Genomic DNA, 57671 nt, shown 5'->3' on the forward strand with positions numbered 1-57671 from the left:
TAATTAAACATAAAACTGATGCCTCTATTTTGTGATAAATTCTAGTAATTTTAAAACACATAGTATTGCAAATTTGTTCCCAAGTAAAAGATAAGAAACTTAGTTTTTCAATATAAAAGAAGTAAGTTATAGGTTATTTCTTCTATTCTTAACAAAAATTCGCGTAATATTATTTATAGCTATAATTTAGAACAACTTTTAGCGTTGAATTAAATAAAATTAAGATTTTAAACTCAATTTTAGTAGCATTATATTTTTTTTTGATTAAAAATATTGCCTCTTAAAATAGTTTATAACAATAAAAAAGTATAAAATTCCAATCACTAAAAACCAATTGATGACTAAAAATAGAATACTACAAACAGGAACTTTAATCGCACTATTTTTAACCCTATTTTCATGTACAGACTACACCCCAAAAGGTATGTTCACTGCCATTGATAATGATAACGTTATTGGTGTAGAGCAAATTATAGAGAAAGTTCCGTTAGATAGCTTTACGTATAATGAGGAATACAATCCATTATTATACGCTATTGTCGCAGAATCTGATCGCGTGGCTAAATTTCTAATACCACGTAGCGATTTAAATTATACAGATAGTGATAGTAACAATGCGTTAACTCTAGCCATAGGAAAATCAAAAAATGATATTGTTGAATTATTATTAGAAGCTGGTATGAATGCAAATTATCAAAATTCTAATAATGATTACTTTGCGATTCATTATGCTGCCGACCAATCTAATATAAAAATAACAGAAGCGTTACTAAAACATGGCGCAAGTATAGATGCTACAAACTCTGGCACAACTCCATTGCACATAGCAATTATGCATGAGGAAAATGAACAGGCTATCTTTTTAATAGAAAATGGAGCTAATATGGAACTACCAACGATAAACGATTGGAATCTTCTTAAATTGAGTTTAGCAAATAACAATATAGAAATTACGAAATATCTTATTGAAAATCAAGGGTTTAAAATTACCAATGAGGATTTTAAAACGGCTTGTGAAGATAGTAATATAGAAACAATTAAATATATCTTAGAAAATAAACTAGTGGACCAAATTACTATTGAAGCTATTTTTCCCTTTGTTTCAGATGTAGACATTTGTCAACTTTTACTGGATAATGGAGCTTCTATTAATCATATTAATATAGAGACAGGTCTTGCTGCTATACATATGGCATCTATTCATGGTAACCTTCCTTTGCTTAAACTATTGTATGATAATAAAGCAGACATTGAGTTAAAAGCGAAATTAGGCGCTTTAAAAAATTATTCTCCTCTTATGATAGCTGCCATTTATTCTGAAGATATGTTGGCTCTTGGTGAGACTTTAAAAGAGTTTGGTGGTAGCATCGTTTTAAATTCGACATTATCCGAAAACTTTGGTACTAGCCAAATCAAGACTCAGGAAAAAAGCCTTGCCATCACAGAACAACTTATTGCATGGGGAGCAAAAAAACAATATAGTACCAATGGAAAAACAGCTTTAAGTATTGCCACTGAATATGACAATACTCTAGTTGAAAAATATTTAGTTAAGGAATAAATAATAAAAGCATTTATTTTTAGAACTTGACTCCTCGATTCTGATTAGTAGTTGAAAAAAGAAGTGTTTTTTTACAACAGAATTTAAAGTTGCCAAATTTAGTATATGCTGCTATTTTTATTTTTATTTAGAAAAAAGTAAATTAGTTATCCTATACTTAAGAGCCCTCATGGTAAAAGTGGGTAAATGTTTACTATCATAGTTTGTATAAATTTTAGGAACGAAAGAAATAGTGAGATTTTAGTCTTAAATCTTCTGGAGTAGATATTTTACCTGTGTGCACCTATCCTACTCTAATAGATTTTATGCATAATAAATAACTCATTTTTCGTCCTAAAATAGCTAACAAACAAGTACATATATTTATTAGGTTAAAAAAAGTATCCATTTATAATCAACGTGAATACAATTATCAAGAAAATACAATACTAAAACGAGGGCATATAGTATGTATTAAGTTAAAAGACTGCATTCTATAGTAGAAAAATATATAATTTTATTCCAGAGCCAACCAAATTAGTTTAAATTTTAAGTGCTTTTTTATTAAAACTAAAAAATTTAACTTTAAATTACTGCTGAAAGTAATTTCTTACTTTTAATTGCGTTTAATTTAAGTATATCTTTAAAGGTCAGACATGTTGCCAAATTATTTTTTTAAAAATCTTCTATTTCTCAGTATTTTTATTTCCATTTGTAGGGTGCAAGCACAACATAATGAGCCTTTTACTTTTCATCATATTAATGATGGAATATCAAACAGTTCGGCTACAGTTTTATTAGAAGACAGCTTTGGTTTTATGTGGATTGGAACGAGAAATGGCCTGAATAGGTATGATGGAAAAGACATTGAAATATATAATACAACTTTAGATGGTAAAATAGGCCTTAGCCATGAATACATAGTCTCTTTATATGAGGATAATGAAAACTTGTTAATTGGCACAAACCATGGTCTAAGTCAGTATAACCGTAATTTAAATATCGTAACCCCTTACCCTTTTAAAAGTGAAGCAAAGAAGATTGAATCCTTAAGTTTTGAATCAATAACAAAAATAGATGGGGTGCTATGGTTGGGTACGGGTACGAACGGCTTATATAGGTATCAACCAGAAACGGGAGAATTAAAAAACTTTATACTACCTAATGACCATGTAAAAATTGAAAATAGAAGGATTAACAAAATTATAAAAGTTCATCCTTTAGATGATAAACGGATATTGGTTATTTCTACCTATAATATTTTTGTGTTAACTAAGGATTTTGAAATACTTAGTGAAATTAAGGCAACTGCAGAGATTGTTACTTCTTTATTATTGGAGACAAACAATTTTTTATTGGGTACCAGTAACGGAGAATTAATTGAATTGAACATAAATGCAAGTTCTGAACTACTTACCAAAAAAACAGAAGTAAGCCCAGGCTTTAGCATACGTTCTTTAGCAAGGAGTCATAATGATGAATTGTGGGTGGGTACTGAAAATAATGGCTTGTATATCTATACTGAAAATTTAGAGCGTTTACGACACATAGAATACAATGATACGCGTCCAAATTCAATTTCCGGTAATTCCATTTGGGCGCTTTTATGTACCCGAAATGGTGTTATGTGGGTAGCTCCTTACAAAAGTGGCCTTAATTTTTATGACCCGGAATTCTATAAATTTAAACACATAAATTCTGACCCCTTTAATCCTGAATCTTTAAGTAATAAACTAATAAATTGTTTTAGTGAGGATACTAACGGAAATCTATGGATTGGAACTGATGGCGGTGGGTTAAATTATTGGAATAGAACTTTAGATACCTTTGAACATTATTCATTACGTGATAAGAACTTTGGTAGCGACGTGGTGCTATCCTTACTGCAAACAAAAAAAAATGAATTGTGGGTGGGTACATGGACAAACGGTATTACCATTTTTAATACGGAAACTAAGAAATTTAAGGAATTAAATACCCAAAATTCATTTTTAAAATCAAATATAATAGTTGATCTTTTAAAGGATAAAAAAGGCAGAATCTGGGTTATCAATTATTTTGCAGGGGTACAAGTATTTGATCCACAAACAAATAAAAATGAGAATATTAGTCTTATATCTGAATTGGAGGACAGGGAAATTAATTCAATGTATCAAATATTCGAAGATAATACTGAAGCTATTTGGATTGGCACCCTAAATTCTGGTTTATTTAAGTTGACAGAAAATGATGGCACTTGGGAAAGAGTTCATTATCATAGTAAAAAGTCATTAAGCAATGATTTCATCAATACCATTATCCAAGATAGTGATAATACCATTTGGGTAGGTACGCAAGGAGGTCTTAACAAATATATACCTGAAAGTGATTCATTTGAAACTATCACAGAATTAGATGGACTTAAAAATGATGCTATTAAAGGGATTATAGATGATAAGAATAAACATTTATGGCTAAGTACAGAAGACGGTATTAGTAGGTATAATACCAGTACAGGAAAAACAATTAATTATGATGTGGGTGATGGGATCCAGTCTAAGGAATTTATAGCGAGTTCCTCTCTAATTACGAGTAAAGGCGAATATTTATTTGGTGGTATTAATGGGTTTAACATATTTACGGCCGATGCTGTTGAAAAACAAAAAGATAAACTTACTTTGTTTATTTCAGAGCTCAAAATATTTAATACTCCTGTAAAACCTAATGATGATTTTGGAGTTTTAAAGAAAGATATTAGTCTAGTAGATTCCCTAACCTTTAACTACGATCAATCTGTAATTAACTTTGATTTTAAGGCTCTTACCTTTCGCCACCCTGAAAGTGTTAATTATGCTTTTTATCTAGATGGTTTTGAAAAAGACTGGAACTATGTTGGGAACAATCCTAGTGCAACGTATACAAACCTAAATCCAGGAGAATATATGTTGAAAATTAAATCGACCAATGCTGACGGAGTTTGGGTAGATAATGAATTGAATCTACATATTACCATTTCCCCTCCCTATTGGAAAACATGGTGGTTCCAGTTATTAATAGTAGCACTAGTTTTTCTTTTCTTCTATATTGCTTATCAAATTAAAATAAAAACTTTTAAAGAAAACCAACAAATGTTGGAGCAAAAAGTAGCGGAACGGACTAAAGAGTTGTTATTTCAAAAAGATAAACTTGTAGAAGCTGCAACTAATTTGGACTCAAAAAACAAGGAAATTCAACGCTTTACGTTTGCCGTTTCTCATGATTTAAAAAGCCCCTTAAATAATATTAAAGGAATTGCTGGTCTTATTCCATTAGAAATTAAATTGGAAGATTTTCCGGATATAAAAGAGTATTTAAGTTTGATAGATATTTCCTGTAATAATATGAGCGAATTGATTGCCGATATTACTGAAATTGCAAGATTAGGTAAAATTGAAAACAAAAATGAACTATTAGAAACCAATGAAATATTGAATTTAACACGGGATCTTATTAAGGTGAAGCTTAGTACGGAAAACATTGAACTTAATATTGCCCAGAATTTACCTGAAATATTTGGAGATCGCAAAAGGATCATTCAAGTATTTGGTAACTTTCTAGATAATGCTATTAAATATATGGGGAATCAACCAAATCCTACAATCTCTGTAGATTTTGAGGACAACGGTGATACAAATCGTTTTTTGATACGTGATAATGGATCAGGAATGAATGAGCGAGCTTTAAAAAGATTATTCACGCCTTTTGAACGTTTTCATGACAATGTAAAAGGAACTGGCCTAGGTCTTTATATGGTAAAACAAATTGTAACTTCTCATGGCGGAACCATAACAGCAACATCAGAAGGCAGTGGCAAAGGAACAACTTTTATCCTTATTTTACCAAAGGCCAAAATTGCCGTACAAAGCGCTGAAAATATAAATTGATTTTAATATTTCACCAATTTCAGTGTACACATAGATTAATGTTAAGGCACTAAAAAACTATTTAAATAGTTACAAAACAAGTAACTGGATAATAGAAGAGGTATCCTATTGATGCCTTATTTTTAATAGTTTACCTCATGATTAGACCAAAACAACAAGCCCCAGCATTAAACTTCAATTTAATAGAAGGTGGTACCTAGAATCTTGTAGCGCAAAGCCCTGAAAAGTTTACTATGCTAGTTTTTTACAGAGGTCTCCATTGCCCTGTTTGTAAAAACTATACGGAAGAATTACAAAAATTAAAATCTAAATATTTAGACTTAGGAGTAGAAATTATAACGGTGAGTATGGACTCAGAAGCTCGTGCTAGAACCTCTAAAAAAGAATGGGATGTTGCAGATATACCATTGGGTTACGGTCTTATAGAAGCACAAGCCAAAACATGGGGTTTATATTTATCTAAAGGAATAAAAGGTAAAGAACCAGATTTGTTTTCAGAACCTAGTTTATTTTTAATTCGCCCGAATAATGAGGTATATTATGTTGCTATTAATTCAGAACCTTTTGGTCGCCCACATTTACGCTCGTTTCTTAAATCGGTAGAATTTGTTATTACTGAAGATTATCCTTCTCGCGGAGAGGTTGCCTATTAATATAAAGGCAACACGCATATTTTACATAGGTTTCTTGATATAAGAATACCACTATTTTACAACCCTCTTACTTTCGCTTTGCAATAAGAGGGTTTATTCATTGTATCCTGATCGTTTCTAAAACAGTAGCCAAAGTTTTAAAAGGTAATTATTCCAATATAAATTACAGTTTGTAGTATGATCTTATTGACATACCTGACAGGTTCAGAATTAAACGGTTTTAGCTTCTATTTTCTCATACTTATAAATTTCCCATTCTTTATAAATAAAATTAAAATACTTCTTAGACTTTTTGGTAACTCTAAATTCATACCGCTGCTTTAACAATGAAATAATTGTTTTTAAAGTGGCTACCTCAAAATCATGTCCCTTTGCTATCTCAAAGAGTCTTACTTTCTCATTTTCAAATTCGAAGATTAAAAAAATTCTTACATCATTTCGCAGGTTAGACTGTATATCATAGCTGTAAAAAGCTTGCAATTGATCCATCTTAAAATCGAAAGTTCCTCCTTTATCAAAATCTATGATAATCCTATCTGATTCAGTGATATTGATCGTAACATCTTTTAAACACAGTTTTTCATATAGATAACCAAAAATCGCTAGAATACCCATACTCCCAAGAATACCAACAACTAAAACAGTTGGTAGTATACAGTAAATAATTAAAAAAATAAGATATATAAGAATTACTAAAGGAATGACTGCTAGATAATAGAAGCTAAAACTGGCAAGAGATTCAAACTTAAAAATTTTATCTTTCATGTAATTTATATGAATAATGGCATAATACTTTTTACTATTACTACTTGAATTAAATTTTGAGAGCAAGAATTACCTTGAATAAATACATGCATAGTATAAAAAAAGGCACTACTATAAGGACACTCATAAAGTACTTTCTCTTTGCAATAACTTCTGATAGACTGTATCGATAATTAGCTTCTAAATTATAAGAACCTTTAAAAAATCTAAAAGTTCTTAGTGTATTTTTATCTATCTTTTTTTTACTTTTTCCTTTTTTAGGATCATTTAATTCTTTGGGGTCTATATAAATTTTTATAGGTAAATGTTCCCAAGACTTTAAAGATACAGCCGCATAATTAGGAACTATAGCTATTGAACTTACGTGTATATATTTATCATATTCCTTAGTATAAAAAATAAAGTAATATTCTTGTAAACCACTTTTAGGACTAAATAACGAATGGAAAACAGAAGTTTTCATAGTTTCTGAAACCATCTCATCAATAACCAGCGTATACTCCTCTAAATTTTTAAGTTTTTTAGCAACCTGTGCGCTGTAATAATTTCTAACCACCAATAGTACATATAGAAAATAGATTAATCCTGGTAATATATAAACCAAAACTCCTTTTTTAAACATTGAATCATTTGAAAATAAAGACAAAATTACGGGTACTAGAACAGGTATTGCCAATAACAATGCTATTCCAAACCCCCATGCTACAACACTATTAGGCTTTTTATATCCTTTCATATTATAATTATTACTTTTTTAAAAGTTTTAGAGCTATGAAATTACGCTTTAATCTAAATAAAGATACTTATGTACTCATTTTAGACAAACGTCGCAAAAGTCAGCATATTACAACTATATTTAATTAATTCTGTAGCGATAAATAATAGCCTAACTTTAAACACAAATGAAAAAAATGAAAATAGTATTCTCTTTATTTCTAATGACCATTGCTGTTCTTAGTGCTTGTAACACCAATAATTCTGTAACAATTAATGAAGAAGATGGATTCATTGCTATTGATGAAATGGCACGTATAGTGAGTGTTATCTCCTCCGGAAAAGAAACCAATTACACTTTTAGTGTAGGGATTTCTAGTCCAGATACCGGGTGCAATCAATATGCAAATTGGTGGGAAGTAGTTACAGAAGATGGGGAACTTTTATATCGTAGAATTTTAGGGCACAGCCACGTTAATGAGCAACCATTTCATAGATCTGGAGGAACGATTAACATATTGAGTGATCAAGTGGTTATTATTAGAGCTCATATGAATACCTCTGGTTATGGCACCAAAGCGTTTATTGGAACAGTTAATTCAGGGTTTAAAGAAACTAGCTTAGGTGATGATTTTGCGCAAAGCCTTGCTACCGTCAACCCTTTACCAGAAGAGTGCGCTTTTTAGTGGTCAATATCAGGTATTCGTGATCACTCTGAAAACAGAACACAGTAGAAAGGCTCCATTAAAGGTCTAATTAGGGCATCATTTTCAATAATTACAATTACACAGGTAGCTAATTTGACATGATTACCAGTGCTTTTATTCATCACTAAGCCGCCCATTTATCATCCTTTTTGCGAAATACAAAAACTCTAAAATAAGTTGCATAACTTACTTCTGTAGGTGCCACTGTTCGTATTAGTTAATTTTTATAGCTATTTCTTGTAGCCTGCCTAAATCTCTCTTTTTGTGCTCTTTTAGAAACATAACTTTGAAATCTTCGATGGCTTCTAAAAATTCTTGCTTAGAATAATTATTATCGTACGGCGAAAAATAAAAATGGTATTCCTCATTATCTAAGTCTATTAAGGGTGCCATTAATCTATGAATCCCAGAGTTCATTTTTCTATTGACGAGTTCCTCATGGCTAAGCACCGCCCCTTCTGTGTTAAATACAGTATCCGTTTTTTTAATGGATTCCATATAAGGATACTTAGCTATGTTTTTTTTCTTGTGTCCTTTTTCTTTATCTGACATTTTATAATCTGCCAAAAGACGGTATTTTTTCATAGTTCCTGGTGGAAACACAGAGTCATAGAAATACCCTTGTATTAATCGTACCCTACCGTTATCTAACACCACCTGGTACCCTAAACTCTTGTCATTCAATAGTTCAATAAGTGCATCCGTTTTAGATTGTATGTTATTGTAAGAAGGAGCATACGGGTTTTTATATACGTCTATATTAGGACTAATATATGCTTCTAATAAAGTTGTATCATTGGTATACACCAAAATTGTCTTGTTATTTTTAAGGATATTATCTCGGTGCTGTTCATAGCTAGTCACTACTTCATTATAGGCTTCAACAGCTTCATTATGAGCTTCGATGATAGGATCTTTTTTACGTAGCACTACGGTAAAAAACACGATGATACCTAAAAAAATAATTCCTCCGATAAACAGTGCTAAGGTGCTAAAGCCGCTACTCGTCTCAGAACCAATAGCATCCAATTCTGAAGCCCCTGAATTATTTAGTCCAGTTCCAAATGTATCTTCTAGGTGCTTATATTCTTCTGATTCAGGATCTTCTTCCTCCAGATCATCCTCATCAATACCGGGAAAAGCATTCTTGAGGAGAACTTTAGTTTCTTCCGTATACAAATTACCATTGAACCAAATTTCTAAACTTTCCCTATGTAATCTAAAAAAAGAACTTGGGAAGCTAGTTATCTTATTATAACTAATATCTAAAAAGGTTAAGCTATGCAGCAATCCAATAGTGCTTGGTAATTCTTGAAGCTTATTTTCATCAACACTTAGCCAATCTAATCTCCTTAGCTCACCAATAGATTCCGGTAGGCATTTTAATTGACCATTCCCGAAATTGATTTTTTCCAATTGATGCAGCTTACCAAAATTTTCAGGTAAATACTCAAAGCAATTGTCCGCTGCCCATAGCTCCTTTAAATACCTCAAATTAGCGAAATTTTCTGGTAGGCTTTCTAGTTGATTACCATCTAAAGACAGCACTTCTAAGTACTTGATACGTGTAACCACTTCGGGTACCTGCTTTAATTTAAGATTAAAAATTCCCAAATCTTTTAGAGCATATAGCGTATCAATCCACTGTGGAAATTCCACTAAAGGATTAGCACCAAAATCAAATTCCTTTAGGTTTGTTAATGCCTTGAGAGTTTCAGGGATAATTTTGAACTGATTTTCTGAGAGCGAGAGTGTTTTCAGATACTTAAATTGAAGCAGTAGTTCTGGAACATTAGTAAAATTGTTACCGCGAAGATTTAAAACTTCTAAATATTTTAATTCTGTAATAAAGTCTGGTAGCTCTGTTAGCTGATTATTACTTAAATTAAGTTCTCTTAATTTAAGATTCTTCAGAATACTTTTCGGAACCTCTTTTAGGTTTTGATTGGATAAGTTTAGAAGATCTTTATGTTCCTTTTCGTAGGCCATGCGTTGGGTAAATGCTATAGGATATAGCACGAAAATAAGGAATTAAATCTTAGTATTATGCTTAGATTTATACCTATCGAAAAGAAAGCGATGACCTATCACTCAAAAAAAAAAATTACTTTTTAAATATAGAAAATAGCTTTTTTAAGAAGGTGTCTTTTGGTTTTGTTTCCATAGTACTTTCCACAACAACCTTTTCTTTTGCATAGGTGACAATGTGTTTTTCTATATAATTATGTTGTGCTAATATTTTTGCTACACGCTCTTTAAAGCCCCGGCCCTTCTCTTGATCTATCTGAAATATAAAATTAGCGTACCCGTCTATTTCTGCCAGGACATTGGCTCCGCCATTCCATGTTTTGCCCTTAATTCCATCTTTTTCTATTTGATAAATCAAAGCTCTAAAACGTTTTAAGGAGGTGAATTTTCCTGAAATTCAGAAAATAAAAACCCTACAATATCTTGTTTATTCTTCACTAAAAAATCATCCGGAAAATGAGCTAACAATGCAATTCCGGCTTTTCGGAGTGTTGCTTTATCCGAATTGATATAATCCTCGAAAGAATCTTTAAATAACTCGTAAGCAGGTACGCTATTGTACTTTGCCAGATTGAGTGCAAATAACTTGTTGGTTATGAGATTAGAATTAGATAATTCTGAAATTTTATAGGAAGGTGTTTCACTTAAAAGTTTACCAAATTCTGTATCACCAATCAGCTCATTAACCGCAATCAAAAAATCCTCATCAAATATATTTATCGCTTCAAACAACGGTTGTAAGCTCGTAATTTGGATAGGGTGATTATAGGGAACATTATATTGAAATACGCTTTTTAAATAAGCGATCACTTCAACGGCATTACTGAGTAATAGCGCTTCAATAAAGTGCTTATTATTAAAATAATTCCGTTCGTATGTTTTTAACCAACTCAAGCCTAATTGAATTCCCTTTTCATTTTTAGATTTCAAAAGTGCCAATAAAATAGCCTCTTCTGGTTGCTGAATTTTATACTTTTTTTCTAAAATGTCCAGAATTAAATCTAATACCTTTGGATGGTAATGACCTACCAACTTCGCCATCAAATCATCATCAATTACATCTAAAAAATGTGGATTATCTTTTATGATACGCAATGAAAAATCTACTGCAATCGTACTTTTAGCGTTGGCTAAAATGCTTTTTACCTGATCTGGTTTTGTATCCCATACACTAGATAGCGCTTCTTCTCTAGGGCTATCTGTTTGAATTTCATCAACATAATACCATTTATTTTTTAAATGCTGCACTCTTGATGAGTTTCCATACAAAATGTACATTAAGGCTAGGTAGTTATGATATTTAGGGAAAATTCTTTTCTCCGAAATATATCGACCCGTATAGGAATCATAGTTGTATGCATATTCTATTTCTCGCTTTGCTTTATCTTCCTCTTCATTTAAAGCACATAAGGTCTCTGTTGCATATTGAATATAAGCCTCTGTATTTCCAGTACTTAACTCATACACTTTTTTATAGGAGGCTTTATTGAAATAGTTTTTAGTTTTAGTTGAAAAAGCTATAGAAGGATTCTTTTTTTTCTTTTCATCTATTGCTAGTACCCAAGAATCATTACTGTAAATATAGTCCGATGTATATCCAGGTTTACTTACTGCTATACGCTTGGAAAGTAACGCAAAGAACAAAATGTCATTGGTAATTTGTGTTGTTCTATATATGTATCTAATAGACTTAAATACATTAACCTTCAAATCTATTTTATCTAATAGCTGATATATATTGTGACGTAAAGACTCATTGCTGTGAGCAAAAACATACGCATAGTAAAGAAATGAAGCATCTACCCTAGTCCCATTAATAAATTGCATGGGTAAAGAATTTATCTGATCCTCAGAGATATACTTAGAAACTTCGGTATGAATAACTTCTTGGTCGAGCGTATTTCCATACTTTAAAATATAGGCACATGCCGCTCTACCCGCTATTGTTTTAAAAGCATGTTGTTTAAATACTTCTACTATTTTTTGGGTATAAGTAGTATTTTCAAAGGATGTTAATACAGTTATGGCATTATGCTGTTGAAATTCATCCGTTGCTGTTAAAAATTGAGCAATCAACTCTGAAGCCGTTGCCATTTTTAAGGTTCCTGCTCTTAAAATAATTCGCGATATCTTCCAGTTCCTTGTATAGGTATGGGTTAAAGCTTGCTGCAAATATTTTAAGATGGTTTCTTCTCTAATCGTATTTACAGAAGAGCTTGGAATCTTAGAAGATGCTGCCGATACTTCTTCCAGTACCGTATCCGAGTATCCTTTTTTTTCTTTACTATCAACAAGTGCATTAAAAATTTTATAAGCCTCGTCATAAGCTACCGGAAAAACAGTTTTGGTACCTTCTCGTAATTGTGCGCCTCGCCTCCCGTACCTGAAGTTTACTACAAATAAATCTTGGTTTTCACAAAGATCTACTTCATAAACCTTATCCGATTTTCCTTCAGAAAAATAGAGTTTCTTTTGTTGTACTAATTTCAACCTATCTACATTTTTAGATTTTAAATATATAAAACTCAAAGAAACTATCAACGGATTTGAACGAGTAAATGAATAAAAAAGGCTATAAATTCTATGACTAATTTTCTATACGCTGCAAACTCGGTGCGTATACATCAACATTTATACGTACTATTCCTTCAATTTAACATTTACTGATTCATCCAGGTCTAAGAAATAAAACCGCTAAGTAATTGAACGATACATAGATAGTTTTAAAAAAAGTTAAAACTTTGTAAAGTAAACTAATTCTTACACTGATTTTAACTATTGCAACACGCAAAAAAAAGTATATTTACCCAAAATTAAAACTCAATAAATAATTTTTAAAAATTAATTTAAAAACTAAAATCAAATTTTATGAAACATATTTTTATAGCGCTTACTGCGATACTAATGACAAGTTCAGCATTCAGTCAATTTCAAGTTTCTGCCAGTACTGGATATGCAGTGGGTAGTGCCGGAATGAAATTGGGTACCGTAACTACAGTTTCTGAAACAGGAGCAAATGTTGAGAACTCTTACGGGAGTTACGGAGAAGGTGTGAATTTTCAAATAAGAGGTACGTATTTTTTTAATGACACTTTTGGAGCAGACGTTAGTTTAGGGTATTTAAATGGATCTGACCAAGATATTACGGTTGTAAATTCTACAAGTCAACAAGTAAATGCTATTGCCAGAGCACGTGCTTTTGGAGGGTCTGCTTCATTAGTATACAAATTTAATAATAATGTTTTTGGACGTATAGGTGGTTTGTTCAAAGTTGCTGGTAAAACAGAAGCTGTAGTCTATAACAAGGCTGTATTTACTGATGAAGAGGCACAAGCACAAAATTTACCTTCTGGATCATATTCAGAAACAAATTATAAAGAAGATTTTCATGGACATTTTCCTCTAGGCTTTGTTGCTGCTCTTGGATATAACTATGAATTGACTCCAAACCTTAGCCTTTTTGCTGAAGCTGAATATTATGGGATTAGCTTAAAGCGTAAAGATTCTGAGATTTCAGAATTTAATACGGATATCGTTTTACCGGACGGAACTGTTGCTGCTCCTGGTGTGTTTTCTATAGATAACTTACCTGAAGGAACCAATAAAAAAACAACTTATGTAGATAACTTATCAAGTAGCGATACGGATACTACTAAAAAATTATCGCAAAAAGTACCTTATTCTTCTTTCGGAATTAATTTTGGTATCACGTACAAATTCAAGCCTTCGGCTTCTAAAGAATAACAACATACTTCATAGTACGTATTGTCATAAAAACCTGCCCTTTCATAAAGGGCAGGTTTTTTTTTTACGCCATAGTTTCATCACCTCTGCTAATAAGAAAAAGATACCGCATATTAATTAACATATTTTTAGTTTTAATTCTCCTTTTATACCCTAAATTTGCCGCCTTAAAATAATTATCAAGAATCTCAAAAAAAGAGATAGCAACCTGCACTAACGAGCAAGGTGCTAAAGAGATAAGCCAATTACTTGGAACAAATGTTAATTCATATTTCTATTTATTTGCTGCTATTCCTTTTTTTTTAGTATACAATCAGATGGCACATCAAAAAGAACGCATTCCTAAATTTTCTGCATTAATTCCCCTATTCGTATTTGTTTTTACGTTTTTAGGCGTGGGTATTTATCAAAATGATTTTTATGCGCTACCGGCTCCAATTGCGGTTATTGCAGGTATAATCGTTGCTTTTGTTCTCTTTAGACAATCTATAGATTCAAAAATAAAAACCTTACTCAAAGGCTGTGGGGATGATAAAATATTAACCATGTGCCTTATCTATTTATTGGCCGGGGCATTCGCAGCAATTACCAATGAAACAGGTAGTGTAGCTGCTATTGTAAATCTTGGCTTAGATTATATTGCACTACAATATATCTATGTGGGTATCTTTATGATCGCTAGTTTTTTATCGGTTTCTACCGGTACTTCTGTAGGCGCTATTGTGGCATTAGCACCCATTGTTGTAGGTTTTGCCGATAAAAGTAATGCAGATTTAGCCATTTTGTGTGGGGCATTATTAGGTGGGAGCATGTTTGGAGACAACTTGTCTGTAATCTCTGATACTACCATAGCCGCAACACAATCTCTGGGCTGCAAGATGAGTGATAAGTTTAAACAGAATATTAAAATTGCCGTTCCTGCTGCCTTATTTACCATTGCTATTTTAGTTTTTCAGGGATTAGGGCTAAAAACTGATGAAACAGCCACTGCTATTTACAGTTATTCGGTCCTTAAAATAGCCCCCTATGTATTGGTTATTATCCTTTCTATTGTTGGCGTAAATGTATTTGCAACCTTACTGGTAGGTACCATTTTTGCTGTACTTCTGGGGATTTTTGATGGCGATTTTACCTTAATAGCCTCCACGAAAATTGCATACGGTGGATTTACCAATATGACAGAAATATTCTTGTTGTCTTTACTCACAGGAGGATTGGCTGCATTGGTGGAAAAAAATGGAGGTATCAATTTTATACTAGTACACATCAAAAAACTAATCAAAAATAAAAAAACAGCACAGTTAGGAATAGCAGGCTTGGTAAGTACTATTAATATGGCTATTGCGAATAACACCGTTTCTATTATTATTGCTGGCCCTATTGCCAAAACTATAAATGATGAGTATGGTTTAGACTCGAAAAAAACAGCCTCAATTTTGGATATTTTCGCCTGTATTATTCAAGGTTTATTACCATATGGTGCCCAAGTCTTGATGATTTTGAGTTTCTCAAAAGGAAAAATAGATTACCTAGACCTAGTTTCTAATACTTGGTATTTACTCTTGCTTTTTTTATATACTGTGGCGTTTGTAAGTTTTAATCCCATGAGAAAAGCTTAACAATTTTTAAAATCTAAGAAGCTTTAATTATGCCATTTCTATTTTGTCTTTAAAAGTGTAAAATAGAAGGTAGTACCCGCACCTTCTTGGCTTTCTAACCAAATAGAACCTTTGTAAAACGTTACTATTTTTTTCACAATAGAAAGGCCTATACCAGAAGAAGATCCTGTACTTTCTAATTTGGTGAAAATTTTGAAGATTCTTTCAAAGTAATCTGCTTTAATACCTATTCCGTTGTCTTTTACAAAAAACTCATAAAAATCGCCCTTTTCAACAAATCCAACTTCAATACTCCCCTGCTCCTTGTCTGTATAACGAACAGCATTCTGAATTAAATTTTGAAAAATTTGCTTATAGCGCCATGCATTACCATAAAGCGTAGGTAAATTTTCTTGGATTGTAATTGTAGTTGTATCAGGAACGAGCATGGTTTCTAGCACTTCTTTCAACATCACATTAAAATCTATCTGTGCATCTTGAGATTCCAATCTATCTATGGTGGAATAATCTAATATTCCTTTAATTAGAAAATCCATTCGTTCTACATTAAACAAAACTTGGTTTAGAGGGTTTAAGAGTTCTTCTCCTAAAGTCTCCTTACGATCTTCCATAAACCAGCCAATCAAGGTATGAATGTTGATCAGCGGTGCTTTTAAATCATGAGACACCACATGCGCATATTCATTCAATTCTTGATTCTGTATAGATAAGTTTTTTAATAATTCTTCTTTCTTTTCTTCTTGCGCTTTTATTTGTTCTTCGTTCTCTTTTCGCTGAATAACATTTACAAGCATATTTGCAAAAACAAAAAGAATCTCTTTTTCATTATCGGTGTACTTATTTATCTTTTGAACAGCATCAAAACCAACAAAACCAATTAATTCATTGTTTTTAATCTTTGGTATTACAATTAAGCTCTTAATACCTTGTGGTTCCAGTATGGCACGTAAACCTTGTTCCCCATCTTCTGGTAAGAGGCTGACGTCTTCTACGTAGAAAGCCTCTCCGTTTTGATGTGCTTCAAGCCATTGAGTGATGTAATCCGTAGGGATATTTTGTAGATTATCAATCTCGGGCTCCACCCCATCAGAACACCACTCATAGGTATTGGAAGCTGTTCTATTTACAAAATCATAGGAAAAAATATAACTCCGATCAGACGCTACAAACTCCCCTATCTGCTTTAACGAATCATTAATTAAAGTATCTATATCTGATAAATCTGAGTTGATGTATTGCGTAGAAATACTAATCAATAGGTCTTGAAAGCGCAATTGACGTTCAATTATTTTATCTTTTTCTTCTTGAAGCATTGCAACTTCTTTATTTCCAGAAAGTGAACTGTTCGTATCTAAAGGTTGATTTTTCATTCGATTCTATAAGATTTAAGATAAAAAAATAGCTCTTTTTCCTAAAATACTCTTTCCTTTCTTAGTACAAAAATTAAGGAAGATAAAAAGAGTTTGTAAGAACGTAAATTAATTTAACTAGCACAACAATTTCTAGAAGTAAGGCATTTCAATATACTTTTCAAACAGCGCGGATCTGCTAAAGAACGACACCGGTTATTAGGGCTGAATCATTGCGCTATAAACCAAGAGATGACAAGATATCGCCTTTATCCTTAACTATAGAATTCAATCACTATTAAAAAAGAACTTTTAAATGGTTTGTTTTCAATACCCTAAGGCAATATCAGTACTAAAAAAAACAAGAATTGATAGCTGGCACCCAAAACTATTTCATTCACAACAAAAATTATGAGCAGTTCATAAAGGTTCGTACATTTTCTAAAATTATAAGTAATGGAACATATCATTTTCTTCTATAAGCGACTCATCATCACTATTATTTTCGTTATGTGTTGCGCGCCTACAGTAATGGCACAGGAAGAAAAAAGTACGGTTTCCAAAATAGATGAACTCCGATCTAATGCAAATTTTACACCCCAGAATACAGAGTACATAGATTTAATACTTAAACTGGCAAAATCTCAAATACGGACCAATACAGATAGTACTGAGCTATTATTAAAGGAAGGATATCAATTAAGTTTAGATACTAATTATAAAAGTGGAGAAAGTACAGCACTATCTACCTATGGATATTTCTATTTTGAAAAGGGTGAAATAGACAAGGCTTATGAGTATAATATGAATGCCTTAAAAATTGCAAATACTCATAACTTAAGTAGAGAAAAGTTAAGAGCATTGAATAACATGGGGCTAGATTATTGGTTACAAGGAAAAGTAGCACTAGCGCTCACTAAATTTTTAGAAGCCCTAGCTGTTGCTAAAGAAGCTAAGGATGTGGATATGATGGTGAGTATTAATGTGAATATAGCCAATATATACAGTGAGAATGATGATTACGAAACTGCCTTAGCTTTCCTTAAAATCGCACGCCAATTAAATATAGATAATAACAACGAAGAAATTTTGGCGTATACGCAAATAAATATGGCTTCCGCATATTCAAAAATAGGAAACGATACAGAGGCAAATATTATGGTTGATAATAGTATTGAGTTTTTCAAAAAAGAACATTTAAAAGATTGGATTTCTCACGGCTATGAACAAAAAGGATCCATAGCACTTATCCAAAATGATTATAGTGAGGCCCTAAAGTGGTTAAGTTTATCAGAAGAACTTTGTGACGAAATAAATTTTAAGTATGGCTATACCTTAGTCTATAATGCCTTAGCTAAATGTCATTTAGGACTTAAAAATATTGAGCTTGCTGAGCAATATGCCCTAAGAGGATTAGCTATTGCAACTGAACTAGAGATTGCTCTAAGTATCAAAGATTCAAATTTAGTGTTATCGAAAATATATCATGAAAAAGGACAAAATGATTTAGCCTATAGCTATCAAACTGCCTACATGGATTTATACGAGAAAGAATCTACCGAAAAATTTAAAAAGGGTTTGGGCATTCTGCGTAGTAAAACGGAATTTGAGAATCAGAAAAAATTATTAATCGAAAAACAACAAAAAGCCATAGCAAAGCAAAAAAACTATGTATATATCGCTATTGCTGCTCTTATTATAGCTTCATTATTTTTGATCCTAATCTATAGAAACAATAAGCTTCAAAAAAAATACACAGAGAATTTACAAGAGAAGCAAGAAATTTTACTTACAAGAGAAATTCAATTAAGTGAATCTAATACCACAAAAGACAAACTATTCTCAATCATAGCACATGATCTTAAAGGACCTATAAACTCCTTTTATATGCTTATGAAAATGACTTCTAATGAAGCGATTAGTAAAGAAGATTATAATACTTTATTTCCGCAAGCATTACGAGATATTCAAGGTATTTCGGAAATGCTCAACAATCTATTAGTCTGGGCTAGAACACAAATGGAAGGAATCGTATTAAAACCACTAAATGTTGATATTCATACTATAGTTAGAAATACTATTTCCGTACTAAGTCCTTTAGCTCAAGAGAAAGAAATTAGTATTATAAATACAATACCAGAAAACACCCTTAGTTTTAGTGATACAAATCACTTAAATATTATCATCAGAAACCTTATTAGCAACGCTATAAAATTTACGAACTCCAAGGGTGAAATTAGCATCAATGTACTAGAAAAGGATAATGAACTGCAATTAGAAGTTGCAGATAATGGTATTGGAATGGATCAACAAACCCAGTCTTTGCTTTTCGAGAAAAAACATATGAAATCTACCTATGGTACCAATAACGAAAAAGGTACAGGTTTAGGCCTTTCTATCTGTAAAGAGATGGTAGAAAATAATGGCGGTAAATTATGGGTATCTAGCATTAAAAATGAAGGAACTTCTATCTTTTTTACCATTCCACTGCAATCAGATAAAGACATCACAGTTTAAGATTTTTAATAAGCTAAGAATAAATTTCTCCTCGTACAATTACGTATAACAATCGTTCTTCATCCAGATATCATGATTTATTTTTTAAGGATAATAGATCAAAGGACTTAACAGCACTTTTAACAGAATCTCTTAATAATTTTAATAAGGGTTGTACCCTAACTATGACTGGTTTTAGTGTGTATTGGATTAGGTACTCTCATTTCTACTCATAAAAGCATAAAAAACAGAAAATGAAAACTAATTAATTTCCGTTCTTTTTTTTATTCCGCCTCCAGAAAATATATAAGAGAATCATTAATACTGGCATGATAATATACATAATGACATCAAACGGACTTGAAAGATCAATAGGACCATTGTCATCCGGGTTGCGAGTGCCATACGGTATCTGAAATACATATAAAATAGTTAACATAGTTATGCTTTAATGGTCCAAATTACATGGTGCCTAATTATTTGATTTTCACAGTTAATTCCCAAATCATGATATATTTTCATCTTGGTATTTAACTCAATGTACTAAAATTTAAAGGATAACTCCCTATCTTTCTCTTCGCAATACTTCTAAAGGAGAACTCCTTAAAACCGTTTGAATATTACTTAAACCAATCGCTAAAACCAACAACGTAATTCCGGGTAAAAACACCAAAAACGGAATTATAGAGGGTACAAAAGGCTCTTTAAACACAAACACTGCCAAACACAAGCTACTTAGCAATGCCAATAGAATGCCCACCAAACTACCCAGCAATCCTAAAAAGAAGTATTCAAAAGCCGAAATTTGTAAAATCTGCGCGTTTTTAGCCCCTAATGTGCGGAGCAACACACTCTCTTTGATACGTTGGTATTTACTAGTTCTTACAGAGCCAATCAATACAATAATTCCTGTGAGAATACTAAAAAATGCCATAAAATTAATAATCCATGAAACTTTGTCCAAGATATCTTCTACTAAGGTGAAGACTTGCCGTAAATCTATAATAGACACATTAGGAAAGTTTGCAACTAAATCGCGCTGAAATGCTGCTGAACTTGCTTCATCGGGCACTCTCGTGGTAAACACATTAAACTGAGGTGCATTCTCTAGCACACCTTCAGGAAATACGATGGAAAAGTTGAGTTGTATCTGTGCCCAATCTACCTTGCGAATACTCCCTACTGTAGTTTCCATAAGAACGCCTTGTACATTAAATACTACAGCATCACCAACAGTAATATTGGCATCGGATGCTATGTTATCTGAAATAGAAATAACAACAGGATCCCCAGTCGCAATTCGGGGCGTCCATTTACCTTCGAGCAGTTCTTCTGATGGCGTGAGTGAATCTCGATACGTAGTCCTAAATTCGTGGTTCAAAACCCAACTGCGCACTTGTCTTGTGCTATCCTGCCGCAACTTATTTACCAGCTGCCCTTTAATACTATGCATCCGCATGGTAACTAACGGAATGTTGTTAAGCACAGGCAAATCTTTAGACTTTATATTTTGGGCTACAGCATCAACCTGTTCTGGTTGTACATCTAAAATGATAATATTTACATTTTCAGTACGCTGTCCTACTTCCGTTTTTGCTACTAGAATATCTTTGGTAAAATATAACGTACTCATTAAAAAGGTACCCAAACCAATGGCTACAACCAGCACAACCGTTTGATTGTTAGGCCTAAATAAATTAAGCAAACTTTGGCGTAACGTAAAACTCCAGCGTGTTGGAAAAAAACGTTTAATCGCTTTTATAAAACCTAAAGCTACCCCTGTTAATAAAGCAAAAGTAAGAAGTGTGGCTCCCACAAAAAACAAGGAGTATAAAGCATCATCAAGTAACCAGAATGAAAACAAAAATAGAAATGCTAAAATGGCGGTAAATACCAAAAGTCTAATATAGATGGGTTCTTGAGTAGCATGCTCATCTACGCGCAAGACTTCCAATGGAGAAACATACCAAGTACGAAGTAATGGCAATAGTGCAAATAAAACTGACATAAACAAACCGAGGAATACCCCAATTAGAATTGGCTGTGCCGAAATATTCATCTCAATAGTAAAAGGTAAAAAATCTTTTAATAGGTATGGAAAAATCTCTTGGATGGCTGCCCCTATCAAGGAACCTATGAGTCCGCCAACAAGTCCAATGCCGGCAATTTGAATAAGAAATATCAGAAAACTTTGCAGCCTAGATGCTCCCATACATTTTAAAACAGCAATAGCACTTAGTTTTTCTTTAATATAAATATGCACAGAACTAGCGATACCAATACAGCCTAAGAGCAAGGCTATAAAAGCAGCTAAGTTTAAGAATTTACCCACATTGTCATAGCGTCTCCCCAAACGTTTGGTAGTACTGGTATGGGTATCTAAATCGGCATTTTCAAAATCTAGCTGTGCTCCTATTTTATCTTCAAGTCTATTTAAATTTAAAGTATCAGAGGCTTTGTAGAAGTATTGGTATTCTTTTCTACTTCCAAACTGCAGCAATTCGGTAGCTGCAATAAAACGATATGGAATTATCACTAGAGGTGCTACAGCTGTAGAAATAGCAGTACTCCCCGGAATAGTTTTCAATGCACCCGAAATAGGTAGTGTTAGCTTTCCTATTTTTATAGAATCTCCTGGTTTGGCATTATATTGGAGTAATAACGTAGCATCTACCAAAGCACCACCAGATGCTTGATACCCACCTGCTGCTGCTGTAGGTTCTGTTTCAATCTCGCCATAAAATGGAAAGCCCCCCTCTAGACCACGTACTTTTACTAGTTTTGTACCGCCATTCTTAGGAAAAGCAACCATAGAGACAAAATTTACCTCAAAAGCATCTGGTTGCAGGGAATCTATAATCGTTTGCGCTCGTTCACTAGGTATTTGTTTTGCATCAATAATAAAATCAGCCCCCATTAAAGTCTTAGATTGACGCTGTATGTTATCCTTTAAATTGGTGCTAAATAATTGTATGGATACCACGGCTGAAATGCCCAAAATAATGGATGCCATAAATAGAAGTAGACGCACTTTACTAGCTTTGGCATCTCGCCATGCCATTTTAAAAAGCCAAGTTATTTGTAACTTATTATTGGTATTGGATACGTTCACAGTGCAGTGGTAAGTTGATTCGTAATAATTTTTCCGCCTTTAAGTCGCACAATTTGTTGCGTACGGTTTGCTAATTCTAAATCGTGAGAAATAATAATCAAGGTGGTTCCTAATTCTTTATTAAGATCAAATAATAATTTAATCACTTTTTCACCAGTTTCCTCATCTAAATTACCAGTGGGTTCATCTGCAAATAAGATAGAAGGGGAATTCACAAAAGCGCGTGCCAATGCCACTCGTTGCTGCTCGCCACCAGAGAGTTGCGAAGGGTAATGGTGCATACGTTTGCCTAGCCCTACTTTTTCTAATAAGATTTCGCTCTTTTCTTTCGCGTCTTTAGCACCCTGTAATTCTAGCGGGACACTCACATTCTCAAGAGCCGTTAGCGTAGGTAATAACTGAAAATTTTGGAAAATAAAACCAACTTCTTTATTTCTCAATTGAGCGCGTTGGTCTTCGTTTAAAGCATTTAAGTCTTGACCGCATAATTCTACACTCCCTGCATTTGGCTGATCTAAACCTGCACATAACCCCAGTAATGTGGTTTTTCCACTTCCGGAAGGGCCAATTATAGAAAAGGTTTGTCCCTTCTCTACCTCAAAAGAGATATCATGCAATACCGTTAATTGTTTGTTACCGCTGGTATATGTTTTTTCCAACCCGGTAATCTTTAATATCTTTGACATCTTAATTTTAATTTATATCGTGACTCATGTCCAAGGCCCAAAATAAACAATTGCATTCATATCTGCCAACATCTATAAGCGCTAAACTCCTAAAGTTTTGTTATTTTCTAATGGCCGTCCTACTCTACTCCTGTGGTGATGCCAAAACAGAACAGGCAACAGAAGATGCGAGCACTCCTAAGAAAACAGAAGATATTTTAGCGACAAATGCCACGACCAAAACCATTCTATGTTTTGGTGATAGCATTACGGCAGGTTATGGTCTTGATGATAATAACAATGCCTACCCTGGTCTAGTACAAAAAAAATTAGATTCTTTAGGTCTTAAATTTACAGTGATTAATTCTGGAGTAAGTGGTGAAACTACTGCTGGCGGCAAAAGCAGAATTGATTGGGTAATTAAACAAACACCTAGCATATTTCTCCTAGAACTTGGTGCTAATGATGGTTTGCGTGGTGTAGCTTTGTCTGAAACACGTGCAAATTTACAAGCAATCATTGATGTGGTGCGAAAGAAAAGTCCCAATACCACGATTATCCTTGCCGGAATGCAATTGCCTCCAAATATGGGCCTAGCATATACGACTGAATTTAAACAACTGTTTATAGACTTGGCGGAGAAGAATACATTAGAATTTATTCCTTTTATTTTGAAAGATGTTGGTGGGATTGCTGCATTAAACCAAAAGGATGGCATTCACCCAAACATAGAAGGTCATAAAATCTTAGCAAATACGGTTTGGGATGTATTACAACCATTATTGAAGTCCTAATAATAGTATATACTATTCAGGTTTCAAAGGCTTTTTTAGCTACACCTCTTTCAAGGAGTATTTACAAATCACACCTCTGAAATATCAATTTTCACTACACGTATAGCTATCCTATTACGTTGCATACGCTTAGATATTAAAGCGTAATACTGCCTATGTCTGGAAGAAGTACTCAGCTTTCCTCCCTATATTCTAGTTATAAAAAAATCCTTCCACTTTTCGTGAAAGGATTTTAATTACCTGGTTGTTTCTCTACTTCAATAAGGCAAGAATACCTTCCATTTCCGTAAGACTAAGGCCAGCACTGTTATCTGCATCCAATAAGCTAAAATTATCTGCAACAGAACCTATAGCTTCTGATGAGCTAACGCTTTCGTCATTATTAGTATCTAAAAGGCTGAAAAGACTAGCAACTTGCTGAACTGTTGAGTTTGAACTTAATGAACTCAATAAGGTAGCCGCTTGTGAAATAGTAGCCGTATTCATATTTTTTGTACTAGAACAACTAGATAATGCAGCAATTAGCAGCATACTTGAAATTACTTTTTTCATGATTTTGTGTTTAGACTATTTTATTTGAATGCAAAAATACCCTTAGCTAATTACTGTAGAAAAAACTTTAGACCAATCCCCAGATTCCCCCTACACATGGTAGCTATCTATAGATGAAAAATTAAAAACTACATATTCTTTAGATGAACCCTTTAAAAAACAAACAAGCGCTAGGTATAACATCTTTGATTCGGAACTATTGTGCTCCCATAAAACCCGTAGTATCTTTAAATTATGGATTTGCTACTTAACGAGAGAGACCCCTACCAAAAATAACTACATTAGCTCCTTGAGTAATAAATTCTTGCGCTGTTGCTAAACCAATACCACTAGTACCTCCTGTAATTACAGCTGTTTCTCCTTCTAACTTTCTCATGCTTTTTTTATTTAATCAAGACAATTTGCTGTCCTGCTTTATTTGGACACTAAAAAAATGATGGTGTTACAAACACTATATTTCTATGTGCCCATATTAATCCCTATACGGAATAAACCGAAAATAGAATTACTTACCTGAAGCCTCCTATAGTGCTAGAAAAATCATTTTATTTACCAATCGTTCGGTAATTGATTTATTTTTTTATCTTTGCAGCATGAGACCACAGAAAGTACAAGACGCCGAAATCATGACAAGCTTAGTAAAAACCTTTCGTTCTAAAGGATATGAAGGGACTAGTCTTGCCGAATTAGCGGCAAGTACCGGATTAAAAAAAGCGAGTCTTTATCACCGTTTTCCGAAGGGCAAGCAAGAAATGGCCTCTGCTGTTCTCGATTTTTTAGAAGAATGGGTAGATCAACATCTGTTTACACTATTGTTAGATGAGAACAAAACCCCTGAAGAACGAATAAAAGAAGGCATCGCCGAAATTAGAAAATCTTATGATCATGGTAAAGAAACTTGCATTTTTAGGGCGCTTTCTTTGGGCCAAAGTTTAGAATTATTTGAAGTCCAAATTAATAGAGGAATGAGCAAATGGATTCATGCCTTCAAGAATATAGGAATAGCTTTAGGCTTAACGGCATCTGAAGCACAGCAGCAAGCTGTTGATACGCTGATAAAAATACAGGGAAGTCTTATTGTTACAAGAGGCATGAATGACTTAGCTATATTTGAAACTACCCTACAAGAAATACAAACTACCTACCTAAAACCATAAAAAAATTTATATACTTATTTTACCGAATGGTCGGTAATTACATCTTTTATACTTGAAATTTAAAAAAATTATGAAAAATATAGCAACAACAGTACTCTTAGCAATTACGTTATTCTCGTGTGTTTCTAAAAATGAAGTTCCCACTCCTACCTCCAATACAAGCGTGAACGAGCCGAATACATCAGTAGAGTTTGGCACACAATACAAATCCATAAAAATAGATGGGATTAGTATTGCTTATCGAGAAGCGGGTAATCCTGAAAACCAAACTATTGTTTTGTTGCACGGTTTTCCTGCATCATCCCATCAATACAGAAAAGTATTTTCACAATTGTCTGGAGCATACCATTTAATAGCTCCCGATTATCCTGGCTTTGGAAATAGCGATTTTCCTGACGCGAAAGATTATACCTATACTTTTGATACTATCGCCACCACTATAGATACTTTCCTAGAACAAAAAGGAATTAATTCTTACGCCTTAATGATCCAAGATTACGGAGCGCCTATTGGTTTTAGAATTGCAACAGCACACCCAGAACGCGTAACGGCTATCATCAACCAAAACGGAAATGCTTATGAAGAAGGATTAGGCGCAGCTTGGGCGGATACTAGAGCCCTTTGGGAAAATAGAACGAAAGACACCGAAGCTGCCTTGTTACCCGCCTTTTCATTAGAAGGTTTAAAATGGCAATACACGCATGGCGTACGAAATATAGAAACCGTAAATCCTGATAATTGGAATTTGGATTATTCACGTTTGTCTAGGCCTAACGCACATAAAATAAATCTAGATTTATTTTATGATTACCAGAACAACGTAAAACTATACCCTAAATGGCAACAATATTTAAGAGATCATCAACCTCCATTATTAATTGTTTGGGGTAAAAACGATGCATATTTTCCTGAAAGTGGCGCAGAAGCTTTTAAGAAAGATGTTAAAGACATAGATTACAACATTTATGATACGGGCCACTTTGCGCTTGAAGAAGAGGGTGATGCTATCATCAAAAAAATTAGCGCTTTTATGAAAACATTACATACACGAGCATAATGAAAATTAGCACCTATTTGCTTGGTACCTTAAGTTTATTCGTGATAGGCTGCCAGGAATTACCCACATCAATACAAGAGGATAGTGTCTTTTTTCTTCCTCCACCCACTACCTATAATACCTTAGAAGTAAACGGTGTAGATTTGTTTTATAGAGAAGCTGGCGATCCTAAAAAACCCACGATTGTATTATTACATGGCTATCCATCTTCTTCCCATAGTTACCGAAATTTGATTCCCATGTTAGCCAGCCAATACCATATTATTGCACCAGATAATCTAGGTTCGGGATATAGCGATCATCTAAATCCAGAAACTACTACATATACGTTTGATTTACTTGCAGAATATACCAATGAGTTACTCGATGAACTAAAAATAACAAATTACACCTTGTATATGCAAGATTTTGGTGCTCCTGTTGGTTACCGAATGATGATGAAGGATCCTGAAAGAATAGATGCTTTAATTGTACAAAATGCTAATGCATATTTAGACGGCTTGACCCAAGAAAGACAAGCATTCTTTAAAAAGGCACAAGAAGATACCTCAGAAGAAGAACTAGATTTTTTATATCATATCACTAGTGAGGAGGTTATTATTAATAAACAATATTTATTTGATCTTGAAACGACCAATTACAACATCCAAAGTCCTGATGCTTGGACACATGACCTAACGTTCTTAAATACCAGAGTAGATAGATTAATTCAAGTACAATTATTTCAAGACTATTACAACAACCTTCTTGCCTACCCTACTTGGCAAAAGATGTTGAAAGAAACACAACCCAAAACATTAATTACATGGGGCGCAAAAGATGTGAAATTTAATGCGGATGGCGCCAGAGCTTATTTAAGAGATTTACCCAATGCAGAACTACATTTATTGGATGCTGGCCATTTTGCAGCGGAAGAAAAGACTCGCGATATAGCGCTACTTATCCTTAATTTCCTTGAGTAGTTTAAAGCATAAAAAAAGCGTATTCCCATGGATACGCTTTTTTTAATTTAAGCTTTTAATGATCTTCTAACATCAAATATAGCTCCCTAAAAAAAACTATAGTATAATTAAATGACGGAATATTGTGTTACAAATTCATCTGTAATATCTTTAAAACTATTGGTACAGTAGACGTGGTCAATGCTTTCTTTTAACTCCTCAAAGCCATAGTTAAATTGCGCATGTGTTACGTATAAAAATACTTTTGTAGCCCCTTGAGATTTTAAGGCTTCTGCTAAGAATTTAAAGGTTCTTCCACCGTCTGCTAAATCATCTACAATCAAGCATTCTTTTCCTTTTACATCGCCTTGAATACTTATCTCAGGAGCGCCGTTTACGCGAACTTTATTAGAAGGTACTAAATCTGCTTGCAATTTTTCAGCAATTTCATGTGTGGTCTTATAAGCCCCCGCATCTGGGCTCACCAATACCGGATTACCTAATACCTTAAACGTTTTTTCTACAAATTGAAAATGAGAGATCATTTCACTATTCGCTATCAATGCCAGAGATATAGGACTGTGCGGATGTAAAATAGAAACTTTATCGAACTTCATGCTATTGATAAAATTAGCAATCACTTTTAAATCAAAAGATTCTGCTTTATGAAACCGTCTATCGGAACGCTGCCCAATTAAACATAAAATGGTTAAAGTCGCAACGGCATTTTTATGCATCGCATTTTCTGCATCCCAAGCCTCTTTTACAGCAGCTATGGTAAATAAATCTTGATAACTATTCCCTCTAATTTTAAGGTCTAAATTACCTCCTTCTGTAATTTTGGCGGTTACTTGCCCGTCATTAAATTTCTTTATGTCGTATTTCATCTGTACTATTTTAACTATTATATTTCGCTATGGCTTTTTTTAGTTCTGTATTTGAATTACCATAACTTACTACTTGAACATCCAATGGAGTATTCTTAAACTTTTCAATAGCATTAATTAATGATTCTATGATCCAATTAATATCATTGCCAAATGCACCACCACCAACTAAGGTTAAAAAAACTTTATTTGATTTTCCTTTCTCCATGTTAATCTTCGCGGCACATAAAGATGCTTCATATGTGGCTTCTAAAATTATTCTCGCAAAATTTTCCCAATAAAAAAAATCAATTTGAGAATATGCCACAGGTAGTGCCGAACAATAAACTTGTGATACAATTTGATTTTCATCGATGAGGGTCACTTCTGTATTCCATTGTATCCCTACTTTTAACTTTCCTTTTAAACGTTCTCTTTCCGAGTTATTTAAATGACTCAATTGTTTGTTGATGGCAAGAAGTCCATTTTGATGCACTAAGGCATATCCATTTTTCATTTCCCATAAATGTAGCTGTTCATTATTCAATTCTTTCCCTATTGCATCCAAACAGTCTATTTGATTTGAGCTAGTCTGCCCTAAAGCATTTGCTATAGGTAGAAAATAATTCCGATATATAGTCCCTGCTCCACAAGCAATAGCACAAGCTGGTCCTTGTGTAAAATCGTTTTCATAAATAGCTATCCCTTTTTCTGGAGTAACAAAAGGATCAACCATCTCTAATAAATTAAATTGAGAAGCTGCTTGAAAAAGTGCATGGTTATTGTTTAAATCACAATGTAAGTCCTGAATATCTGCTACAATTTCTGATATCTTTAGCGTTCCTAGAACTGCTGGTCCTTCACATTGTATTCTTAGTTCTTCTAAGGAAACAATCTCTAATGCTCCAAATTGATACGATTTACCGTTACGAGTAGAAACAAGGGTTTGTTCATCAATATGGATGTTATTTTGCACATTTTCATGTGATATTTCCTTAAAACCAGTCAATTTCTCAAACCACATATTTTTTAAATTGAGTTTTTAATAGCCTCTCTTATTTCATTTTTTATAGATTCTCATTAATCCGATCTCTTATCTCTTGCAGGTTTACTTGATTCATAAATTTTCCGTCTTCATAAATTACCTGCAATGCTCCTTCGTTTTCTATTGCTGGTGTTACTTGATCTACTAAAACAAACTCACCATCAATCACATCCACTTTTATCAATCCTTTAGCTGATTTTTTAACTCCGTCATCTGTAATTGGATCTTTAAAAATTTCTCTTCGTTCACCATGTACCACTACAGAAGTAGCTTTCATTGCAAAACCAAAAGTATCTCTGGTATTAAATTGGTAGGTAAAAGAACCAATTCCTAATACCACATTAGTAGTAGCGAAACCTTTATCACTCAAACGCTGACAAATACTTTCTGCTCTTTCCGTAGTAATACTATCCCCATATATAGCACCAATATGTGCATCTAAAACTTTAAACCCTTGTGCATTTACCGTACCTCCAAAGATGTCCCAAAGGAGTTCTACCACGCCTTTATCTTTAGGGCTTTCTGCCCCAAGTGCTGCAGCTTCTCCGCAGATAATGTCTACAGGGTCTCCACTATCTGGTCTAATCACCAATTTACCATCTCTTGCTAGAACTTCTTCTTTTAACTGCGGTAAATACTCGGTAAGTACTTTCCATAAATCCCACGTATCACTTACTACAGATAATATTCCCGTTGGGTAGGTATTCATTAAGGCTCTAAACGTTCCTATTTCATCGTCTTTTGTTCCTGCACACATTACGGAGTGCTCTGTAGCATTAACAGAACCTACAACAAAGCCTTTGGCATGGTAATAATTGCGAAGTGTACTTATTACAGGCAAGGTATCTGATCCCAAAAATACTGCTGCGTGCCCCATACCTGAAGAAACTGCACTTTGCAAGCCTCCCATTCCACGCATAGAAAAATCATGCCCTTGAAAATCTATAAAGCCTAAATTTTCTTTATCGGTGGCTAAAGTCCATTTTTTGAAAATTCTTTTATAACATAAGGCAATAGATGCAGAGGTCATTGGTTGCCATAACATGGTAGATAAAATAGTTTCTAAAAAGTTCGTAATCCAATAAAACTTTTTATCTGTATTTACCACCGTTACCATAGGCACTCTAATAGGAACCTCTAGTCCTTCTGGCAACGATTTAGCCCTGATAGGCAAATATTGCAAATCATGTAGTTCTTCATAATGCGTCACATCATAATCGGTTCCCAAATACAAAGACAGCTCCTCTTTTAACTCATTACATACTTGCGCTTTTGGTTTAGAAAAGAAATTATCCTGAAAATAGTCATGCAACCATTGAAATACATATTGCTGGCCAAAAGAAACTACTTTATCGCAGCCTTTAGGTGCATATTTATTGCTTCTAGGCGTCCAATTGGAATATACTTCTTCTGTTCCTTTTGGGTATTGTTGGTGGTGTCCTGTTTTGTATCCGTCTGTTAAAAATAATCCGTTCATGTTATGTTATTTTAAGTTAGTGTGTCTATTGCCTCTTGGAGTGTCTTAAAAGTTGGTGTGTGATACCTTTCGCACAAGGTAACCACATAACTACTTTTATAAAACGCTTTAGGACAGACTACATATAATTTTTTAAAACTTGCATACAAGCCCAATTCTACTAAAGATATGGGCGATAATGCGTTGGGAAGGAAATTAAGAAGTACGATATCTGCCATGGCCATAGCGTCTAACTCCCACTCCACATGTTTTTTCATTTGTAATGCATTTAAAGTATCATGATGCTCATTCGTAGGATCTAAAAACTGATAGGAATTAGGTAAGCTTTTAACCACTTGAGTTCTCCAATTTACTGATTGATTAGGCGCCATACTTCCTGCTAAGAAAATATAACGTTGGTCTGTTTCTTTTATTGGAAGTTCTGCTTGCGATGTGAATACCATAATTTTTATTTGCGTAATTATGACACAAATATAAAATGCTTTTACAGAATCTGCAACTTTTATTTGTGTTATTTTTACACAAACTAATTTTTTGTCCTTTAAATTTCGAAAATTATACCTTCCTTCTTGAGTTTAAAGTAACGTTTGTTATTGAACTTAAACAAGTTAGCAGGTCTTCCTGAACCCTTAGAAACTTTTTCATCAAGTTCATCTAAAATATTAAGACTTAACATTTTCTTTCTAAAATTACGTCGATCAATAGCTCTTCCTAAAAGCGTTGTATATAGTTTTTCTAAATCAGAGAAGGGAAATTTAGTATCTAATAATTCAAACCCAATAGGCTCATAAGTAATTTTTCCTTGCAACCGCGTTATAGCCATTTGCAGTATTGCTTCATGATCAAAAAACAAACTTGGTAATTCTGTTATATTAAACCACTGAACTTCTTCCGCATCGGTAGCCGCTAAAATTTTAAAAGCACTGGGTTTAATTAAACCAAAATAAGCTACAGACACTACCCTACTTCTTGGATCTCTTTTTGGATGACCAAATGTATACAGTTGTTCTAGGTAATTTATAGCGATACCTGTTTCTTCTTTAAGTTCTCTTGCTACAGCTTCTTCTAAGGATTCCTCTTCTAAAACAAAACCTCCTGGAATTGCCCATTGTCCCTTAAATGGTTCATATTTTCTTTTGATAAGTAATACAGATATGGTTCCAGATTCATAGCCAAAAACTACGGCATCTACAGAAAGTTGAATTGATTGGTGCATCTTATGCGTATTTAGTACGCTAATATATAACATAATTAGCAAGTTTTTATCCTAAGAAGAAATACCTAGCATACTCCCCTACTAATAAGTCTACCTCTTATTTAAAAAATAGCTACCTCAATTTCTTTAATTAACATAATTTTAAATAGTTAACAAAAATAATTCCTAAATTTGCATTTAATTATGAAGCAATCATCCCATAAAATAGTGTCCCTATTAATGGCTATTGTAGTGTTATTCGCTACAATGTCGTTTACGGTGAACATGCATTATTGTGGTGATACTTTAGTAGAAACTGCATTATTTCACAAAGCAAAAGGTTGCGGAATGGAAATGCAAAAACCTGTAACCGAAGATTGTTCCATCACAAAAAAGAATTGTTGTAATGACAAGCAATCGGTCGTTGATGGTCAAGATGAATTACAATTACAAATTGACCAAGTTTCTTTTGAGCAATTCGTATTCATTGCTTCTTTTGTTTACAGCTACCTAGATCTATTTGAAGGACTAGAAGAAAAAGCACCTTCATATGAAAGGTATGCACCACCACTCGTCACCAAGCAAATCTTTAAGCTTGACGAGACGTATTTAATTTGATTTTTAAACAATAGATCGTATTATCCAATGAATTATTTCATTAGGATAGTTCACTGTATTCGGTGTTTTCCTATTTAAGACAACGCCACTTTCTAACTGTTTAATAATCAAACTTCATGCTAAATAGAAGCATCAAATTCTTAATTGAGAATAAACTCGTAGCCGTTTTATTACTTGTCCTTTTTATTGGATGGGGAACTGTAAATGCACCATTTAATTGGGATACTGGATTTTTACCTAGTAACCCTGTAGCGGTAGATGCTATTCCTGATATTGGTGAAAACCAACAAATTGTATTCACAAAATGGGATGGTCGTTCTCCTCAAGATATCGAAGACCAAATTACGTATCCTTTAACCACTTCTTTACTCGGTATTCCCGGAGTAAAAACCATTCGTAGTTCGTCTATGTTTGGGTTTTCAAGTATCTATATCATTTTTGAAGAAGATATTGAGTTTTACTGGAGCCGAAGTCGCATTTTAGAAAAACTAAATTCGCTACCAAACGGATTATTACCAGAAGGCGTTAACCCTGCTTTAGGGCCAGATGCAACAGGATTAGGTCAGGTTTATTGGTACACTCTAGAAGGTAGAGATAAAGACGGAAACGTTACTGGCGGTTGGGATTTACAAGAATTACGAAGCATACAAGATTATTATGTAAAGTATGCATTATCGTCTGCAAGCGGAGTTTCTGAAGTGGCTTCTATTGGTGGTTATGTTCAAGAATACCAGATAGATGTGAACCCAGAATTGATGCGGCAATACAAAATTGGTTTAAATCAAGTTGTAAAAGCAGTTAAAAGTAGCAATCAAGATATAGGTGCACAAACTTTAGAAATTAATCAAGCAGAGTATTTAGTCCGTGGTTTAGGGTATATAAAATCGGTTGAAGATATTGAAAATGCCGTAGTAACTTCCGAAGGTTATACCGCTATTAAAATTAAAGATATTGCTAAAGTATCCTTAGGCCCTGCAGCACGACGTGGTTTATTAGATAAAGAAGGTGCAGAAGTTGTTGGCGGAGTTGTGGTTGCTAGATATGGTGCAAACCCAATGGAAGTTATCACCAACGTAAAAGCTAAAATAGCAGAACTAAAAGACGGTTTACCTACTAAGGTATTAGCAGACGGACGGACATCACAACTAACTGTCATCCCTTTCTACGATCGTTCTGAACTTATTGTAGAAACTTTAGATACGCTTAGTGAAGCATTAACTTTAGAGATATTAATTACCATTTTGGTGATTATTGTAATGGTCTTTAACCTAAGAGCATCCCTTTTAATTTCTGGCTTGTTACCTGTTGCTATTTTAATGGTTTTTGTGGCGATGAAACTATTTAATGTTGATGCTAATATTGTTGCCCTTTCAGGTATTGCAATTGCCATAGGAACCATGGTAGATGTTGGTGTCATACTTGCCGAAAATATGATTCGTCATCTCGATGATGAAAAACTAAGAACTCGTGAGAATGGAACAACATTAACTATAAATGAAGTAGTTTACAATGCTACTTCGGAAGTTTCCGGAGCTATTTTAACAGCTGTTTTAACAACTATTATCAGTTTTGTACCCGTATTTACAATGGTTGGCGCAGAAGGTAAATTGTTTAGACCTTTGGCTTTTACAAAAACAATGGCGTTATCCGCGTCTTTAGTGATTGCTTTGTTTATAATTCCGCCTTTAGCAGCTTTTTTATTCCGTAAAACAACATTTAAAAACTCATTTAAATACATTGTAAGTGGTGCTTTAATCCTTGCCGGAATTGCAATTGTGATAAGTGATAACTGGTTGGGAATTATTTTAATTGCTTTCGGAGTTTTATCATTTTGGAGTTTATATTTTAATAAATCTGAAATAAATTTTTCGCTTTTTAATTTTCCCTTTTCACTTTCAAAAAACCTTATAAATATTATTATTTCTTCAGCAGCCATTGTATTTCTATTGGCCGAATATTGGAGACCCTTAGGTTTTAACCGTAGTATTTTTATCAACTTAATTTTTGTTGCTATTATTTGCTTCGGAATTTTAGGACTGTTCTCTATTTTTAGAAAATATTACGGACAAATTTTACAATGGGCTTTAGCGAATAAATTATTGTTTTTAATGATTCCTGCAGCTGTTCTTATTTCTGGAGTTTGGATTATGAACAACACTGGAAAAGAATTTATGCCCTCCTTAAATGAAGGTTCTTTTCTACTCATGCCTACTTCGCTACCGCATGCTGGAGTCGAAGAAAACAAACGTGTGTTACAGCAATTGGATATGGCAGTTGCTACCATTCCTGAAATTGAAACTGTGGTTGGAAAATCTGGTAGAACAGCATCTGCTTTAGACCCTGCTCCTTTATCGATGTACGAAAACATGATTCAGTATAAACCGGAATACATGCGTAATTCCGAAGGTAAAAGACAACGCTATAAAGTAAATGAGGATGGCTTATTTACATTGAAAAACGGACAATTGGCGACTGACGGTAGTGAAAGACTAAATAGAATGTCAGGTCGAGTATCACGAGGTACGAGTGCTATATCTAGACCCTATACTTCTCGATACAATTCTGAAGAAAAATCAGAATCACTCGAAGTGACAACCACAGTTTCAAATTCCCTACTAATAGAAGATGAAGATGGAGAGTTCTACCGTAACTGGCGACCAGAAATACAATCACCAGATGATATTTGGAAAGAAATTATAAAAGTCACCAAGTTACCAGGTGTTACATCTGCTCCCAAATTACAGCCTATAGAAACCAGGTTGGTCATGCTACAAACAGGTATGCGAGCACCTATGGGAATTAAAGTAAAAGGGCAAGATTTAAAGCAAATTGAAGCTTTTGGACTAGAACTAGAAAGTCTTTTAAAACAAGCAAAAGGTGTTAAAGTAGAAGCTGTTTTTGCCGATAGAATTGTGGGTAAACCGTATTTGCTAATTGATATTGATAGAGAAAAAATAGCACGATATGGAATTTCTATAGAAGATGTTCAAAGTGTGCTAAAAGTTGCTATTGGTGGTATGGCTTTAACGCAAACTGTGGAAGGCCGAGAACGTTACGGAGTTCGTGTACGTTACCCAAGAGAATTACGTGGCAACCCTGAAGACATCAAAGACATTTATATTCCTGTAGAAAAAGGGAGTCCTGTGCCATTAAGTGAGTTGGCTACGATTCGTTATGAACAAGGTCCGCAGGTAATAAAAAGTGAAGACACCTTTTTAGTAGGTTATGTGTTGTTTGATAAAATAGACGGTTTTGCAGAAGTAGCTGTGGTAGAAAATGCACAAGCCTTATTTCAACAAAAAATAGCTTCTGGAGAATTAATTGTTCCTAAAGGCATCAGTTACAAGTTCACAGGAACGTATGAAAATCAATTACGTGCAGAAAAAACATTGGCTGTTGTAGTTCCTTTAGCGTTGGCTATTATCTTTTTAATCCTGTATTTTCAGTTTAAATCGGTAACCACATCGTTAATGGTATTTACGGGAATTGCGGTTGCATTTGCGGGTGGTTTTATTATGATTTGGTTATACGGACAAGAATGGTTCTTCAACTTTAGTTTCTTTGGTGAGAATATGCGAGACCTTTTCAACATGAAAACCATCAATTTAAGTGTAGCTGTTTGGGTTGGTTTTATTGCCTTATTCGGAATTGCAACAGATGATGGTGTTGTAATGGCAACCTACCTTACACAAACTTTTGATCGTGAAAAACCATCGGATAAAATGAGTATTAGGGCAGCTACTTTAGAAGCTGCTAAAAAACGTATTCGTCCGTGTTTAATGACCACAGTTACCACCATTTTAGCTTTATTACCTGTTTTAACATCCACCGGAAAAGGAAGCGATATTATGATCCCGATGGCAATTCCAATTTTTGGAGGAATGGTGATTGATATCACGTCTTACTTTATTGTTCCGGTTTTATATAGCTGGAGAGAAGAGATGAAATTGAAGAGAGTGAAAAGTTTAAAGTGATAAATGAAAAATATACAATGAAAAAAAATAATAATCATATCGTACAGAAAGTAGTCTTGTTTCTTGGTTCTTGTTTCTTGAGTCTTTTTACAAACGCACAAGAACTAGAAACATACATTAATAAGGCTTTAGATACTAGTCCTGAAATTCAAAAATTTGAGTTGCAATATAACATTGCTTCCGAAAAAGTGAATGAAGTAAACACCCTGCCTAACACAGAATTTGGAGTTGGTTATTTTATAAGTGAACCAGAAACCCGAACTGGAGCACAACGTTTTAAGGTGTCTGCAAAACAAATGTTTCCTTGGTTTCATACTATTTCGGCAAGAGAAAATTATGTAAATGCATTGGCTGATGCAAAATATGAAGACATTGTTATTGCTAAAAGAAAATTGATGGCTTCGGTTTCGCAATCGTATTACAATTTGTATGCTAATAAAGTAAAACAAAATGTTTTAGTTGAAAATATAAAGCTATTAGACACCTATGAAACATTAGCATTAACTTCTGTTGAAGTTGGTAAAGCTTCCGCTGTAGATGTCTTGCGCTTACAAATGAGACAGAATGAAATGCAACAATTATTAGAAGTATTAGGGCAACAATTTCTTGCAGAACAAACAAATTTTAACAAGCTTTTAAATCGTGATAAAGAGATTGCGGTTTCTATAGTAAATGAGTTGAATTTACCTTCGGAAGATTTTGAAATAAATACTAAAAACTTAGCATTACATCCTGAATTATTAAAATATGATAAACTATATCAATCTGTAGAAAAATCAGAATTATTGAATCAAAAAGAAAGCAATCCTTTAATTGGTTTTGGGTTAGATTATATCAATGTAGATGAAAGACCAGACATGAGTTTTAGTGATAATGGAAAGGATATTGTAATGCCAATGGTATCGGTTTCCATTCCAATTTTTAATAAGAAATATAAATCACAAACAAAGCAAAACGAGTTTCAGCAACAAGAGATTGAAGCTCAAAAACAAGAACGTTTAAACACCTTAGAAACACTTTTAGATAAGGCTGTAAATGACCGAATTTCCGCAAGAATTAGTTACAATACACAAGCTAAAAACCTGCAGCAAGCTAAAGATGCAGAAACTATTTTGGTAAAAAGTTACGAAACAGGAACTATCGATTTTAATGATGTTTTAGACATTCAAGAATTGCAATTAAAGTTTCAAATGAATCAAATTGAAGCTGTAAAAACCTATTACGTACAAACAACAATTATCAACTATTTAATAACAAAATAATATGAAAGCTAATATAATATTACTGTTTTTACTAGCTTTAACAACAGGTGTTTTTGCGCAAAAAGAATTGATACATTTAGAAAATATAAATCATCTTCCCGTAAGAGAACACACTATTACTTTACGCAAGGCTACTGTTAATAAAGCAGGAAAAGAAGTTATGGGAATGACCGTAAACGGGACAATCCCCGGTCCTACCCTAGAATTTACCGAAGGTGAATACGCAATTATCTATGTAAAAAATGAGATGGATGTAGAAACTTCTGTGCATTGGCACGGACTTTTATTACCTAATTTTTACGATGGCGTTCCTTATTTAACAACACCTCCAATTGAACCAGGTCATACTCAGAAGTATGAATTTCCTATAAAACAATCTGGTACTTATTGGTACCATTCTCATACTATGTTACAAGAACAAAGTGGTGTATTTGGTTCTATTGTTATAAAACCCAAAGTACAGACTTTAGATTATGATAAAGAATTAGTCTTAATGTTGTCTGACTGGACTAATGAAAAACCAATGAATGTGCTTCGTAATTTAAAGCGAGGAAATGAATGGTACAGTATTAAAAAAGAAACGGCTACACCCCTAAATAAGGTTATTGCTCGTGGCGCTTTTGGAGCACAATTAAATTTTTGGAGACAACGAATGGAAGGTGCAGATATAGCCGATGTATATTATCCTGCATTTCTTATTAATGGAGAAGAAAGTATCGAATATCCAGAATTTAAAACAGGAGAAAAAGTACGATTGAGAATCATTGATGGAGGTGCTTCTACGTCATTCTGGATGACTTTTGGTGGTGAGGATCCACTATTGGTTTCGGCAGATGGCCTTGATGTAGTACCCGTAAAAAAGAACAAAACCTTTATAGCCATTGCAGAAGCTTATGATTTTATTGTTACGATTCCCAAAGAGGGGAAAATAGAATTTAAAATTACGGCACAAGACGGTTCTGGCACTGCTTCTGCTTTTATAGGAAACGGAAAAGTGTTACCTGCTATGAATATTCCAAAACCAGATAAGATTGGAATGATGCAAAAAATGGCAAAAATGGATATGAAAATGGGTGCACACGCTTTAAAGTTTCAACCTAAAAAAGATGAGCGCTTTAAAATAAAGGAGGAATATGGAATGCAGATGAAGAATATGCAAGGTATGGATATGAATCATTCTGAAAAGAAAGAGGATGCTATGGCAAGCATAAATACTTCTAAAATGGATGGAATGAATATGAAGAAAGATACTATGCAAATGGATCATTCTAAAATGAAGGAAATGAACATGAAGAGTGATGATTCCACGCAAAGAATGGAAGGTATGGATATGTTTTCTGAGTATAATTACGATTACTTAAAATCACCAGGAAAAACAACGTATGACATTTCCCTACCTGTCAACGATATCTTGTTAAACCTTACAGGAAACATGAATCGCTATATCTGGAGTATGAATGGCGTACCACTTTCTGAAGCGGATAATATTAAAATAAAAGCCAACCAAGTAACTAGAATTACTTTTAATAATTTAACAATGATGCATCATCCGATGCATTTACATGGTCACTTCTTTAGAGTACTGAATAAAAATGGAGCGTATTCACCTTTAAAGCATACCGTCAATGTTCCACCAATGCAAAAAGTAACCTTAGAGTTTTATGGAAATAACGGAGATGAAAATGGAGACTGGTTTTTTCATTGTCATATTTTGTATCATATGATGGGCGGAATGGCCAGAGTACTGTCTTATGACAAACCTAGAGATTCAAGAATGGCAGATTTTCCTGCAGCAAAAATTATTGAAGAAACTGATAAATGGTATTCTTGGGGAATGGTAGATGTTGCCTCACATACAACAGGTTTTAATCTTGTAACTTCAAATATTAGAAATCAATTTAATACTTCCTTGGAATATGGTTGGAACAAAAATTTAGAAGGAGAATTTACCTACGAGCGCTATTTACATGATTATCTAAGAGTCTTTGGAGGCGTTAATATAGAAAATGAAACACCAGAAAGTTTGGGAAATTTTAAGACAACCGCTGTCGTTGGTATTCGGTATTTAACACCTTACTTATTCAACCTAGATGCACGTATTGATAATGAATTAAGGCCAAGAATTGGTTTAGGAAGAAGTATAATGCTATTCCCTAAATTATCAGTTTTTGGCTATTATGAATATCAAATAGATTTAGGTATCGTAAATAATCTACCAATAAATAAAGACTTTACTTCAGAAACTGTATGGAGTGCAGGAGCTGAATATATGCTTTCTAGAAATTTATCACTAATAGCAAGTTACGATAATCGTTATGGTGCTGGAGGTGGATTATCTATAAGGTTTTAACATAGAAAAATTAATAATAATAATAATAATAACATTTAAATAAATAAAAAATGAAACATTTAAAATTAACAACAATTTTGGCAATGGCTTTTTTAAGCTTAACAATAATGTCTTGTAAAGACGGTAAGAAAAAGCAGGCAAAAACAGAAAAGCATTCAGAAATGAATCATGACGCGAATGATGGTCATCACGATAGTGAAGAGAAAGGAATGGTGATGAGTCACAATCAAGATGGAAATGCAGAAATGGTACTAAAAGATTACTTTAATCTTAAAGATGCTTTAGTGGCAGATGATAATACAAAAGCAAAAGAATTAGGAGCAACATTAGTAAGAAGTCTAAAAAGTTTAGATGTTTCTAAATACACAGATGCAGAACAAGAAGAATTAAATGAAATTATTGAAGATGCTGCGGAACATGCAGAACACATTTCTGAAAGCCCAATGGCACACCAAAGAGAACATTTTAAAGTACTGAGTAAAGATGTTACAGATATGGTTTCTATTACAGGAACAGCAAACACTTTATATGAGCAATTTTGCCCAATGTACGATAAAGGTTCTGCTTGGTTAAGCATGAGTAAAGACATTAAAAATCCTTACTACGGCAGCAAAATGCTAAACTGTGGGAAATTGCAAAAAGAGATTAACTAAATGAAAATTGTTAAAATCATAGCAATTATTGCACTGGTCGTTTTTGTGGGTATACAATTTATATCCACAGAACGCAACCAAAGTAACGTTGTACCAATAACCGATTTTATGCTCGTTAATAATGTACCTAATGTCATTAAAAACAAGCTGCAAGTTTCTTGTTATGATTGTCATAGCAACAATACTGTATATCCTTGGTACAATAAAATACAACCTGTTACTTGGTTTTTAGAGAAGCATGTTAAAGAAGGAAAAGCAGAATTAAACTTTAGTGAGTGGGATATATTATCTAACCGAAGAAAAGGGAGTAAGCTAAGGTCAATAATAAAACAATTAGAAAGTAATAAAATGCCTTTAGAATCCTATATATGGATTCATGAAAAAGCAAAATTTTCTAAAGAAGATAAAACGACCATCATTAAATGGATATCGCAACTAAAAGACAGTCTCTAAAAATGAAAGAAACTATTTACATAAAAAACATGGTATGTAATCGTTGTATTGCTTCGGTATTATCCATTTTTATTGCTGAAAACTATACAGTTGAATCTGTCGATTTAGGTAAAGTTGTGGCCATAAAAGGAGTAAATAGTAATCGTCAAGATTTAAACAATGCACTTGAAAATATAGGTTTTGAAATTATAAAAAATAAAACTGAAACATTGGTTGAGCAAATAAAAGTTATGCTTATTCATAAAATTGAAGTCGCAGAAACTGCCGATTTATTTAAATCTTTAGGACAAGAATTTGGTGAAAATGAAACAGCTATAAGCAAACTATTTAGTAAACCTGAAGGTATTACTTTAGAGAAATATGCCATCAATTTAAAAATTGAAAAAGTAAAAGAACTTATACAATTGGGACAATTAAATTTCTCTGAAATAGCATATACTTTAAATTATAAAACAAGCAGCCATTTGGCAAGACAATTTAAAGAAATTACAGGAATGTCTATGTCAGACAATAAAAATTCACAAGATTGGGATAGAAAATCTTTAGCCCAAATTATATAAATAAGAAGCACAATTGTGAGAATAAAACAAATAGCACCTGTTTAATTTTGATAAAAAAAATGATAAAATGAAACATACTTATCACATACATGGAATGACTTGCAATGGTTGTCGCGGTCATGTTGAAGAAACCCTTTCAAAAGTAAAAGGTGTTTCTAAAGTTTCTGTAAATTTAGAAAAAGCAGAAGCTACTATAGAAATGGAAGTACATATTCCTTTAGAAAAATTTAAAGAAGTTCTAAAAAAGGATGGTGGACAATATAGTATTCACAAACTGGGCGAACATCATCATACTAAAGAAGTAAAAAAAGAAAAAACGGATGAGATTCCTGCCTTCGCTGGAACAGGAGGAACAGGAACTTTCTATTGTCCAATGCATTGCGAAGGCGATAAAACGTATGATAAAGCGGGAGATTGTCCTGTCTGTGGAATGGATTTAGTGGAAGAACAAAACCTATCTAATACTACTTCAGGTCAATGGACGTGCTCAATGCATCCAGAAGTTATAAAAGATGAACCAGGAGCTTGCCCTATTTGCGGAATGGATTTAGTGCCATTAGAAGCCGATGCTTCAGCAGAAGAGAAAACCTATAAAAAACTCTTAAAAAAGTTTTGGATTGCAGTCATTTTTACCTTGCCTATATTTATAATTGCCATGAGCGAAATGATTCCAAACAATCCATTATATACTATTCTAGAACAGAAAAAATGGAATTGGGTTCAGTTTGTACTGTCCATTCCTGTAGTTTTTTATGCCACTTGGATGTTCTTTGAACGTGCATATAAAAGTATAAAAACATGGAACCTCAATATGTTCACACTTATCGGAATTGGTGCAGGTATATCTTGGCTATTTTCATTATTCGGAATGTTCTTCCCAGACATTTTTCCTAGTCAATTTAAAACAGCATCTGGTTCAGTACATGTTTATTTTGAAGCAGCAACGGTTATTCTAACATTGGTACTTTTAGGACAACTTTTAGAAGCGCGTGCGCATAGTAAAACCAATTCCGCTGTAAAAGAGTTACTAAAATTAGCACCCAATAAAGCAACAAAAATAGTAGATGGCGAAGCTATTGAAGTTAGTATCGATAAGATTACATTACACGATATTCTAAAAGTAAAACCAGGAGATAAAATCCCTGTAGATGGTGTTATTTCCGAAGGAAACACAACTATTGATGAATCTATGATTTCTGGAGAACCCCTCCCGGTAGACCGGTATGAAGGCGACAAAGTTAGTGGTGGTACCATCAATGGAAATCAATCTTTTTTAATGAAAGCAGAAAAAATTGGTAGCGATACCCTACTTTCTCAAATTATTAAAATGGTGAATGATGCTAGTAGAAGTCGTGCACCAATTCAGAACTTAGCAGATAAAGTTTCTGGATACTTTGTGCCTGTTGTGGTTGTTATTTCTTTAATAACATTTGGTATTTGGGCTATTTGGGGACCAGAACCTGTTTATGTGTATGCTTTTGTAAATGCCATTGCCGTATTAATTATTGCCTGTCCGTGTGCATTAGGATTAGCGACGCCAATGTCTATAATGGTTGGTGTTGGCAAAGGTGCTCAAAATGGTGTATTGGTTAAAAATGCAGAAGCTTTAGAAAGAATGGCTAAAGTAGATACTTTAATTATTGATAAAACAGGAACCATTACCGAAGGAAAACCTACGGTAGAAAAAGCTGCAGCATTTAATACCATTTTAAGTGATACAGAAGTATTGCAATACATTGTGTCTTTAAATACGAATAGTGAACATCCTTTAGCCGAAGCCACTGTAAAATATGGTAAAGAGCAAAAGGTAGCTATGCTAAAATCGGAAGAATTTAGTGCGGTAACAGGAAAAGGGGTTGAAGCGACAATAAATGGTAAAAAGGTAGCTTTAGGAAACCCTAAAATGATGGATTATGTAAACGCTAAAATTACTTCTGAAATGGAGGAAGTAGCTAAAACCTATCAGAAACAAGGGAAGACGGTTTCCTTTTTATCTATAGATAAAAAAGTTGTTGGTTATATCGTTATTGGTGATAAAATTAAAGCAACCAGTGCTAAAGCTATTAAAGCACTTCAAGATAAAGGGATTTCGGTAATAATGCTTACAGGTGATAATCACGATACAGCACAAGCTGTAGCTTCTGAACTTAATTTGACCGATTTTAAAGCAAGCATGTTGCCTGAAAATAAATTACAAGAAGTAGAAAAGCTACAACAACAAGGAAAAGTAGTCGCTATGGCGGGTGATGGAATTAATGATGCACCAGCATTAGCGAAAAGTGATGTTGGTATCGCTATGGGAACAGGAACAGATGTTGCCATCGAAAGTGCTATGATTACTTTGGTAAAAGGAAATTTACACGGTATTGTAAAAGCACAATATTTAAGTGAAGCCGTAATGAAAAATATTAAGCAGAACCTGTTTTTTGCATTGATTTATAACGCCATTGGAATACCAATTGCAGCAGGCGTTTTGTTTCCCGTTTTCGGAATTTTATTATCACCAATGATTGCAGCTTTAGCCATGAGTTTTAGTTCGGTTTCCGTAATTGTAAATGCATTACGATTAAAAAATATTAAAATATAAATTATGAAAAAATATATAATTTACATAGCAACTTTAGCTATTGGCTTACTGTTTGGTTGGTTGCTTTTTGGAGGATCGGATAAAACAGAAGCGATCCATAATCACGATAAAGCAGAAGAAATTACTCAACTCTGGACCTGTTCTATGCATCCTCAAATTATGCAACCAGAACCTGGTGATTGTCCTATTTGCGGAATGGATTTAATTCCTGCTGCAAGCAGCGCTGAAGGATTATCTGCAGATCAATTTAAACTTTCTGAAAACGCCATGGCATTAGCCAACATACAAACCTCAATTGTGGGAGAACATATTTCTGATGTTGAAACTGGTTTTGTTTTATCAGGAAAAATCACAGAGAATGAAGATGAAACAGCAACCATGCCCGCCCATTTTAATGGTAGGGTTGAAAAACTGTATGTAAATTCGTTAGGAGAACATGTTAAAAAAGGACAAGCCATTGCTCAAATATATTCTCCAGAATTAATTGCAGCACAGCAAGAATTAATTACAGCTTATAAATTAAAGACTTCGCAACCTAAACTGTATACTGCAGTTAAGAATAAGTTTAGAAATTGGATGATTCATGGTGCGCAATTAGATGAAGTAGAACAAACGGGACAAGTAAAAAATAGTTTTACAATTTACTCCCATGTATCTGGTGTCGTTACAGAAATTTCGATAAATGTAGGCTCTCATATTATGGACGGAAAACCTATTTTTAAAGTTTCTAACTTAAACACTGTTTGGGCAAATTTTGATGTGTATGAAAATCAAATCAGTCAATTTAAAAAAGGGCAAGATATTGAGGTAACAACTAATGCATATGCAAATAAAGTATTTAAAGGGAACGTAGATTTTATAGATCCTATTTTAGATACGCAAACTAGAACGGTAAAATTACGAGTTGTATTAAATAATGAAAACGATCTTTTTAAACCAGGAATGTTTGTAGAAGGAAAGATTAAAGGCATTGTTTCTTCAAGTAAAGAAGAAGTAGTTACAATACCTGCTTCGGCTGTTTTATGGACAGGAAAACGCTCTGTTGTGTATGTAAAAATGAATCCGAAAGAAGCTATTTTTGAAATGCACGAAATTACTTTAGGAAATCAAACAGGAACTAATTATCAAGTTTTAGAAGGTTTAAATAATGGTGATGAAATAGTAACAAATGGAACATTTACTGTAGATGCTGCCGCGCAATTACAAGGAAAAAAATCTATGATGAACAAAAAAGGTGGCAAAACAATGACAGGCCATGAGGAACATCTTGGAATGGAAATGAGTAGTTCTGTAGATGAAAAAACTATAAATAAAAATGAAAGGATAAAAGTATCTAAGGAGTTTCAAAATCAATTAAAAGTGGTTTTTAATGATTATATTAATCTAAAAAATGCGTTAGCAAAAGATGATACTAATATGCTTAAAACTCAGTCTCAACTATTATTAAAAAGTTTAACTAAAGTTGATATGAAACTATTAAAAAGTAAAAATGAGCATGAGCATTTTATGCCTTTACGTAAAGAAATAAAAGCAACCACTAATTTGATTTTAAATACAACTGATATTAAAATGCAAAGAACCTATTTTAAGCATTTATCATCAAACATGGCAAATCTTTTGGAAGTATTTGGAATCAATGAAAAAGTGTATCATCAATTTTGTCCCATGGCAGATAATAACAAAGGAGCGTATTGGTTAAGTAAAGAAGAAAAAGTGGTAAATCCTTATTTTGGAGGTGCCATGCTAACTTGCGGAGAAGTAAAACAAATAATAAAATAATACAGGAAGTTGTAGTAAAAGGAAACACATATCTAATACTTAACTCCTATTTAAAAAACTCCAAAGATTTATTATAATAGAAACCTATGAGGTAGTTACCCTTTTTGTTGAATAAACAACGAATATAAATCTATAAAAAAACCGTCTCGATGAAGAGACGGTTGCTTTTTATTTTTATTAAAAAACTTTATTATTCTTATTACGGCTTTTTAATAAAGCTTTTGGTAACTTCTTTTTTACCCGATAGTTTCACAAAATACATTCCCTCTTTATAGTTATTTAAAGGAATTTCAATAGTTCCTTTTGAGGTGATTTTATTCTCATACACTACGCTTCCTTGAAAATCTAAAATGGTTATTCTAGAAAAATCTTCGGTGTCACCAACTTCAATTTGTATTTTATCACTGGAAGGATTCGGGTATATTTTTATTTCAGAGCTCGCGCTTGTAGCATTTATTGTGGTACAAGAACTTACTAAAGTCCACACCTGCCATTGTCCCGAATTGGTAGCGGGACTTTGGTTTTTTGTATACCAGTTATTTTTATAAATATTCCCATTGAAAACAACTTGAGCTTCGGCATTCGCATACACGGTATTGGCATTCCATACCGGTACATTAGTACAGGTTCCTCCACCACCAGGCAAAGTTCCTATAGTAACTGTCACTGCAGTACTTGTAGTTTTGGCTCCCGCATTATCAGTTGCTATAGCCGTTAAACTATAATCTCCTGATGCAGGGTTCCAACTTTGTGTATAAGGACTACTCACATCTGTACCAATAAGGCTCCCGTTTGCATAAAATGTAACTTGAGTTACTGTGCCATCCGCATCACTAGCAGTAGCTTTTACTTGAATCGTAGTTCCTGTAGCAGAAGAGCTGTTTGCCGTAGGACTTGTAATACTCACGCTAGGTTTTTGATTGGTCGTACCACCACCAGTTCCACCATCTGTGCAATACTGTTTCCAGTTTTTCACAATACTTTTTACTTTAATACCTGAAGCTGTTAAATTAGAAGCTGCCCAACCTCCTGTTGAACTTGCTCCTGGATTTAAGACAGAAGCTCCTTCACTTTTATCATGAAGAGACCAATTAGCATGCGTAATATTATTAGTAGCTAAAAAAGACATCCAAGCATCGGTAGAGGCTGTATCTACCGCACCATTACCACTAGCTTCTACACTACCCCATTCGGTAACCATAAGCGCAACCCCATTGTTCAATGCTGTTTGTGCTTTTTGGCGTAGACTTTCTTTATGCGTTGCTGCATAAAAATGCAAAGTATATGCAATATTAGTGGTACTGGTAATAGGATCATTTGAAGCAATATCTACATCCTGAGACCAAGTAGATGTTCCAACAATAATTAAATTATCAGGATCTATAGCTCTAATGGCTGCGCTTACTTTTTCTGCATACGGCTTAATGGTATTAGACCAAGATACTTGTAAAGGCTCATTGTAAATCTCATAAATTACATGTGGATTGTTGCCGTAGGTTTGAGCCATTTCTTTGAAAAAAGAAATCGCAGCAGCTTCATTATCCTCTGCATGATGAGAATGCCAATCTATAATAACATAAATACCTTTAGCTATCGCAGCATCTACTACCGCTTTAACTCTGTTTTTATTCTCAGTAGGGTTACTCAAATACCCTCCAGAATCTTCTACTCCCATTGCTGCTCTCACAATAGTTGTATTCCAATCAGCAGCCAACCAATTTACAACATCAGCGTTGTAATATTTCTCTGCCCCCCATCCGCTATTGGACCAGAAAAAACTATTTCCAGCAAAACTTACAGGGTTATTGTTTTTGTCTACAATCTTATTCCCACTTACGCTTAAACTACCGTGAACTGCTACAGGTGTAGAAGAACAGTAATTTTGTGCTTGTAAGACGAAGGAACTACACAATAGACTTGTGAAGAATAAACAGGCGTTTATTCTTTGTTTAAAGTTACTTTTTTTCATGATATTGGGGTTTTAATTAGGTGCGAAGCTAATTGATATTTTTTCTCAATCAAAAAAATAGCTACTAAAATCTCAATAAATTGATGTTATATCCTGTAAACTATAGCCGCTTAAAGGAAATTTGAAATTGCTTTCTTCTTGCGTTTAGGAAAAATAATGCCACAAAAAAAAGCCCATCTAACTAAATAGATGGGCTTTTGTAAAACTTGAAGTATATATTAGATAACTTTTACGTTTACTGCGTTTAAGCCTTTGTTTCCTTCTTGAAGATCAAACTCAACTACGTCGCCTTCGCGTACTTCGTCAATTAATCCTGAAATGTGCACAAAGTGATCTTTTTCAACTCCTTCTTCAGTGATAAATCCAAATCCTTTAGCGTCATTGAAAAATTTTACTGTTCCTTTACTCATGGTAATTTAATTAAATTTATAATACTTATCGAATTACAAAGGTCGTGCCATTTTCTTAATAAACAACATATTACGTGATATTTTATCGTTTTTTATTTGAAACCTACTATAACACTGCTTTCAACTACCATAACTACTCCCAAATCATCCCTCAGAAATAAAACTAGTTAAAGTAAAGTAATTGCCTTTAGGGATACCTATTTTTGTAGCCAATTAAACGTCTACTTGGTAGTACCGAGTACCATTTTTGAAAACTGCAGTATTATGAATTTAGAACACTTTTTATACGATTATTTAGTAAGGATAGGAATTTCTCCTATGTCTTCTAAATATTTAAATATGATTGCTTTATTAATCTTGCTCTTAATCATAACCGTTTTAGTAGATTTTCTTATACGTAAGATTATCGTAAAACTTTTTACACAGTTTACCCTAAAGTCTAAAACTAATTTTGACGATTTACTGGTGAAAAATAAAGCACCCCGTAGTATCGCTCATATCATTCCATTAATCGTTGCTTTAGAGCTTATTCCTCATGTATTTATTGATTTTCCTTATTTTGAAAATATCGTTGAAAAAGGATTACAAGTATTTGCTATTATCCTAACGCTGTGGATTGTACGTAGCTTTTTAAACACCCTTAAAGATTACTTTAAAACCCTGCCTAGTTTAAGAGATAAACCTATAGATAGCTACATACAGGTATTTATGATTTTTGCTTGGATGCTTGGTATTATGTCTGCTTTTGCTATAATTACCGGAATAGAATTCATCAAATTTATTACTACGATTGGAGCCGCATCTGCTGTTATCATTCTTGTTTTTAAAGATACTATTCTAGGATTTGTAGCCAGTATTCAAGTCTCTATAAATGACATGGTACGCATTGGTGATTGGATAACCATTGAAAAGTATGGTGCAGATGGCGATGTTAGTGAAATTAACCTATCTACAGTAAAAGTTCAAAACTTTGATAAAACCATTACAACAATACCAACGTATGCCTTAATTTCAGATTCGTTTAAGAATTGGAGAGGAATGGAAAGTTCTGAAGGAAGGCGTATAAAAAGATCCATAAATATTAAATTAGCCAGTATTCACTATTTATCTAACGATGCTATTACAGCCTTAAAAAAAATTGATTTACTCTCCTCCTATTTAGAAACTCGTCAATCTGATATTGATACCTACAATACATCAAATAATATAAACAAGGACTTACTTTTAAATGGTAGAAACCTAACCAATATTGGTGTTTTTAGAAAGTATACAGAAACCTATATTGAAAACCATTCTGGTATCAATAAAGAGATGATGATTATGGTACGCCAGTTGGCGCCAGGAACGCAGGGAATTCCTATAGAAATTTATGCTTTTAGTAGAGATAAACGCTGGCAGAATTATGAATATATCATGGCAGACATCTTTGATCATATCATTGCAGCAGTTCCTTATTTTAATTTAGAAATTTTTGAGTTACCCAGTAATTCAAGCTTTATAGATGCTAAATAAAGCTCTTTTACAAGACTTTAATGTATGTGTATAAAAAAGTCCATCATAAAAATGATGGACTTTTAACAAGTACGCTATTGCTTCTATTAGTTTAATAAGAAAGCTTCTTTTTTGAAACCATTGTTAAACTTTACATCACTAAATGTAAAAACTCCCATAGGAGAACCATCAGGACCAAATCCTTTACGTACAGTAGATACCAAAATACCATCAATCTCTTCGTATGCTAAAGTCATTTTTAATACGGGGGTATTAATTCCCCATGCTGGTAATGAAAAGAAAAATTGATCTACTAAATGTGTTTCAGGATTAAAATACAAAATGTATTCGTCATTCTGTTCTTTTTTAGTAACATCAGAACTATAGGTTAAGCTTACTTTATCATAGGTGATTTTACCCACCTTTTCAGTTCCTAAAAATTTATAATTAGCACCCTCATTTTTAAGTTTGTACATCATTGCAAACCAATAAAAGTTTACTTCACGTAAAAATTTTGTACCACCAAGAGCTTTAGCATCAGTTATAGCTTTACCATCTAAGGTTAATGCAGGTATACCATCTACTAAAGATTGTACCGCTACTCCTTTTTTTCCTGGCAAAACATTAAGATCATGTTGTGAGTAAGAAGCCCATGACTGCTCTCCATTAAAGATATGACGTTCTAAAGAAACATCTTTTCCTTTTTCAAAATTATCATACACATAATTGAATTGCACATCTTTTTTAGAAGACAATTTATTATACCCTCCATTTACAGACTCTAATGCGGCTATTAATTCCGCAGATTTAGTATCGGTATTTTGTGCAGTTATAGAGAACGTAAAAACGAATGCTACCATAACACTTGCAAGCATATTCTTAATTTGTAATTTCATAGTTGTATTGATTATTTAAATAATGAAAACATTTAGTCGACTCTTCTTAGGTAGCTTACAATTAAATTAATTTTTTCAAAAAAAGAAGTTTTGGAAAAAAAATAATCTGCTTTCATTTTCGTCACGATACAATTTGAACTATTCAATATGCGCCTACCTTATCTAGTTTTTTCATAGACAAAACTTTTCAGAACGCTTTTAATTTAAACACAATGGTAGGCACAGTGCTTTGCTTTTTGCTTCCAATAGTAAATTTCTAATACAATAGTAAGACTTAGCAATTCCGCTATCAATAGTTCAACTTTACTCTAAATCCTATTCCCATATCATATTTTATAAGAAAAAAAATCGATTCATCCCAGCCATCATAGGATCCAGATTAGGATTATAAAAAACCAATTGGATTCTGCCTTCACCCAAAAATTCTATGAGACTAAGGCACTCATTATTATATAAGCCATAACACCTAAAAAAAAGCTTTTTTAAAAATCCTTTACGAGCCTAATTATCGTTTAGACAATAATAATTTGTGAATGAATTTTAGTTTTTCTACTACTGGTGGTGTTATTACAAAAGGATACACATCTGGTACTCCCATTGCCCTATTAATACTATTTACGGCAAAAGATAACGGCACACAGGTCTGTACAATAACATCAAAGTCTTCTTTGGTATAGGGATCAAAGGATACTTTAGTTTTCATTATTCTAAGTTTCTTAATGGGCTTCACATTTACACCAAAAAAATAAGCGGTCTCCACCATATCCATAATGTGAAGGTAATGTGCCCAAGTTTCTGCCCAATCTTCCCAAGGGTGTGCCGTGGCATACTTACTTATATATGATTTTTCCCAATCTTTAGGTGCGCCATTCTTATAATACGCTGTTAGAGCATCGCCATAATTGTATTGCTCATCTCCAAAAATAGCTCTAAATTCTGCTAATATATTTTGATTGGTGTACACTAACTGATCCCAGAAATAATGCCCAACTTCATGCCTAAGATGCCCTACTAACGTTCGGTAAGGTTCAGAAAATTGCTTTCGCATTTGCTCTCTTTTAACAGAATCTGCTTCTTTTAACAGAATAGTAACTACACCATTGGCATGACCTGTCATTAGATTAGGATCATCTTGTTGTACTACAAAATCAAAACACAGCCCGTTTTCATGGCGTAATTTACTCTTTAACGGCAAGCCTATTTTTTGCAATTGATAAATTAATCGATGTTTAGCAATCTCTAAGTGCTGCCACTTTTCAAAATTTTCTACATCTGAAAGGTTAGGTATGGTGCGGTTAAGCTGACAAGCACTGCAATAGTCTTCCTTACTGCTTTTTTTAAGAACCCAATTACAAACATCGTATTCTTTATTTTTACAATATTTATATTCAATATTTTGACGATCAGAAAACAGAGACACTTCATTAGATTTAAAAGTCAGCATCTTGCGATCTTTAGCTCTAAACCCTGTTAAATGTCCACAATTTTCACACGAATAATTTTCAAAAAAAACAGAGTGGTTACAGTGACCACATTGAAATATTTTCATCTAAATTAGATTGTATTATTTTTTAAAGTCAGAAGGGATAATACCATTGACATTTTATAAATACAAAATGGCGGCAAAAATAAGTAGAAAATTAATATTAACTTATAATTTTTCAATGATTAATTCTGTATTTAGTTTAGAACTAGCACTACCTCTGATACCACCAGAAACAGGCATTGTATGCTCATAATGTGCACTTGAAGCAATAGGAAAATGAGTGTTTCCCGTTAAAATACCATGACTTGGATCTAAACCAAACCAACCAATACCTGGTAAATACACATCTACCCAAGCATGGAGCTCATAAGCTGGTTTTACCATATCAAAATAATAATAACCACTAACAAAACGTGCCGCAAGACCTTGTTGCCTCAGTACGTTAATCAGCATCCAAGATAAGTCTCTACACGAACCTCTCTTTAATTGAAAAGTTTCATCTGGTATAAATGGCGCTCCATCTGCTCTATATTCAACACTAAAGTCATCATGCAATTGCTTGGTAAGATTGGTGAGGTATGGAATGGTATTAAAATTTGAACGCTGTAAAATGGATAAAGCATAATCACTCAATACTTTTGAGATAGGCACTACTTCTAATGCAGAAAAAAGTAATTTTTTCTGTAAAACATTATATTGAAAAGGTAATGTATTAAAATTTTGGGGGTAAATTAAAAAATTAAAAGGGTTGTAAGGTTTCGTTTCAAGAACACTCTCTGCTTTAATGGTTAATTGAGAGGTCATACCTTCAAACCAGCAAAAATCTACACTATTATTATCTTCATCTTGTACCATTTTATGACCCGCTGGTTGCGGAAGAATTGTTAATGCAAGCTCAGAAACATTAACATAAGATGTTTGGCTTGGACGAAATCTTAAATAATGAGGTTCTAAAAAAACTTCTGAATCAAATAGATACGTTGTAATATGGGTGATTTTAAATTTCATTGACTACCTATTTTAGTGCTGACTTCATAAAGGTGATGAGGAAAAAAAATTTCCGTTTAATTAGTTATTTGATTTTCAATGGAAAAAAAAGATTCATAAACAGCTGTAGATACCCCATTTAGTTTTTGCTGAATATCATCTAGGTATTCATGCATACCTTTAGCAATAACATCATTTATAGCAGTATATTCCAGTTGTGATTTTAAAGCTCCTAATTGTTTTTGAGCGCTATTGCTAAATCCAAAAGAACTCCCTGATAACGTAATAAGAGATTGCTCTGCACTAATTAAGCATGCTAGTATTGATCTAGGAAATTCTGTATCTAAGATTAAAAACTCTGCTATACTTGACGAAGTGAGTTTTCCATGTTTTTTTCTATACATATCATAAGCACTTACCGACTTTAAAAGTGATGACCACTGAATTAAGTCTAATGAAGAACCTACCTCATTAGGAGAATCTAATAAAAGATGATATTTTGTATCTAAAACTCGAGAGGTTTTATCTGCACGTTCTATTGCTTGTCCTAATTTGCCAAAATGCCATCCTTCATTTCTAGAAATAGTAGCATCGTACATACCATAAAGTAGTTGACACCCATTTTTAACATTAGTGAAAAATTCTCTTAAATTGTTCTCTTTATGACACTTGTTTTCTAAACCTGCTTTAACTAGATAATTTAGGGCGTTAATTTGCTCCCAAAATTCTTTCGTTATTTCAGGGCGTATGGCACGCGCATTTTCCCTTGCATTTAAAATACAATTGTAAATAGAATTTGGATTTTTTTCATCAAAAGCTAAAAAATAAATCACCTTAGATTTAGATACTTTCGTGTTTAATGATTTATACAATTCCCAATCTCCAGTAATCACTACAATAGGTTTCCATTGCTGCTCTTCATCGGGCGGCATTTCTAGTGATAAGTTATAATTTACATCCATAAATCGCGCATAATTTTCTGCACGTTCTAGATACCTATTCATCCAATATATTGTGTTCGCTACTCTACCAAGCATAATTTTTTAATTTAATGATTTAATACCCATGTATCTTTACTTCCGCCACCTTGTGAAGAATTAACTACAATTGATCCTTTTTTTAATGCTACACGAGTTAATGCTCCAGGGATAATTTTAATATCATCACCATAAAGTGCGTATGGTCTTAAATCAACATGTCTTCCTTCTATTGTATTTTCATCAGTAATAGTAGGCACCCTAGACAAATTAATCATAGGTTGCGCTATATAATTTCTAGGGTTATGCTTAATTTTCGCAATGAATTCTTGCTGTTCTTTTTTTGTAGATTTTGGACCTACAAGCATTCCATACCCCCCAGAGGCATCTGTTTGCTTAACTACTAAATTATGTATATTTTCAAGAACATATTTGCGGTCTTGTTCTTCATCACAGATATATGTTTTTACATTTGGTAAAATCATATCTTCTCCTAAATAATACTTTATAATTCTTGGAATATAGGCATAAACGGCTTTATCATCCACTACTCCTGTTCCTGGTGCATTAACCAAAACCACATTACCTTTTAAATAGGCATTAAATAATCCAGGGGTTCCTAGAACTGAATTTTTGTTGAATGCTAAAGGATCAATAAATTCATCATCTACACGACGGTAAATAACATCTACACGTTTTAAACCATTGGTTGTAATGGTATAAACGATTTCATCTTTTACGATTAAATCTTTACCTTCTACCAACTCTGCTCCCATTTGTTGTGCTAGATAGGAATGCTCAAAATAGGCAGAATTAAATATTCCAGGCGTTAAGACAACTACCGTTGGGTTTTCTGCATCGGTAAGTGATTCTAAAGTATCTCTTAAAATATGCGTATAGTCATACACAGGCTTTACCCCTAGTTTTTCAAATAGCTCAGGAAAAGTTCGTTTTAAAATTTCTCTATTTTCTAGCATATAGGATACCCCAGAAGGACAGCGCAAATTATCTTCGAGTACATAATATTGCCCGTCTCCTCCCTTAATTAAATCAGACCCTGTGATGTGACACCAAATATCTTTTGGGGGCTTAAAACCTTCTAATTCTTTCAAATACGAAATACTTGAAAAAATCATCTCTTTAGGAATAATTTTATCCTTTAAAACCTTTTGATCGTTATAAATATCTTGAATGAACAAATTAAGGGCTTTAATACGTTGCTGTAAGCCTCTTTCTAAATGTGTCCATTCCTTGTGATCAATAATTCTTGGAATAATGTCTAAATGAAGAATACGTTCTACGCCTTGATTGTCACTATACACATTAAAAGTCATACCCAGAGATAGTTGTGCTCTATCTGTAGCATGCTGTAAAGTGCTTAGTTTTTTAGGACTCATTTTTTGGAGTCGCTCTAAAAACAATTTGTAATTTGGCCTAACGGTGTTATTTTCATCAAACATTTCATCATAAAACCCTTTGGTTTCGTAAGCTGAGAAATCTAATTTTGGCATGAAAAAAGTGTGAATTTATTCCAGATTTAATGCACCTTTTTTTTGCTGAAAAATCAGCTTAAAAAAAAGATTATTTGTAAATTAAAAAAGGAGTGATTAAAAAATGTGATATACTACCCATTGTAGCATATGCTCTCAATATACAAAAAATAAGGGAATATCCTACACTTTTACAGCATAAACTATGAGTTTTCTACTATTTAAGTGCTAAACACTTATAAATCAATAATTACATAAATTATAGTTTTACACCAAATACACTTTAATCCTATGCATTAGTATTAGCTCAGTAAAAGTAATATATTATAAAAATACTTGATGTAAACTTGTCGTGTATTTTTTAATAGGTACGCTAGAATAAATCAATGAGTCCAAAGCCTAATTAATGGGTTATACCCAATTCACAAATAGCTATAGTTTTTTTCAAATGCAACAACGCTTTTAGCTTAAGGATAATTACCCCACAAAAAAAAAGCTCCTACATTAGGAGCTTTCTTTGTGGGTAAACTTTTCTTATTGACTCAGATCTGCCTTGAACCAAAAATCTATAGTTACTTCTTCTGGTCTTTGATCTTGGTCTGGTCGATCTCCACCCTGAGATCCACCTCGGCCTCCTCCGCCACCAGGTCCACCGCCTTGACCACCACGACCTCCTTGGTCTCTGCCTCCAAAACTAACATTTGAGGATTCTTTCTGTTCCTTTTCTATTTTTGTAGTTACTATACCTATCGTCAATTTTGAGACATCAATAGGATTTACTGTGATATTTTTTATAGGCATTATTAGCTCATAATGTAAGAGTCCTGCATCTTTATCATAGTCATATGCTATACTGATCCCTAGATTATTGAGATCTAAATGAAATTCTTGAACCAAATCAGGAGTACTATAGCGTGCCATTTTTGACAGCCCTACCAATACAGCCAAAATATCTGGTCTTTTTTCGTGCTCTATTTCTTGTCGTACTCCACTTGTGCCGCGTGCGTTTTCACTTCCATTGCCCATAGCTTGTGGTGCAGTTACTTCAGAAGGATATTGCACAGATACGTTCTTTTTCCGTTTCCCTTTTACATCAAAATAAATAGAAAACCCACCATGTAACATAGAGACCATCGTTGCCTCATCTGTTGTACCTAAGTGTACATAAATATTTTTAGCATCCATAGTACTGCTATAGTTTATAGTCCCTTCACTATTTTCATGAGGTGCTTGAGCCTGAGTTTTTAAAACCCCGAACACTCCTAGAATACAAAGCGACATTAAAATCTTATTAAAAATAAACTTCATTTTTTTTTAATTATGTACGATTTGCGCTAAACCTAAGAAATAA

44 protein-coding genes, 1 pseudogene and 1 riboswitch are annotated in these 57671 nt (G+C 33.4%); of the genes and pseudogenes, 21 read left to right on the forward strand and 24 right to left on the reverse strand.

Annotated elements, in window-relative coordinates; genetic code table 11:
- Positions 1–337: 337 nt before the first annotated feature.
- The 3 genes and pseudogenes from CELAL_RS19270 to CELAL_RS19280 form a co-directional block, all read left to right on the forward strand.
- Positions 338–1561, forward strand: coding sequence for an ankyrin repeat domain-containing protein (locus CELAL_RS19270; RefSeq protein WP_013552569.1), 1224 nt, complete (start codon positions 338–340; stop codon positions 1559–1561).
- A gap of 698 nt (positions 1562–2259) precedes the next feature.
- A complete protein-coding gene (locus tag CELAL_RS19275; RefSeq protein ID WP_245529658.1) occupies positions 2260–5442 on the forward strand; it encodes a ligand-binding sensor domain-containing protein in 3183 nt (1060 codons plus the stop codon).
- Positions 5443–5672: 230 nt separating this feature from the next.
- Positions 5673–6095: pseudogene (locus CELAL_RS19280) on the forward strand (redoxin domain-containing protein); the annotation flags it as partial.
- Between the two features lie 210 nt (positions 6096–6305).
- Here the strand turns inward: CELAL_RS19280 and CELAL_RS19285 are convergent.
- Together CELAL_RS19285 and CELAL_RS19290 are read right to left on the reverse strand one after the other, a co-directional pair.
- The gene (locus CELAL_RS19285) at positions 6306–6860 is read right to left on the reverse strand and encodes a hypothetical protein (RefSeq protein WP_013552571.1); all 555 of its coding nucleotides are present in this window, start codon (positions 6858–6860) and stop codon (positions 6306–6308) included.
- A gap of 49 nt (positions 6861–6909) precedes the next feature.
- On the reverse strand, positions 6910–7596 hold the full coding sequence (locus CELAL_RS19290) for a hypothetical protein (RefSeq protein WP_013552572.1): 687 nt from the start codon (positions 7594–7596) through the stop codon (positions 6910–6912).
- A gap of 175 nt (positions 7597–7771) precedes the next feature.
- On the opposite strand from CELAL_RS19290, the gene CELAL_RS19295 reads away from it, so the two are divergent.
- Positions 7772–8260, forward strand: coding sequence for a hypothetical protein (locus CELAL_RS19295; protein WP_148229715.1), 489 nt, complete (start codon positions 7772–7774; stop codon positions 8258–8260).
- Positions 8261–8494: 234 nt separating this feature from the next.
- On the opposite strand, the gene CELAL_RS19300 is transcribed toward CELAL_RS19295, so the two are convergent.
- The 3 genes from CELAL_RS19300 to CELAL_RS19310 form a co-directional block, all read right to left on the reverse strand.
- A complete protein-coding gene (locus tag CELAL_RS19300) occupies positions 8495–10270 on the reverse strand; it encodes a leucine-rich repeat domain-containing protein (protein WP_041557826.1) in 1776 nt (591 codons plus the stop codon).
- 115 nt (positions 10271–10385) lie between these two features.
- Positions 10386–10667: a hypothetical protein gene (locus CELAL_RS19305; protein ID WP_041557827.1), complete on the reverse strand. Its 282-nt coding sequence runs from the start codon at positions 10665–10667 to the stop codon at positions 10386–10388.
- A gap of 14 nt (positions 10668–10681) precedes the next feature.
- The gene (locus tag CELAL_RS19310; protein WP_013552577.1) at positions 10682–12799 is read right to left on the reverse strand and encodes a WGR domain-containing protein; all 2118 of its coding nucleotides are present in this window, start codon (positions 12797–12799) and stop codon (positions 10682–10684) included.
- A 378-nt stretch (positions 12800–13177) separates the two neighbouring features.
- Between CELAL_RS19310 and CELAL_RS19315 the strand changes: the two genes are divergently transcribed.
- Both CELAL_RS19315 and CELAL_RS19320 read left to right on the forward strand, forming a co-directional pair.
- Positions 13178–14053 (forward strand): porin family protein, encoded by an 876-nt coding sequence (locus tag CELAL_RS19315; RefSeq protein ID WP_013552578.1) that lies wholly within the window; start codon positions 13178–13180, stop codon positions 14051–14053.
- A 171-nt stretch (positions 14054–14224) separates the two neighbouring features.
- A riboswitch (SAM-I-IV-variant riboswitch) is annotated at positions 14225–14322 on the forward strand.
- A gap of 48 nt (positions 14323–14370) precedes the next feature.
- Positions 14371–15672: a Na+/H+ antiporter NhaC family protein gene (locus tag CELAL_RS19320; protein ID WP_013552579.1), complete on the forward strand. Its 1302-nt coding sequence runs from the start codon at positions 14371–14373 to the stop codon at positions 15670–15672.
- 38 nt (positions 15673–15710) lie between these two features.
- On the opposite strand, the gene CELAL_RS19325 is transcribed toward CELAL_RS19320, so the two are convergent.
- Positions 15711–17042 (reverse strand): sensor histidine kinase, encoded by a 1332-nt coding sequence (locus tag CELAL_RS19325; RefSeq protein WP_013552580.1) that lies wholly within the window; start codon positions 17040–17042, stop codon positions 15711–15713.
- Between the two features lie 435 nt (positions 17043–17477).
- On the opposite strand from CELAL_RS19325, the gene CELAL_RS19330 reads away from it, so the two are divergent.
- The gene (locus CELAL_RS19330) at positions 17478–19538 is read left to right on the forward strand and encodes a tetratricopeptide repeat-containing sensor histidine kinase (RefSeq protein ID WP_013552581.1); all 2061 of its coding nucleotides are present in this window, start codon (positions 17478–17480) and stop codon (positions 19536–19538) included.
- Positions 19539–19782: 244 nt separating this feature from the next.
- Here the strand turns inward: CELAL_RS19330 and CELAL_RS22005 are convergent, their stop codons facing one another.
- From CELAL_RS22005 to CELAL_RS19340, 3 genes are all read right to left on the reverse strand, one after another.
- The gene (locus tag CELAL_RS22005) at positions 19783–19956 is read right to left on the reverse strand and encodes a hypothetical protein (RefSeq protein ID WP_013552582.1); all 174 of its coding nucleotides are present in this window, start codon (positions 19954–19956) and stop codon (positions 19783–19785) included.
- 126 nt (positions 19957–20082) lie between these two features.
- On the reverse strand, positions 20083–22578 hold the full coding sequence (locus CELAL_RS19335; RefSeq protein WP_041557830.1) for an ABC transporter permease: 2496 nt from the start codon (positions 22576–22578) through the stop codon (positions 20083–20085).
- 47 nt (positions 22579–22625) lie between these two features.
- Positions 22626–23315, reverse strand: coding sequence for an ABC transporter ATP-binding protein (locus CELAL_RS19340; protein ID WP_013552584.1), 690 nt, complete (start codon positions 23313–23315; stop codon positions 22626–22628).
- Between the two features lie 26 nt (positions 23316–23341).
- Between CELAL_RS19340 and CELAL_RS19345 the strand changes: the two genes are divergently transcribed.
- The gene (locus CELAL_RS19345; protein WP_013552585.1) at positions 23342–24088 is read left to right on the forward strand and encodes an arylesterase; all 747 of its coding nucleotides are present in this window, start codon (positions 23342–23344) and stop codon (positions 24086–24088) included.
- Between the two features lie 252 nt (positions 24089–24340).
- Here CELAL_RS19345 and CELAL_RS19350 read toward each other — a convergent pair whose 3' ends face one another.
- Positions 24341–24640, reverse strand: coding sequence for a hypothetical protein (locus CELAL_RS19350; protein WP_013552586.1), 300 nt, complete (start codon positions 24638–24640; stop codon positions 24341–24343).
- A gap of 247 nt (positions 24641–24887) precedes the next feature.
- Positions 24888–25016 carry an SDR family NAD(P)-dependent oxidoreductase gene (locus CELAL_RS19355; RefSeq protein ID WP_013552587.1) on the reverse strand — a complete coding sequence of 43 codons (129 nt, stop codon included), beginning with the start codon at positions 25014–25016 and terminating at the stop codon, positions 24888–24890.
- A 217-nt stretch (positions 25017–25233) separates the two neighbouring features.
- Between CELAL_RS19355 and CELAL_RS19360 the strand changes: the two genes are divergently transcribed.
- The 3 genes from CELAL_RS19360 to CELAL_RS19370 all read left to right on the forward strand — a co-directional run bounded on the left by CELAL_RS19360 (position 25234) and on the right by CELAL_RS19370 (position 27816).
- The gene (locus tag CELAL_RS19360; protein ID WP_013552588.1) at positions 25234–25797 is read left to right on the forward strand and encodes a TetR/AcrR family transcriptional regulator; all 564 of its coding nucleotides are present in this window, start codon (positions 25234–25236) and stop codon (positions 25795–25797) included.
- Positions 25798–25867: 70 nt separating this feature from the next.
- Positions 25868–26854, forward strand: a complete 987-nt coding sequence (locus CELAL_RS19365; protein ID WP_013552589.1) for an alpha/beta fold hydrolase — start codon at positions 25868–25870, stop codon at positions 26852–26854.
- Positions 26854–27816 carry an alpha/beta fold hydrolase gene (locus tag CELAL_RS19370; protein WP_013552590.1) on the forward strand — a complete coding sequence of 321 codons (963 nt, stop codon included), beginning with the start codon at positions 26854–26856 and terminating at the stop codon, positions 27814–27816. The genes CELAL_RS19365 and CELAL_RS19370 overlap by 1 nt, the downstream gene beginning before the upstream one ends.
- A gap of 107 nt (positions 27817–27923) precedes the next feature.
- Here the strand turns inward: CELAL_RS19370 and CELAL_RS19375 are convergent, their stop codons facing one another.
- From CELAL_RS19375 to CELAL_RS19395, 5 genes are all read right to left on the reverse strand, one after another.
- Positions 27924–28682, reverse strand: a complete 759-nt coding sequence (locus tag CELAL_RS19375; RefSeq protein ID WP_013552591.1) for a phosphoribosyltransferase family protein — start codon at positions 28680–28682, stop codon at positions 27924–27926.
- Positions 28683–28692: 10 nt separating this feature from the next.
- Positions 28693–29685: a hypothetical protein gene (locus CELAL_RS19380; protein ID WP_013552592.1), complete on the reverse strand. Its 993-nt coding sequence runs from the start codon at positions 29683–29685 to the stop codon at positions 28693–28695.
- Positions 29686–29728: 43 nt separating this feature from the next.
- The gene (locus CELAL_RS19385; protein WP_013552593.1) at positions 29729–31183 is read right to left on the reverse strand and encodes a nicotinate phosphoribosyltransferase; all 1455 of its coding nucleotides are present in this window, start codon (positions 31181–31183) and stop codon (positions 29729–29731) included.
- 11 nt (positions 31184–31194) lie between these two features.
- A complete protein-coding gene (locus CELAL_RS19390) occupies positions 31195–31626 on the reverse strand; it encodes a nucleoside 2-deoxyribosyltransferase domain-containing protein (protein ID WP_013552594.1) in 432 nt (143 codons plus the stop codon).
- Between the two features lie 98 nt (positions 31627–31724).
- A complete protein-coding gene (locus CELAL_RS19395; RefSeq protein ID WP_041557831.1) occupies positions 31725–32399 on the reverse strand; it encodes an NUDIX hydrolase in 675 nt (224 codons plus the stop codon).
- Between the two features lie 183 nt (positions 32400–32582).
- On the opposite strand from CELAL_RS19395, the gene CELAL_RS19400 reads away from it, so the two are divergent.
- The 9 genes from CELAL_RS19400 to CELAL_RS19440 all read left to right on the forward strand — a co-directional run bounded on the left by CELAL_RS19400 (position 32583) and on the right by CELAL_RS19440 (position 46614).
- Complete coding sequence (locus CELAL_RS19400) at positions 32583–32996, forward strand: HYC_CC_PP family protein (RefSeq protein WP_148229717.1); 414 nt, start codon at positions 32583–32585, stop codon at positions 32994–32996.
- 116 nt (positions 32997–33112) lie between these two features.
- On the forward strand, positions 33113–36970 hold the full coding sequence (locus CELAL_RS19405; RefSeq protein ID WP_013552597.1) for an efflux RND transporter permease subunit: 3858 nt from the start codon (positions 33113–33115) through the stop codon (positions 36968–36970).
- Positions 36971–36987: 17 nt separating this feature from the next.
- Entirely contained in the window at positions 36988–38232 is a 1245-nt protein-coding gene (locus CELAL_RS19410) for a TolC family protein (protein WP_013552598.1), read from the forward strand.
- Position 38233: 1 nt separating this feature from the next.
- A complete protein-coding gene (locus CELAL_RS19415; protein WP_013552599.1) occupies positions 38234–40582 on the forward strand; it encodes a multicopper oxidase domain-containing protein in 2349 nt (782 codons plus the stop codon).
- A 50-nt stretch (positions 40583–40632) separates the two neighbouring features.
- Positions 40633–41235: a DUF3347 domain-containing protein gene (locus CELAL_RS19420; protein ID WP_013552600.1), complete on the forward strand. Its 603-nt coding sequence runs from the start codon at positions 40633–40635 to the stop codon at positions 41233–41235.
- Positions 41236–41688, forward strand: a complete 453-nt coding sequence (locus CELAL_RS19425) for a heme-binding domain-containing protein (RefSeq protein ID WP_013552601.1) — start codon at positions 41236–41238, stop codon at positions 41686–41688.
- Positions 41689–41690: 2 nt separating this feature from the next.
- On the forward strand, positions 41691–42248 hold the full coding sequence (locus CELAL_RS19430) for a helix-turn-helix domain-containing protein (protein ID WP_041557832.1): 558 nt from the start codon (positions 41691–41693) through the stop codon (positions 42246–42248).
- Positions 42249–42315: 67 nt separating this feature from the next.
- On the forward strand, positions 42316–44835 hold the full coding sequence (locus CELAL_RS19435; RefSeq protein ID WP_013552603.1) for a heavy metal translocating P-type ATPase: 2520 nt from the start codon (positions 42316–42318) through the stop codon (positions 44833–44835).
- Positions 44836–44838: 3 nt separating this feature from the next.
- Entirely contained in the window at positions 44839–46614 is a 1776-nt protein-coding gene (locus tag CELAL_RS19440; RefSeq protein WP_013552604.1) for an efflux RND transporter periplasmic adaptor subunit, read from the forward strand.
- A 199-nt stretch (positions 46615–46813) separates the two neighbouring features.
- Here the strand turns inward: CELAL_RS19440 and CELAL_RS22010 are convergent, their stop codons facing one another.
- Together CELAL_RS22010 and CELAL_RS19450 are read right to left on the reverse strand one after the other, a co-directional pair.
- Positions 46814–48583 (reverse strand): cellulase family glycosylhydrolase, encoded by a 1770-nt coding sequence (locus CELAL_RS22010; RefSeq protein ID WP_013552605.1) that lies wholly within the window; start codon positions 48581–48583, stop codon positions 46814–46816.
- 218 nt (positions 48584–48801) lie between these two features.
- Positions 48802–48993, reverse strand: coding sequence for a cold-shock protein (locus tag CELAL_RS19450; protein ID WP_013552606.1), 192 nt, complete (start codon positions 48991–48993; stop codon positions 48802–48804).
- Positions 48994–49257: 264 nt separating this feature from the next.
- Between CELAL_RS19450 and CELAL_RS19455 the strand changes: the two genes are divergently transcribed.
- Complete coding sequence (locus CELAL_RS19455) at positions 49258–50505, forward strand: mechanosensitive ion channel family protein (protein WP_041557833.1); 1248 nt, start codon at positions 49258–49260, stop codon at positions 50503–50505.
- An 86-nt stretch (positions 50506–50591) separates the two neighbouring features.
- On the opposite strand, the gene CELAL_RS19460 is transcribed toward CELAL_RS19455, so the two are convergent.
- The 6 genes from CELAL_RS19460 to CELAL_RS19485 form a co-directional block, all read right to left on the reverse strand.
- Positions 50592–51380: a hypothetical protein gene (locus CELAL_RS19460; protein ID WP_013552608.1), complete on the reverse strand. Its 789-nt coding sequence runs from the start codon at positions 51378–51380 to the stop codon at positions 50592–50594.
- Between the two features lie 505 nt (positions 51381–51885).
- Positions 51886–52929 carry a zinc-binding metallopeptidase family protein gene (locus CELAL_RS19465; RefSeq protein ID WP_013552609.1) on the reverse strand — a complete coding sequence of 348 codons (1044 nt, stop codon included), beginning with the start codon at positions 52927–52929 and terminating at the stop codon, positions 51886–51888.
- 102 nt (positions 52930–53031) lie between these two features.
- Entirely contained in the window at positions 53032–53874 is an 843-nt protein-coding gene (locus tag CELAL_RS19470; RefSeq protein WP_013552610.1) for a transglutaminase family protein, read from the reverse strand.
- Positions 53875–53930: 56 nt separating this feature from the next.
- The gene (locus CELAL_RS19475; RefSeq protein WP_013552611.1) at positions 53931–54890 is read right to left on the reverse strand and encodes an alpha-E domain-containing protein; all 960 of its coding nucleotides are present in this window, start codon (positions 54888–54890) and stop codon (positions 53931–53933) included.
- Between the two features lie 11 nt (positions 54891–54901).
- Positions 54902–56341, reverse strand: coding sequence for a circularly permuted type 2 ATP-grasp protein (locus CELAL_RS19480; protein ID WP_013552612.1), 1440 nt, complete (start codon positions 56339–56341; stop codon positions 54902–54904).
- 513 nt (positions 56342–56854) lie between these two features.
- A complete protein-coding gene (locus tag CELAL_RS19485) occupies positions 56855–57628 on the reverse strand; it encodes a hypothetical protein (RefSeq protein ID WP_013552613.1) in 774 nt (257 codons plus the stop codon).
- Between the last annotated feature and the right edge of the window lie 43 nt (positions 57629–57671).

Origin of the sequence: Cellulophaga algicola DSM 14237 (assembly GCF_000186265.1) — a bacterium.
Lineage (GTDB): Bacteria > Bacteroidota > Bacteroidia > Flavobacteriales > Flavobacteriaceae > Cellulophaga > Cellulophaga algicola.

Excerpts from the sequence above, each read along its gene's own strand:
- CELAL_RS19295 (WP_148229715.1), top strand. The coding sequence starts at position 7,772 with ATGAAAATAGTATTCTCTTTATTTCTAATGACCATTGCTGTTCTTAGT.
- CELAL_RS19415 (WP_013552599.1), top strand. The coding sequence starts at position 38,234 with ATGAAAGCTAATATAATATTACTGTTTTTACTAGCTTTAACAACAGGT.
- CELAL_RS19480 (WP_013552612.1), bottom strand. The coding sequence starts at position 56,341 with ATGCCAAAATTAGATTTCTCAGCTTACGAAACCAAAGGGTTTTATGAT.
- CELAL_RS19325 (WP_013552580.1), bottom strand. The coding sequence starts at position 17,042 with ATGAAAAATCAACCTTTAGATACGAACAGTTCACTTTCTGGAAATAAA.
- CELAL_RS19420 (WP_013552600.1), top strand. The coding sequence starts at position 40,633 with ATGAAACATTTAAAATTAACAACAATTTTGGCAATGGCTTTTTTAAGC.
- CELAL_RS22010 (WP_013552605.1), bottom strand. The coding sequence starts at position 48,583 with ATGAAAAAAAGTAACTTTAAACAAAGAATAAACGCCTGTTTATTCTTC.
- CELAL_RS19290 (WP_013552572.1), bottom strand. The coding sequence starts at position 7,596 with ATGAAAGGATATAAAAAGCCTAATAGTGTTGTAGCATGGGGGTTTGGA.
- CELAL_RS19315 (WP_013552578.1), top strand. The coding sequence starts at position 13,178 with ATGAAACATATTTTTATAGCGCTTACTGCGATACTAATGACAAGTTCA.
- CELAL_RS19375 (WP_013552591.1), bottom strand. The coding sequence starts at position 28,682 with ATGAAATACGACATAAAGAAATTTAATGACGGGCAAGTAACCGCCAAA.
- CELAL_RS19460 (WP_013552608.1), bottom strand. The coding sequence starts at position 51,380 with ATGAAATTACAAATTAAGAATATGCTTGCAAGTGTTATGGTAGCATTC.
- CELAL_RS19300 (WP_041557826.1), bottom strand. The coding sequence starts at position 10,270 with ATGGCCTACGAAAAGGAACATAAAGATCTTCTAAACTTATCCAATCAA.
- CELAL_RS19320 (WP_013552579.1), top strand. The coding sequence starts at position 14,371 with ATGGCACATCAAAAAGAACGCATTCCTAAATTTTCTGCATTAATTCCC.
- CELAL_RS19435 (WP_013552603.1), top strand. The coding sequence starts at position 42,316 with ATGAAACATACTTATCACATACATGGAATGACTTGCAATGGTTGTCGC.
- CELAL_RS19410 (WP_013552598.1), top strand. The coding sequence starts at position 36,988 with ATGAAAAAAAATAATAATCATATCGTACAGAAAGTAGTCTTGTTTCTT.
- CELAL_RS19335 (WP_041557830.1), bottom strand. The coding sequence starts at position 22,578 with ATGGCATGGCGAGATGCCAAAGCTAGTAAAGTGCGTCTACTTCTATTT.
- CELAL_RS19365 (WP_013552589.1), top strand. The coding sequence starts at position 25,868 with ATGAAAAATATAGCAACAACAGTACTCTTAGCAATTACGTTATTCTCG.
- CELAL_RS19400 (WP_148229717.1), top strand. The coding sequence starts at position 32,583 with ATGAAGCAATCATCCCATAAAATAGTGTCCCTATTAATGGCTATTGTA.
- CELAL_RS19360 (WP_013552588.1), top strand. The coding sequence starts at position 25,234 with ATGAGACCACAGAAAGTACAAGACGCCGAAATCATGACAAGCTTAGTA.
- CELAL_RS19340 (WP_013552584.1), bottom strand. The coding sequence starts at position 23,315 with ATGTCAAAGATATTAAAGATTACCGGGTTGGAAAAAACATATACCAGC.
- CELAL_RS19465 (WP_013552609.1), bottom strand. The coding sequence starts at position 52,929 with ATGAAAATATTTCAATGTGGTCACTGTAACCACTCTGTTTTTTTTGAA.
- CELAL_RS19345 (WP_013552585.1), top strand. The coding sequence starts at position 23,342 with ATGTCCAAGGCCCAAAATAAACAATTGCATTCATATCTGCCAACATCT.
- CELAL_RS19455 (WP_041557833.1), top strand. The coding sequence starts at position 49,258 with ATGAATTTAGAACACTTTTTATACGATTATTTAGTAAGGATAGGAATT.
- CELAL_RS19395 (WP_041557831.1), bottom strand. The coding sequence starts at position 32,399 with ATGCACCAATCAATTCAACTTTCTGTAGATGCCGTAGTTTTTGGCTAT.
- CELAL_RS19370 (WP_013552590.1), top strand. The coding sequence starts at position 26,854 with ATGAAAATTAGCACCTATTTGCTTGGTACCTTAAGTTTATTCGTGATA.
- CELAL_RS19385 (WP_013552593.1), bottom strand. The coding sequence starts at position 31,183 with ATGAACGGATTATTTTTAACAGACGGATACAAAACAGGACACCACCAA.
- CELAL_RS19470 (WP_013552610.1), bottom strand. The coding sequence starts at position 53,874 with ATGAAATTTAAAATCACCCATATTACAACGTATCTATTTGATTCAGAA.
- CELAL_RS19485 (WP_013552613.1), bottom strand. The coding sequence starts at position 57,628 with ATGAAGTTTATTTTTAATAAGATTTTAATGTCGCTTTGTATTCTAGGA.
- CELAL_RS19270 (WP_013552569.1), top strand. The coding sequence starts at position 338 with ATGACTAAAAATAGAATACTACAAACAGGAACTTTAATCGCACTATTT.
- CELAL_RS19405 (WP_013552597.1), top strand. The coding sequence starts at position 33,113 with ATGCTAAATAGAAGCATCAAATTCTTAATTGAGAATAAACTCGTAGCC.
- CELAL_RS19430 (WP_041557832.1), top strand. The coding sequence starts at position 41,691 with ATGAAAGAAACTATTTACATAAAAAACATGGTATGTAATCGTTGTATT.
- CELAL_RS19425 (WP_013552601.1), top strand. The coding sequence starts at position 41,236 with ATGAAAATTGTTAAAATCATAGCAATTATTGCACTGGTCGTTTTTGTG.
- CELAL_RS19285 (WP_013552571.1), bottom strand. The coding sequence starts at position 6,860 with ATGAAAGATAAAATTTTTAAGTTTGAATCTCTTGCCAGTTTTAGCTTC.
- CELAL_RS19350 (WP_013552586.1), bottom strand. The coding sequence starts at position 24,640 with ATGAAAAAAGTAATTTCAAGTATGCTGCTAATTGCTGCATTATCTAGT.
- CELAL_RS19450 (WP_013552606.1), bottom strand. The coding sequence starts at position 48,993 with ATGAGTAAAGGAACAGTAAAATTTTTCAATGACGCTAAAGGATTTGGA.
- CELAL_RS19355 (WP_013552587.1), bottom strand. The coding sequence starts at position 25,016 with ATGAGAAAGTTAGAAGGAGAAACAGCTGTAATTACAGGAGGTACTAGT.
- CELAL_RS19390 (WP_013552594.1), bottom strand. The coding sequence starts at position 31,626 with ATGGTATTCACATCGCAAGCAGAACTTCCAATAAAAGAAACAGACCAA.
- CELAL_RS19330 (WP_013552581.1), top strand. The coding sequence starts at position 17,478 with ATGGAACATATCATTTTCTTCTATAAGCGACTCATCATCACTATTATT.
- CELAL_RS22005 (WP_013552582.1), bottom strand. The coding sequence starts at position 19,956 with ATGTTAACTATTTTATATGTATTTCAGATACCGTATGGCACTCGCAAC.
- CELAL_RS19380 (WP_013552592.1), bottom strand. The coding sequence starts at position 29,685 with ATGTGGTTTGAGAAATTGACTGGTTTTAAGGAAATATCACATGAAAAT.
- CELAL_RS19440 (WP_013552604.1), top strand. The coding sequence starts at position 44,839 with ATGAAAAAATATATAATTTACATAGCAACTTTAGCTATTGGCTTACTG.
- CELAL_RS19475 (WP_013552611.1), bottom strand. The coding sequence starts at position 54,890 with ATGCTTGGTAGAGTAGCGAACACAATATATTGGATGAATAGGTATCTA.